General features: G+C 74.2%; 55 protein-coding genes, 1 pseudogene and 1 riboswitch (1 of these 57 running past the window's edge). Of the genes and pseudogenes, 22 read left to right on the top strand and 34 right to left on the bottom strand.

Annotation, left to right across the window (positions count from 1 at the left end; all coding sequences use genetic code 11):
* The 3 genes from ACW69E_RS23825 to ACW69E_RS23815 all read right to left on the bottom strand — a co-directional run.
* Positions 1–504: the 5' portion of an ATP-binding protein gene (locus ACW69E_RS23825; protein ID WP_457500333.1), read on the bottom strand. It extends 861 nt beyond the left edge of the window; only the first 504 of its 1365 coding nucleotides appear in the window; the start codon lies at positions 502–504; its stop codon lies off the left edge, out of view.
* A gap of 424 nt (positions 505–928) precedes the next feature.
* Positions 929–2659, bottom strand: coding sequence for a DUF885 domain-containing protein (locus ACW69E_RS23820; RefSeq protein WP_457500332.1), 1731 nt, complete (start codon positions 2657–2659; stop codon positions 929–931).
* A gap of 64 nt (positions 2660–2723) precedes the next feature.
* Positions 2724–3203, bottom strand: a complete 480-nt coding sequence (locus ACW69E_RS23815) for an Lrp/AsnC family transcriptional regulator (RefSeq protein ID WP_457500331.1) — start codon at positions 3201–3203, stop codon at positions 2724–2726.
* A 59-nt stretch (positions 3204–3262) separates the two neighbouring features.
* On the opposite strand from ACW69E_RS23815, the gene ACW69E_RS23810 reads away from it, so the two are divergent.
* Positions 3263–4534: a trans-sulfuration enzyme family protein gene (locus ACW69E_RS23810; RefSeq protein WP_457500330.1), complete on the top strand. Its 1272-nt coding sequence runs from the start codon at positions 3263–3265 to the stop codon at positions 4532–4534.
* Here ACW69E_RS23810 and ACW69E_RS23805 read toward each other — a convergent pair.
* From ACW69E_RS23805 to ACW69E_RS23795, 3 genes are all read right to left on the bottom strand, one after another.
* Entirely contained in the window at positions 4482–5939 is a 1458-nt protein-coding gene (locus tag ACW69E_RS23805) for a GNAT family N-acetyltransferase (protein ID WP_457500329.1), read from the bottom strand. The two genes, ACW69E_RS23810 and ACW69E_RS23805, sit on opposite strands and share 53 nt — an antisense overlap.
* 114 nt (positions 5940–6053) lie before the next feature.
* On the bottom strand, positions 6054–6620 hold the full coding sequence (locus ACW69E_RS23800) for a DUF1990 family protein (protein ID WP_457500328.1): 567 nt from the start codon (positions 6618–6620) through the stop codon (positions 6054–6056).
* Between the two features lie 56 nt (positions 6621–6676).
* Entirely contained in the window at positions 6677–8266 is a 1590-nt protein-coding gene (locus tag ACW69E_RS23795; RefSeq protein WP_457500327.1) for an alkaline phosphatase D family protein, read from the bottom strand.
* 355 nt (positions 8267–8621) lie between these two features.
* On the opposite strand from ACW69E_RS23795, the gene ACW69E_RS23790 reads away from it, so the two are divergent.
* The 4 genes and pseudogenes from ACW69E_RS23790 to ACW69E_RS23775 all read left to right on the top strand — a co-directional run bounded on the left by ACW69E_RS23790 (position 8622) and on the right by ACW69E_RS23775 (position 10851).
* Positions 8622–9056, top strand: a complete 435-nt coding sequence (locus tag ACW69E_RS23790) for a hypothetical protein (RefSeq protein WP_457500326.1) — start codon at positions 8622–8624, stop codon at positions 9054–9056.
* Positions 9053–9869, top strand: a pseudogene (locus ACW69E_RS23785) (transcriptional regulator). The gene ACW69E_RS23790 and the pseudogene ACW69E_RS23785 overlap by 4 nt, the downstream one beginning before the upstream one ends.
* A 37-nt stretch (positions 9870–9906) precedes the next feature.
* Complete coding sequence (locus ACW69E_RS23780) at positions 9907–10341, top strand: roadblock/LC7 domain-containing protein (protein WP_457500325.1); 435 nt, start codon at positions 9907–9909, stop codon at positions 10339–10341.
* A gap of 135 nt (positions 10342–10476) precedes the next feature.
* On the top strand, positions 10477–10851 hold the full coding sequence (locus tag ACW69E_RS23775; RefSeq protein WP_457500324.1) for a hypothetical protein: 375 nt from the start codon (positions 10477–10479) through the stop codon (positions 10849–10851).
* Between the two features lie 25 nt (positions 10852–10876).
* Here the strand turns inward: ACW69E_RS23775 and pdxR are convergent, their stop codons facing one another.
* Positions 10877–12394: a MocR-like pyridoxine biosynthesis transcription factor PdxR gene (gene pdxR / locus ACW69E_RS23770; RefSeq protein ID WP_457500323.1), complete on the bottom strand. Its 1518-nt coding sequence runs from the start codon at positions 12392–12394 to the stop codon at positions 10877–10879.
* 47 nt (positions 12395–12441) lie between these two features.
* Here pdxR and ACW69E_RS23765 point away from each other — a divergent pair, with 47 nt between their 5' ends.
* Entirely contained in the window at positions 12442–13407 is a 966-nt protein-coding gene (locus ACW69E_RS23765; protein ID WP_457500322.1) for an EamA family transporter, read from the top strand.
* Positions 13408–13497: 90 nt separating this feature from the next.
* Here ACW69E_RS23765 and ACW69E_RS23760 read toward each other — a convergent pair whose 3' ends face one another.
* Entirely contained in the window at positions 13498–14247 is a 750-nt protein-coding gene (locus tag ACW69E_RS23760; RefSeq protein ID WP_457500321.1) for an SDR family oxidoreductase, read from the bottom strand.
* Between the two features lie 223 nt (positions 14248–14470).
* On the opposite strand from ACW69E_RS23760, the gene ACW69E_RS23755 reads away from it, so the two are divergent.
* Positions 14471–15214, top strand: coding sequence for a GntR family transcriptional regulator (locus tag ACW69E_RS23755; RefSeq protein WP_457500320.1), 744 nt, complete (start codon positions 14471–14473; stop codon positions 15212–15214).
* A gap of 33 nt (positions 15215–15247) precedes the next feature.
* Here the strand turns inward: ACW69E_RS23755 and ACW69E_RS23750 are convergent, their stop codons facing one another.
* The 13 genes from ACW69E_RS23750 to bioB all read right to left on the bottom strand — a co-directional run bounded on the left by ACW69E_RS23750 (position 15248) and on the right by bioB (position 28897).
* Positions 15248–16402, bottom strand: coding sequence for an ROK family protein (locus ACW69E_RS23750; protein WP_457500319.1), 1155 nt, complete (start codon positions 16400–16402; stop codon positions 15248–15250).
* A gap of 103 nt (positions 16403–16505) precedes the next feature.
* On the bottom strand, positions 16506–17051 hold the full coding sequence (gene mug, locus ACW69E_RS23745) for a G/U mismatch-specific DNA glycosylase (RefSeq protein ID WP_457500352.1): 546 nt from the start codon (positions 17049–17051) through the stop codon (positions 16506–16508).
* Positions 17052–17189: 138 nt separating this feature from the next.
* On the bottom strand, positions 17190–18620 hold the full coding sequence (gene purB, locus ACW69E_RS23740; RefSeq protein ID WP_457500318.1) for an adenylosuccinate lyase: 1431 nt from the start codon (positions 18618–18620) through the stop codon (positions 17190–17192).
* An 11-nt stretch (positions 18621–18631) separates the two neighbouring features.
* A complete protein-coding gene (locus ACW69E_RS23735) occupies positions 18632–19483 on the bottom strand; it encodes an SGNH/GDSL hydrolase family protein (RefSeq protein ID WP_457500317.1) in 852 nt (283 codons plus the stop codon).
* An 82-nt stretch (positions 19484–19565) separates the two neighbouring features.
* Complete coding sequence (locus ACW69E_RS23730; RefSeq protein ID WP_457500316.1) at positions 19566–20573, bottom strand: hemolysin family protein; 1008 nt, start codon at positions 20571–20573, stop codon at positions 19566–19568.
* Entirely contained in the window at positions 20570–22030 is a 1461-nt protein-coding gene (locus tag ACW69E_RS23725; RefSeq protein ID WP_457500315.1) for a hemolysin family protein, read from the bottom strand. The genes ACW69E_RS23730 and ACW69E_RS23725 overlap by 4 nt, the downstream gene beginning before the upstream one ends.
* Before the next feature lie 274 nt (positions 22031–22304).
* Positions 22305–22787 (bottom strand): GNAT family N-acetyltransferase, encoded by a 483-nt coding sequence (locus tag ACW69E_RS23720; RefSeq protein WP_457500314.1) that lies wholly within the window; start codon positions 22785–22787, stop codon positions 22305–22307.
* A gap of 65 nt (positions 22788–22852) precedes the next feature.
* Positions 22853–23743, bottom strand: coding sequence for an LLM class F420-dependent oxidoreductase (locus ACW69E_RS23715; RefSeq protein ID WP_457500313.1), 891 nt, complete (start codon positions 23741–23743; stop codon positions 22853–22855).
* Between the two features lie 133 nt (positions 23744–23876).
* On the bottom strand, positions 23877–24656 hold the full coding sequence (locus ACW69E_RS23710; protein ID WP_457500312.1) for an ABC transporter ATP-binding protein: 780 nt from the start codon (positions 24654–24656) through the stop codon (positions 23877–23879).
* Positions 24657–24814: 158 nt separating this feature from the next.
* The gene (locus tag ACW69E_RS23705; protein ID WP_457500311.1) at positions 24815–25477 is read right to left on the bottom strand and encodes a class I SAM-dependent methyltransferase; all 663 of its coding nucleotides are present in this window, start codon (positions 25475–25477) and stop codon (positions 24815–24817) included.
* Positions 25478–25499: 22 nt separating this feature from the next.
* A complete protein-coding gene (gene bioD, locus ACW69E_RS23700) occupies positions 25500–26234 on the bottom strand; it encodes a dethiobiotin synthase (RefSeq protein WP_457500310.1) in 735 nt (244 codons plus the stop codon).
* Between the two features lie 91 nt (positions 26235–26325).
* Entirely contained in the window at positions 26326–27669 is a 1344-nt protein-coding gene (locus ACW69E_RS23695; RefSeq protein WP_457500309.1) for an adenosylmethionine--8-amino-7-oxononanoate transaminase, read from the bottom strand.
* Positions 27662–28897 carry a biotin synthase BioB gene (gene bioB / locus ACW69E_RS23690; protein WP_457500308.1) on the bottom strand — a complete coding sequence of 412 codons (1236 nt, stop codon included), beginning with the start codon at positions 28895–28897 and terminating at the stop codon, positions 27662–27664. Before bioB ends, ACW69E_RS23695 begins: the two co-directional genes overlap by 8 nt.
* Before the next feature lie 150 nt (positions 28898–29047).
* On the opposite strand from bioB, the gene ACW69E_RS23685 reads away from it, so the two are divergent.
* Positions 29048–30220 carry an 8-amino-7-oxononanoate synthase gene (locus ACW69E_RS23685; RefSeq protein WP_457500307.1) on the top strand — a complete coding sequence of 391 codons (1173 nt, stop codon included), beginning with the start codon at positions 29048–29050 and terminating at the stop codon, positions 30218–30220.
* 29 nt (positions 30221–30249) lie between these two features.
* Here ACW69E_RS23685 and ACW69E_RS23680 read toward each other — a convergent pair whose 3' ends face one another.
* The 3 genes from ACW69E_RS23680 to ACW69E_RS23670 form a co-directional block, all read right to left on the bottom strand.
* Positions 30250–30765: a DUF6328 family protein gene (locus tag ACW69E_RS23680; protein ID WP_457500306.1), complete on the bottom strand. Its 516-nt coding sequence runs from the start codon at positions 30763–30765 to the stop codon at positions 30250–30252.
* Between the two features lie 95 nt (positions 30766–30860).
* Positions 30861–31166, bottom strand: coding sequence for a hypothetical protein (locus ACW69E_RS23675; RefSeq protein WP_457500305.1), 306 nt, complete (start codon positions 31164–31166; stop codon positions 30861–30863).
* A 17-nt stretch (positions 31167–31183) separates the two neighbouring features.
* Positions 31184–31852: an ATP-dependent Clp protease proteolytic subunit gene (locus ACW69E_RS23670; protein WP_457500304.1), complete on the bottom strand. Its 669-nt coding sequence runs from the start codon at positions 31850–31852 to the stop codon at positions 31184–31186.
* A gap of 92 nt (positions 31853–31944) precedes the next feature.
* Here ACW69E_RS23670 and ACW69E_RS23665 point away from each other — a divergent pair, with 92 nt between their 5' ends.
* The gene (locus tag ACW69E_RS23665; RefSeq protein ID WP_457500303.1) at positions 31945–32250 is read left to right on the top strand and encodes a type II toxin-antitoxin system Phd/YefM family antitoxin; all 306 of its coding nucleotides are present in this window, start codon (positions 31945–31947) and stop codon (positions 32248–32250) included.
* A 146-nt stretch (positions 32251–32396) separates the two neighbouring features.
* On the opposite strand, the gene ACW69E_RS23660 is transcribed toward ACW69E_RS23665, so the two are convergent.
* Both ACW69E_RS23660 and argG read right to left on the bottom strand, forming a co-directional pair.
* Entirely contained in the window at positions 32397–33128 is a 732-nt protein-coding gene (locus ACW69E_RS23660; RefSeq protein ID WP_457500302.1) for a lysophospholipid acyltransferase family protein, read from the bottom strand.
* 251 nt (positions 33129–33379) lie between these two features.
* Positions 33380–34804 carry an argininosuccinate synthase gene (gene argG / locus ACW69E_RS23655; RefSeq protein ID WP_457500301.1) on the bottom strand — a complete coding sequence of 475 codons (1425 nt, stop codon included), beginning with the start codon at positions 34802–34804 and terminating at the stop codon, positions 33380–33382.
* A gap of 206 nt (positions 34805–35010) precedes the next feature.
* Here argG and ACW69E_RS23650 point away from each other — a divergent pair, with 206 nt between their 5' ends.
* A complete protein-coding gene (locus ACW69E_RS23650) occupies positions 35011–35427 on the top strand; it encodes an SSI family serine proteinase inhibitor (RefSeq protein ID WP_457500300.1) in 417 nt (138 codons plus the stop codon).
* A 122-nt stretch (positions 35428–35549) separates the two neighbouring features.
* On the opposite strand, the gene ACW69E_RS23645 is transcribed toward ACW69E_RS23650, so the two are convergent.
* The 4 genes from ACW69E_RS23645 to ACW69E_RS23630 all read right to left on the bottom strand — a co-directional run bounded on the left by ACW69E_RS23645 (position 35550) and on the right by ACW69E_RS23630 (position 38961).
* A complete protein-coding gene (locus tag ACW69E_RS23645) occupies positions 35550–35708 on the bottom strand; it encodes a hypothetical protein (RefSeq protein ID WP_457500299.1) in 159 nt (52 codons plus the stop codon).
* 105 nt (positions 35709–35813) lie between these two features.
* Entirely contained in the window at positions 35814–36764 is a 951-nt protein-coding gene (locus ACW69E_RS23640) for a cytochrome c oxidase assembly protein (protein WP_457500298.1), read from the bottom strand.
* A 126-nt stretch (positions 36765–36890) separates the two neighbouring features.
* Positions 36891–37619: a type 1 glutamine amidotransferase gene (locus ACW69E_RS23635; RefSeq protein ID WP_457500297.1), complete on the bottom strand. Its 729-nt coding sequence runs from the start codon at positions 37617–37619 to the stop codon at positions 36891–36893.
* Between the two features lie 103 nt (positions 37620–37722).
* Positions 37723–38961: a MurT ligase domain-containing protein gene (locus ACW69E_RS23630; RefSeq protein WP_457500296.1), complete on the bottom strand. Its 1239-nt coding sequence runs from the start codon at positions 38959–38961 to the stop codon at positions 37723–37725.
* Between the two features lie 109 nt (positions 38962–39070).
* On the opposite strand from ACW69E_RS23630, the gene def reads away from it, so the two are divergent.
* The gene (gene def / locus ACW69E_RS23625) at positions 39071–39616 is read left to right on the top strand and encodes a peptide deformylase (RefSeq protein WP_457500295.1); all 546 of its coding nucleotides are present in this window, start codon (positions 39071–39073) and stop codon (positions 39614–39616) included.
* Positions 39617–39635: 19 nt separating this feature from the next.
* Here the strand turns inward: def and ACW69E_RS23620 are convergent, their stop codons facing one another.
* On the bottom strand, positions 39636–40277 hold the full coding sequence (locus tag ACW69E_RS23620) for a TetR family transcriptional regulator (protein ID WP_457500294.1): 642 nt from the start codon (positions 40275–40277) through the stop codon (positions 39636–39638).
* A gap of 161 nt (positions 40278–40438) precedes the next feature.
* Between ACW69E_RS23620 and ACW69E_RS23615 the strand changes: the two genes are divergently transcribed.
* From ACW69E_RS23615 to ACW69E_RS23590, 6 genes are all read left to right on the top strand, one after another.
* Entirely contained in the window at positions 40439–41695 is a 1257-nt protein-coding gene (locus tag ACW69E_RS23615; protein ID WP_457500293.1) for an acyl-CoA dehydrogenase family protein, read from the top strand.
* A 645-nt stretch (positions 41696–42340) separates the two neighbouring features.
* A riboswitch (cyclic di-AMP (ydaO/yuaA leader) is annotated at positions 42341–42497 on the top strand.
* 3 nt (positions 42498–42500) lie between these two features.
* A complete protein-coding gene (locus tag ACW69E_RS23610) occupies positions 42501–42974 on the top strand; it encodes a C40 family peptidase (protein ID WP_457500292.1) in 474 nt (157 codons plus the stop codon).
* Between the two features lie 124 nt (positions 42975–43098).
* Positions 43099–44112 (top strand): NAD-dependent epimerase/dehydratase family protein, encoded by a 1014-nt coding sequence (locus tag ACW69E_RS23605; protein WP_457500291.1) that lies wholly within the window; start codon positions 43099–43101, stop codon positions 44110–44112.
* Positions 44113–44146: 34 nt separating this feature from the next.
* Positions 44147–44512, top strand: a complete 366-nt coding sequence (locus ACW69E_RS23600; RefSeq protein ID WP_457500290.1) for a hypothetical protein — start codon at positions 44147–44149, stop codon at positions 44510–44512.
* A 110-nt stretch (positions 44513–44622) separates the two neighbouring features.
* On the top strand, positions 44623–45018 hold the full coding sequence (locus tag ACW69E_RS23595) for a hypothetical protein (protein ID WP_457500289.1): 396 nt from the start codon (positions 44623–44625) through the stop codon (positions 45016–45018).
* Between the two features lie 217 nt (positions 45019–45235).
* Positions 45236–46651, top strand: a complete 1416-nt coding sequence (locus tag ACW69E_RS23590; RefSeq protein ID WP_457500288.1) for an NADP-dependent succinic semialdehyde dehydrogenase — start codon at positions 45236–45238, stop codon at positions 46649–46651.
* A 76-nt stretch (positions 46652–46727) separates the two neighbouring features.
* On the opposite strand, the gene ACW69E_RS23585 is transcribed toward ACW69E_RS23590, so the two are convergent.
* Entirely contained in the window at positions 46728–47162 is a 435-nt protein-coding gene (locus tag ACW69E_RS23585; RefSeq protein ID WP_457500287.1) for an ATP-binding protein, read from the bottom strand.
* 363 nt (positions 47163–47525) lie between these two features.
* Here ACW69E_RS23585 and ACW69E_RS23580 point away from each other — a divergent pair, with 363 nt between their 5' ends.
* Positions 47526–48383: a helix-turn-helix domain-containing protein gene (locus ACW69E_RS23580; RefSeq protein WP_457500286.1), complete on the top strand. Its 858-nt coding sequence runs from the start codon at positions 47526–47528 to the stop codon at positions 48381–48383.
* Positions 48384–48803: 420 nt separating this feature from the next.
* Here ACW69E_RS23580 and ACW69E_RS23575 read toward each other — a convergent pair whose 3' ends face one another.
* The gene (locus tag ACW69E_RS23575) at positions 48804–49835 is read right to left on the bottom strand and encodes a DNA topoisomerase IB (RefSeq protein ID WP_457500285.1); all 1032 of its coding nucleotides are present in this window, start codon (positions 49833–49835) and stop codon (positions 48804–48806) included.
* 234 nt (positions 49836–50069) lie between these two features.
* Between ACW69E_RS23575 and ACW69E_RS23570 the strand changes: the two genes are divergently transcribed.
* Entirely contained in the window at positions 50070–51149 is a 1080-nt protein-coding gene (locus ACW69E_RS23570) for a glutamate--cysteine ligase (RefSeq protein ID WP_457500284.1), read from the top strand.
* A 40-nt stretch (positions 51150–51189) separates the two neighbouring features.
* Here ACW69E_RS23570 and ACW69E_RS23565 read toward each other — a convergent pair whose 3' ends face one another.
* Positions 51190–51669 (bottom strand): hypothetical protein, encoded by a 480-nt coding sequence (locus ACW69E_RS23565; protein WP_457500283.1) that lies wholly within the window; start codon positions 51667–51669, stop codon positions 51190–51192.
* Between the two features lie 225 nt (positions 51670–51894).
* Here ACW69E_RS23565 and ACW69E_RS23560 point away from each other — a divergent pair, with 225 nt between their 5' ends.
* The 3 genes from ACW69E_RS23560 to ACW69E_RS23550 all read left to right on the top strand — a co-directional run bounded on the left by ACW69E_RS23560 (position 51895) and on the right by ACW69E_RS23550 (position 54724).
* Complete coding sequence (locus ACW69E_RS23560) at positions 51895–52533, top strand: hypothetical protein (protein WP_457500282.1); 639 nt, start codon at positions 51895–51897, stop codon at positions 52531–52533.
* A 160-nt stretch (positions 52534–52693) separates the two neighbouring features.
* Positions 52694–54337 carry a catalase gene (locus tag ACW69E_RS23555; protein WP_457500281.1) on the top strand — a complete coding sequence of 548 codons (1644 nt, stop codon included), beginning with the start codon at positions 52694–52696 and terminating at the stop codon, positions 54335–54337.
* A 114-nt stretch (positions 54338–54451) separates the two neighbouring features.
* Positions 54452–54724 (top strand): DUF4235 domain-containing protein, encoded by a 273-nt coding sequence (locus ACW69E_RS23550; protein ID WP_237879409.1) that lies wholly within the window; start codon positions 54452–54454, stop codon positions 54722–54724.
* Positions 54725–54788 lie beyond the last annotated feature (64 nt).

Below are 54788 nucleotides of genomic sequence, written 5' to 3'. Positions count from 1 at the left end.
GATCGCCTGGGCGCGGCGCAGGATCTGGGCGGTGGCGTGGTCGACCACCTGCAGATCGCCCAGCACCTCGGGCGAGTCGTGCTTGCGGAGCATGTCGGTGACGGCCATCTGCTGCTTGTTGGCCAGCGCCTGGAGGGTGCGGGCCACGGACAGCAGTGTCGCCTGGGTCATCTGCGCGGTACGGCCCTCGGCGTCGGTGAGGGCGCGCACGACCTGCTCCTGGAGGTCGTCGAGGTGGCGGGCGAACGGCGTTCCGGCCAGTTCCGCGGAGACCGGCGGGAGGTCCGGCACCGGCTGCCGGTCGCTGACGGCCTGGACGGTCACCGGCAGGCTCACCCCGGCCAGCCGGGCCAGCTCGGCGTCCCGCGCCCGGCTGCCGGAACGGGCTTCGGACAGCTGCGTCCGCAGCCCGCGGATCAGACGAGCCTGGCGTACCGCCACCGGCGTGAGGGCCACGGCCAGGCCCGAGCCGAACAGACTCGCCACGGTCGTTATATCGGTCATCAACTTTCCTCGCGGACGCGTCGTTGCGGGAAGAAACGGTCAAACCGTCGGGTGGTGCCGACCGGGGTAACCGCGGGTCGCGTGCGACGACAGCGTAGGGCCCGAGGGCGGGCGAGGGAGGGGAAATGGCCAGCTTGTGGCTCTGTGGGCGATCATCTGATATGGCGTCGGAACGGAGCGCCGCGGCGGTGTTCGGGAGAGGGCCGCAGTGGTTTCCGCAAATCCGGCATGTACACCAGCAACGTGTCGAAACCGTGATAGTGGGGTGGCCGGAGGGTGACGGCAGGGCGAGGGAGGGGGAAGGAAGGGGCGGCCGGGCAGTGCCGGCGGCCGGCCCCCGTGGGGCGCGCGGTGTGGACCCACGCGCCCCACGGGGCGCCGTACGGCGCCCGGAGCGCGGTTCGGAGCGCGACCCGCGCATGGTTCAAAGCGCGGAGAGCTCCGTCACCAGGTCGTCCAGGCCCAGCGAGCCCAGGGACAGCGCGTCCATGTGCCACTTCCGGGCGTCGAAGGCGTCGCCGTGCGCCGCGCGGGCGGCCGCACGTCCCTTCAGCCAGGCGCGTTCGCCCAGCTTGTAGCCGATCGCCTGGCCCGGCATGCCCAGGTAGCGCACCAGCTCGCTCTCGACGTGGTCGGCGGGCAGGCCGCTGTGCATGCCGAAGAACTCCTGGGCCAGGTGGGGTGTCCAGCGCTCGCCGGGGTGGAAGGGGGAGTGGTCCGGGATCTCCAGCCCCAGGTGCATGCCGATGTCCACGACGACCCGCACGGAGCGCATCATCTGCGCGTCCAGATAGCCCAGCCGCAGCTCGGCGTCGTGCAGGAAGCCGAGCTCGTCCATCAGCCGCTCCGCGTACAGCGCCCAGCCCTCGGCGTTGGCGCTGACCATCCCCACCGACGTCTGGTAGCGCGAGAGCCGGTCGGCGACGTACGTCCACTGGGCGAGCTGGAGGTGGTGGCCGGGAACGCCCTCGTGGTACCAGGTGGTGACCAGCTCGTAGAGGGGGAAGCGGGTCCTGCCCATCGCCGGCAGCCAGGTGCGGCCGGGCCGGGAGAAGTCCAGCGACGGCTCGGTGTAGTACGGCGCGGCGGCGCTGCCCGGCGGAGCGATCATGGACTCCACGCGCCGGACCGGCCCGGCCAGGTCGAAGTGCGTGCCGTCCAGCTTCTCGATCGCCTCGTCCATCAGCTCCTGGAGCCACACCCGGGTCTCCTCCACGCCCTCGATCGCCCGGCCGTGCGTGTCGAGGTGGCGCAGCGCCTCCCACGGGGTCGCGGCGCCCGGCAGGACCCTGGCGGCCTCCGAGCGCATCTCGGCGTGGATGCGGTGGTACTCCTCCCAGCCGTAGGAGTACGCCTCCGCCAGGTCCAGCTCGGTGCCGTTCCAGTAGCGCGCCCACCGCCGGTACCGCTCGCGGCCCACGGTGTCCGGGGCTCCGTGGACGGCCGGGGCGTAGGTGTCGCGCAGCCAGTCGCGCAGACCGGCCACCGCGCCGGCGGCCGCGGCGGCGCCTCCGTCCAGCTCGGCGCGCAGGGAGTCGGGACCGTCGGCGGCGAAGGAGGCGAACCAGTCGGCACCGCCGCCCTCGCCCAGCCACTGGCCGAGCTGTCCGATCACGGTGTCCACCTGGCGCGGACCGGCCGGAAGCCCGCCGGCCAGACCCTTGGCCAGCGAGGCGCGGTAGCCCTCCAGGGCGGCCGGTACGGCCGCCATCCGGCGGGCGACGGCCGCCCAGTCCTCGTCGGTGGCGGTCGGCATGAGCGTGAAGACACTGCGGACCGAGTGCACCGGGGAGTGGAGGTTGCTGACGGCGCGCAGCCCCTCGCCCGCCTCGTGCACGGCGAGCCCCGCGGTCAGCCGCTCGCGCAGCAGGCGCGCGCAGCGCCGCTCGGCGTCGTCGTCCCCGCCGGGCCGCCGCTCGGCCTCGGCGAGCCGTTCCAGGGTGGCGCGGTCCAGGGCGGCCTGGGCCTCCTGGCCGTCGGGGGAGAAGTCGGGCAGCTCCTCCGGCCCGCCGGGGAGACCGAGGTAGGTGCCCAGGACCGGATCGAGTGCGACCAGGTCGTCGACATAGGCGTCGGCGATCCGGCGGGGCAGGGGCGCGGCCCCGTGCGAGGTTTCGGACGCTGTGCCGGACGGGGTGTTCGTGGTATCGGACATGGGCCTCATCCTGGTACGGCGGCACCCGCCGCGTCACGCCGGAAGGCCGCCGGAGCGCCGCGGGTCAGCCCGGCCGGTCGGGCAGCAGCGGGCCGCACGTCCACTGCTGGAAGATCAGCCGCGTCTCGACCCGGGCGACCTCCCGGCGTGAGGTGAACTCGTCCAGCACCAGCCGCTGCAGATCGGCGGTCCCGGCGACCGCGACATGGACGAGGTAGTCGTCGGGACCGGTCAGGTGGAACAGCGCCCGTGACTCCGGCAGCGCTCGCACACGCTCCACGAACGGACCGATCAACTCCCTTCTGTGGGGCCGGACCTGTACCGAGAGAAAGGCCTCCAGGGGCCTTCCGAGTTTGGCCGGATCCAGCCGTAGCGCATGGCCGAGGATCACCCCGCCGCGACGCAGCCGCGCCACCCGGTCCAGACAGGTGGAGGGGGCCACGCCGACGGCGGCGGCGAGATCGCGGTAGGTGGTCCGGGCGTCGTTCTGCAGAAGGCGCAGAATCTCCAGATCGACCGGGTCGAGAACGACTGAATCGGACATTCGCCGAACATAGCACGGCTTGATTCCGCTACACGCCGGTAGTTGTTCAGCATCGCGGCATGACCCACCAGGACAGCATGGACACGACACCGCCGGCCGCCACCCGAACGCTGGCCACCGAGGCCGTGCACGCCGGACGCGAGGACCTCGCCGCCCTCGGCCTGCACGCCGCCCCCCTGGACCTGTCCACCACCTACCCCTCCCACGACAGCCGGGCCGAGGCCGCCCGGCTGGACGAGTTCGCCGCCACCGGCGCCCAGCTGCAGGGCCCGCCGGTCTACGCCCGGCTCGACAACCCCACCGTGGCCCGCTTCGAGACGGCCCTGGCCCGGCTGGAGGGTGCCGAGGCGGGCGTGGCCTTCGCCAGCGGCATGGCGGCTCTGACCGCCGTGCTCCTGGTGCGCGCCGCCCAGGGGCTGCGGCACGTCGTCGCGGTCCGGCCGCTGTACGGCTGCAGCGACCACCTGCTCGGCAGCGGACTGCTGGGCACCGAGGTGACCTGGACCGACCCGGCGGGCATCGCCGACGCCATACGCCCCGACACCGGCCTGGTGATGGTGGAGACACCGGCCAACCCCACGCTGGCCGAAATCGATCTGAAGGCCGTGGCGCACTCCTGCGGGTCCGTGCCGCTGCTGGTCGACAACACCTTCGCCACCCCCGTGCTGCAGCGGCCGGTCGAGCACGGTGCCCGCATCGTGCTGCACAGCGCCACCAAGTACCTGGGCGGCCACGGCGACGTCCTCGGCGGCGTCGTCGCCTGCGACGAGGAGACGGCCCGCGAGCTGCGGAAGGTGCGCTTCGCCACCGGCGGCGTGCTCCACCCGCTCGCCGGCTACCTGCTGCTGCGCGGCCTGTCCACGCTGCCGGTGCGGGTACGTGCGCAGTCGGCCACGGCCGCGGAACTGGCCCGGCGCCTGGCGGACGACCCGCGGATCGCCCGGGTGCACTACCCGAGGCTGGGCGGCGCCATGGTCTCCTTCGAGGTCAGGGGGGAGCCGCACGAGGTGATCGCGGGAGTGCGGCTGATCACCCCGGCGGTCAGCCTCGGCAGCGTGGACACCCTCATCCAGCACCCCGGGTCCATCAGCCACCGCATCGTCGGCGAGGACGACCGCCGCACCGGCGGGATCGGCGAGAAGCTGCTGCGGATGTCGGTCGGCCTGGAGGACGTCGAGGACCTGTGGAAGGACCTCGACGCGGCGCTCGGCTCCGCCCGGGAAGCCGGGGGCGGGGCCGGGCGCCGCGCCGGGAACGACGGGGCGGACGCCGCGGGCGTCAGCGCGGTCCCGTCCGGGCGGCTGCCGGAACCGGGACGAGCCGGGCGGTGATCACCAGGGTGCCCTCCTCGACCTGGTAGTCCAGCGGCAGCCCCAGCCCGCGCATGGCCGCCACCATGCCGGTGTTGTGCGACTGCGTCACGGCGTAGACGCTCTCGCACCGCGCCTCGGCGGCCATCGCCACCAGACGGCGCAGCAGTTCGGCGCCGATGCCGCGGCGCTGCCAGACGTCCTCGACGAGGAGGGCCACCTCCGTCTCGTCGCCGTCCCACATCAGATGGCCGAGCGCCACCAGCTTCCCCGACGCCGTCTCGGCCGCCAGGGTGCGGCCGAAACGCGGGCTGAGCAGGTGGTCCAGATAGCGGTCGGCGTCCCCCACCGGACCGTGGTAGCGCGCGGCCAGGGTGCGCGCCGAGCAGCGCCGGTGCATCGCACGCGCGGCCTCCAGGTCGCAGGTGTCCGCCCGCCGCACGGTGATCTCGTTCCCCTCCGGGAGCGTGAGCGTCTCGCGGCGGCGCGGCATCCGGCCCGCCTGCCCCGCCCCGGGGCCGGACCCGGCGGCCCCGGCCGGACGGGAGTCCGACTGGGCGTCCAGCCGGGCGTCCAGCTCGACCAGGGCGCGGGCCCGGGCGAACTCGGTCGGGGTGAAGGGAAGATGGGGGCGTTCCACGACGATCGTCCCGCCGCGTGGATCACGCATCCGGATCACCGTCTCCTCCAGCACGCCGTCCTCGGGGACGTCGTCGCCGTGCGACTCCCCGCCCGGCTGTCCGCCCGCCGTCCGGCAGGGCACCGAGCGGATCGTGCAGCGGCCGAGCAACTGGCGTAGTGCGAGAGGGAGTTCGGCGCTGTCCAGCGCGGTGCGGGTGGCCAGGCCCAGCACCCGGGTGGGGGCGTCCACCAGATCGTGGGCGTCGGCCCGCTCCAGCCAGGTGTCCCGTCCGCCGGCCGCGGCCACCGCCCGGCCCAGCTCGGCGGCCTCCAGAGCGCGGGGCGCCCGCAGCAGGAACTCGTCCACCGCCACCTCGCCCAGCGGGTGGGTCTGGAGACCGAGGACGTCCACCCGCAACTCCGCCAGGACGGTGCACAGCGCGGCGAGCGACCCGGGCTCCTCCCGCACGGTGGTGCGCAGCCGCCACAGCACCGGCGGCTCCTGCGCGGGGCCCGCGGCGGCCGGGCGGCCGCCGGGATCGGGCGGCGGATGGTGGCGGCGCCGCGCCCACCAGGTGTGGATCCCGGCCGTGGCCAGCAGGGCGGCGGCCGACAGCACCAGCAGCACCGGCCCGTCGGGCCCGTGCGCCACCGTCTTGGCGATGCTGTCGGCCACGGTCACGGCCGTGAACAGCGCCGCCAGCTCGACCAGATCGTGCCGCCAGTGGTGCGGGCCGCGGGCCTTGCGGCGGGCGGCGCGGCGAGCGGTGCGGCGGTCTGCGCGGTGTGCGGAGGATTCGGTCATGCGACCACTCTCACCGACCGGTGTTGCGTGATCACGAACGGTTTGTGACCGATGGGTTAAGGGCCTTCTGGGAACCATGCCCTTTTTGCCGGGCGTCCCTCGCCGGGTGTCGCGTCACGCGCGGCGGCCGCGGGAAGCGCGGGAGAGCCGTCGCAGCACCGCCCCGCACCGCCGGGCGTACAGCCGCTGGAACAGCGGGACGAGCGGCCCGGCGGCCCGCGCCCACCACACCTCGGGGCGGCTGAAGGCCCGCACCTCCAGCCAGACGGCACCGTCCTCGTCCAGTTCCACGACGAACGCCTCCTCGCCGCGCTCCGGATGCCCCGGCAGCGTCCCGTAGCCGAAGCCCGCCCGCCGCTCGCCGTCCGCCGCCCACACCACCCGGCACGGCGCGTGGATCCGAAGCGGTCCGGCGCCCAGGCCCACCACCACGCGTACCCCGGGCTCGGCGCGCGGGGAGGCGGTGGCCATCTCCACGCCCATGGCGCGGTGCATCCGCCAGGTCAGCACGGCCCGTCCGGCGACCCGGAAGACCTCCCGGCCCGCACCGAGGCGGGTGCGCACCCGCAGCAGTCCGAAGCCCGGCGGGTAGCCGGACGGGTCCCCCTCGAGGGTGGCGCCCGCCCCGGTGTACGTCAGGCCGGCCGCGGGATCTTCCGTGCGGTCGTCGTTCGCGTCCATGGGCGCAGCGTATTGCGCGGTGCCGCGCCGCGCCGTGCCCATGGACGCCCGGCCGCCTACTGCCCGACGCGGCCGGGGCGCAGCACCTTGGTGAACAGCACCGCGCCGCCCTCCTCGCGCAGCCGTACCGTCAGCTCGCCGCTGTCGCCGTCGATGTCCACCTGGCCGTAGAACTGGTAACCCTCGCTCGGGGAGACGTTGCCGCGCTCCGGCGCCTTGACGAAGACCCGCTCGGGGCCGAACGTGCCGTCCAGCGCGCTCGCCGGGAAGGCCCCGGCGTTCAGCGGTCCGGTGACGAACTCCCAGAACGGCGCGAAGTCCCTGAACGCGGCCCGCGCCGGGTCGTAGTGCTGGGCCGAGGTGTGGTGCACGTCCGCGGTCAGCCACACCGTGCCGGTGATCCGCCGGTCGCGGACGAACCGCAGCAGCTCGGCGATCTGCAGCTCGCGCCCCCGCGGTGCGCCCGGGTCGCCCTGCGCCACCGCCTCGACGTGTTCGCCGTCGGAGACGACCAGCCCCAGCGGCATGTCCGAGGCGATCACCTTCCACACCGCACGCGAGCGCGCCAGCTCCCGCTTGAGCCAGGCCAGTTGCTCCGCGCCCAGCACGCCCTGCGGGTCGGAGGTCTCGAGGCCGGGGGAGTTGGCGTTCCGGTAGGTGCGCATGTCCAGCACGAAGACGTCCAGCAGCGGGCCGTGGCGCACCACCCGGTAGATCCGCCCGTCGCGGTCGCGCCGCCGGGAGGAGAGGGGGAAGTACTCGCCGAACGCCTGCCGGGCCCGGGCGGCCAGCACGTCCACGCGCCGCTCGGTGTAGCGGGCGTCGGCGAGGATCTCGCCGGGGTACCAGTTGTTGACCACCTCGTGGTCGTCCCACTGCACGATGGAGGGCACCTGCGCGTTGAAGCGCCGCAGCGACTCGGCCAGGAGGTTGTAGCGGAAGTTGCCCCGGTACTCGTCGAGGGTCTCGGCGACCTTCGCCTTCTCCTCGGTGACCACGTTGCGCCAGGTGCCGCCGCCGGGCAGCGCCACGGTCTCGGTCAGCGGGCCGTCGGCGTAGACGGTGTCGCCGCTGAAGAGGAAGAAGTCCGGGTCCAGGCGGGCCATCTCGTCGAAGACCGGATAGCCGCCGCGGTCGGGGTTGATGCCCCAGCCCTGTCCGGCCAGGTCGCCCGACCACACGAAGCGCACCCCGTCCCGGCGCCGTGCCGGGGCGGTGCGGAAGGTGCCGTGGACCGGCTCACCGGTGCGCCGGGGGTCGTCGGGGTCGGCCAGCACCACCCGGTAGTGGATCTGCCGACCGGGCGGCAGTCCGTGCAGCGCTGTCGTCCCGGTGAAGTCCGTGTCCGGTCCGAGGAGGGGGCCGTGCCAGCGGCGCGGGTTGCGGAAGGACTCCGTGGCGGAGGTCTCCACCAGCATCCGGACCGGGCGGTCCGAGCGCACCCACACCAGGCCGGACGTGGCCGTCACGTCCCCGGTCTGCACCCCCCAGCCGGCCCGCGGCCGTCCCGACAGCGCCAGCGCGGGCGCGGCGGCCGGCACCAGCGCGGCGGTGGGCAGGGACAGCGCCGCCGAGGCGGCCAGCGTGCCGCGCAGAACCGAGCGCCGGGCGGGCGCGGCGCGCTCCGGTGAGTCCTGGTGTGCCATGCGCGAACAACCTCCTGAGCATCGGGTGGAGCGGGTCGTACGGCCGGTCATGGTGGTCGCGCGAGGCGAACGGAGGGGAACCGCGCCGCCGCGTGCGGACCTGTTCCGGGTGAACGCGGCGGTACCCGCCGCACCAGGGTCTCCCGTACCGGGACAGAGGCCGGGCAAGGCACCGGGACAGGCGGGCGGAGAGCACGTGAAAATGACAAGTTCACTTGCCGGTCGAACATTACGCCGCTTCCTCGGTCAGAATCGTTCAAATGTGCCCGAAACGAGTGACACGATGCGTAATCTCGTCGTCACTTCCGCACCACTGGTGGTGCGTCCGCGCGTCGAGCAGGAAGGGGGGTCGCACATGCCCGGAATCGACGAATGCCTGCTCGAAGCCATGACGCTGCCCGGTGCCCGCGGCGCCGCCGTGGTCGACTGGACCAGTGGGCTCGCGCTCGGCGCGGTGGGCGAGCCGTCGTGCGGCGACCATGAGACGACCGCCGCCCGGACGGCCGAACTCGCCCGCACGGCCGCCGAGCACATCGCGTTCACCGCGCCCGGTGACTCCGAACGCGGAAGCGGCGGCGGGGAGTCCGGGCAGGAGCCGGGGCACGGCGGGGGAGAGCCGGTCGAGGACCTCATCGTCACCACCCGCGACGGCTACCACCTGCTGCGCTTCGTCGGGCAGGTCTTCGACGGCGGCCTCTTCATCCACCTGTGGCTCGACCGGGACGGCGGCAACCTAGCCCTCGCCCGCATCCGCCTGCGCCACCTGTCCGAACGGCTGGTGCTCGGATGAGGGCCGCCCTCTCCCCGATGCTCGGCCATCTCGCGGCCCGGCGGGCCACCGGGGCGCTGCTGCGGGGCAACGGGACGCTCTATCTGCGCGACGGCGAGGTCGTCCCACGCGGAGAGCCCCGTCTCCCCGGGGCTGGAGGTGCTGCTCACCCTCGGCGGCAGACTCCCCGCCGAGGGCTGGCGGGAGGCCGTGGAGCGGGCCGGAGCCCGCCGGCAGGTGGCGCGCTTCCTGGTCGACAACGGCCGGCTGACCCGGGGCGAACTGGAGGTCTACCACCTGGGCGCGCTGTACGACGCGGCCTTCTTCGCCCTCGCCCCCGGCAGCGGACCGGCCCGGTTCCGCAGCGGCCTGTCCCACTGGCTGGGGCCCGTGCGGCCGGTTCCGGCAGGGGATCTGCAGCGCGAGGTCCTGCGCCGCAGAAGACTGCTGGAGGATCTGTGGCCGCACCCCGAGGTGGACACCGCCCCGGTGGTCCGGAACCGGCGGACCACCCCTCCCGCCCCGACCCGCAGGCAGCGGGCCCTGCTGGAACTGGCGGACGGGACGCGCACTCCCGCCGACATCGCGCGACGGCTCGGCCGCCCGGCCTTCCACGTGCTGATCGACGTACGGCGGCTGGCCGCAGCCGGGCACATCCAGACCCCCGTGCCCGGGCGGGAGTCCTCCTCCGAGGCCCCGGCGTCCCCGGAGCCCGGGGGCGCCCCGCCCCTGCCCCCGTCGCCCGCGTCCGCCGCCCGGTTCCCGGAGGTGTCCGCCGACCCGGACACCGCCCTGCTGCTCCGGATCCGCGATGCCCTGGAGGCACGCCTGTGATGCACCGAACCGTCCCCGCCGGCCGCGGAGCCCTGCCGTGAGGCGCGCGCTGAAGCAGCTCGCCGGAGCGCGGCAGCCCACCGCGGCCGATCCGGAGGTGCTGCGGGAGCTGCGCATGCTGCGGTCCCGCGTCCCCCACCTGACCGGTGCCCTCGCGGTCGGCGCCGGAGGCGCCCTGCTCGCGGAGGACGCCCCCGGTGCGAGGAGCGGCGCCCTGGCGGCGCTCACCGCCACCGTCCTCGCCGACGCGCTGCGGCTGGCGGAGACCGCCGACCGGGGCCGCTTCCGCGAGCTGCTGGTGCGGGGGGAGAGCGGCTACGTCGGGGCCTACGCGGCGGGCCCCGCCACCTTCCTGGCCGTCCTGGCGGAGCCGCGCGCCAACGTGGGCCGCGTCCACCTGGAGGCCCGCCGGACCGGAGCCCGCATCGCCCGCCTGACCGCGGGCGCGGACGAACGACCGCAGGACGGCTGAGCCGGGCCGGGTCCACCGGTACCGCCCGGCCTGCCCGGGCCCACACCGCGGGCGGGCACGCCCTCGGTGAACCGATATGTCAGAAGAAGACCGGAACGTGCACAGCGGTGCACGCCGAAAGGAAGTGCGACAGCCATGGCCAACGTCGAAACCTCCCTCAAGGAAGCGATGACCGCCATCGAGGGCTCCCTCGGGGCAGCCCTCGTCGACTACACCAGCGGCATGGCGCTCGGCACCGTCGGAGGAGGCAAGGACCTCGACCTGAACGTCGCCGCGGCCGGCAACACCGACGTGGTCCGCGCCAAGGTGCGCACCATGGAGATGCTGGGTCTGAAGGACGAGATCGAGGACATCCTGATCACCCTCGGCGGGCAGTACCACCTGATCCGGCTGCTGAGGGGACGCGGCAGCAACGGCCTCTTCCTCTACCTGGCCCTGGACAAGGCGCGGGCGAACCTCGCCATGGCCCGGCACCAGCTGCGCAGGATCGAGGCGGAGCTGGAGATCTGACGCGGCGGCAGGCCCCCGGCCCCTCTCACGGGTGCCGGGCCGCCTCGGCCAGCAGCCGTACGCCGTGCGCGATCCGGTTCGGCGTCAGATGGGCGTAGCCCAGCACCAGCCGTACGCGCCCGCCGTCCTCGCCGTCGCTCCCCGGCGGTGAGGACGGCGGGCGCGGCGGCAGGTAGTCGGACAGCGGCCGCACCGCCACCCCCGCCCGGGCCGCCCGGGCCAGGAGACGCTCCTGCGGGCCGCACCGGGGCGGCAGTGCGGCGATGACGTGGAGCCCCGCGGCGATCCCCGTCACCTCCGTGCCCCCGATGTGCTCCGCCAGCGCCCGCAGCAGCACGTCGCGCCGCTGCCGGTAGGCGCGTCCGCAGCGGCGCAACTGCCGGTCGTACTCGCCGCGGGCGATGAAGTCGGCCAGCAGCGCCTGGTCCAGGACCGGATGGCCCAGGTCCATGGTCCGCTTGCGTTCCACGATCTCCCCGGCCAGATCGTCCGGCGCCACCAGCCAGCCCAGCCGGAGCCCCGGCGCGAGCGACTTGCTGACCGACCCGGTGTAGGCGACCCGCCGGGGGTCGAGCCCCTGGAGCGCGCCGACGGGCGCCCGGTCGTAGCGGAAGTCCCCGTCGTAGTCGTCCTCGACCAGCAGGCCGTCCGCATCGCGGGCCCAGGCCAGCAGCGCCGAGCGGCGCGCCGCGGAGTAGGCGATGCCGGACGGGAACTGGTGGGAAGGAGTGAGCACCGCGGCCCGCGCCCCGGAAGCGGCCAGATCCCCGGGGAGCAGGCCCTCGGCGTCCAGGCCGACCGGCACGGTGCGCAGCCCGGCCGCCGCGAACAGCGCCGCGTGTTCGGAGCTCCCCGGGGTCTCCACCGCCACCGTCCGCCTCCCGCGCCCGTCCAGGGTGAGGGCCAGCAGCGTCATCGCCTGCGCCACACCCGAGCAGATCACCACCCGTCCGGGATCGGCGGCCACCCCGCGCCGCCGCGTCAGCAGGGCGGCCACCGCCGAGCGCAGTCCGGGCAGCCCGCGCGGATCGGGGTAGCCCAGGGAGTGGTGCGGCAGACCGGCCAGCGCCCTGCGGTGGGCGGCCGCCCAGGCGGCACGCGGGAACAGCGCCGGGTCGGGGGAGCCGGGCCGGAAGTCCACGGCCGGCGCGGCCGTACGCTCCCCGGCGGGCGGGGTGCCCGCCGGTGCGTCGCGCGCGGTGTCGCCCACCCAGGTGCCCGAGCCCCGGCTGCTGGTGAGATAGCCCTCGGCGGTCAGCTGCTCGTACGCCTCCGTGACCAGGCCCCGGGAGACCCCCAGATCGGCGGCGAGTTCGCGGCTGGAGGGCAGCCGGGCGCCGGGTGCCAGCCGGCCCGAGCGCACCGCCTCGCGCAGGCCGGTCTGCAGGACGCGGCCGCGCTGCCGGGGCGGGGCCTCGCGGACGGGCAGCAACAGTCCCCACGCCGCGCTCCCGCCGGGCCCGGCACCCGGCTCCGAACCCGGCGCTCCCCCGTCTCCGCCGCCGCCTTCGCCCGCGCCGGAAGTGGTCCCCGTAACCTCCATGGAAGTGGACCTTAAACCGGTCCGCGCTCCTTCCTAGCGTCGGCTCCATGACATCCTCCTTCGGCCCCTCCCGGGCCGGACACCGCCGCGGCGCCCTGCTCGCCGCCGTCGCCTGCTGCCTGGTCGGCGCCTCCTTCACCGCCAACAGCGTGCTCGGCGACTACCCCCACGCCGGCGGCCAGGCCCTGCGCTACGGACTGGCGTGCCTGCTCCTGCTGCCGCTGCTCGGACGCGGGGCGCTCGCGCCCCTGCGGCTGCTGACCGCCCGTCAGTGGGCGCGCCTCGCCCTGCTCGCCGCCGTGGGCATGGTCGGCTTCAACCTCGCCGTACTGGCCGCCGAGCGGACCGCCGAACCGGCGGTGCCCGGCGTACTGGTCGGCTGCGCACCGGTCGTCGTGGCCGTGGTCGTCCCCGCCCTGGAGGGCCGCCGGCCCGCGCGCGCGGTGGTGTACGGGGCGCTGCTGGTGGCGGCCGGGGCCATGGCCGTGCAGGGCTGGGGACGCACCGACGCCGCCGGACTGCTGTGGTCGGCCGCCGCGCTGGCGGGCGAGGTGGGGTTCGCGGTGATCGCCGTCCCCCTGGTGCGCCCGCTGGGCGCCCGCCTGCTGTCCACGGCCGCCTGCGCCCTGGCGGCGGTGGAGGCCGCGCTGCTCGGCGTGGTACTCGACGGCCGGGCCTGGCTGCGGATGCCGGACCCGGCCGAGGCGGCGGCGCTGCTGTGGCAGGCGGTCGTCGTCACGGTGGTCGGTTTCGTCTGCTGGTACGCGGCCGTCGGCCGTATCGGCGCGGAGCGGGCCACGCTCTTCTCCGGGCTCATCCCCGTCTGCGCGGCACTGACGGCCCCACTGGTGGCCACCGGCTCCTACGGCTGGGCGCAGGCGGGCGGCAGCCTGCTGGTCGGGGCGGGCGTGGCGCTGGGCGCGGGCGCCCGGATCCGCCGCCCGGCCGCGTCCGGGGCGCTGGGGCCGCACGAACCCTCCCGGACACCGGAGGGAGGCGTGCCCGTGCCGTAGCGGGCCACCGCCCGGCGGTCCCGGGGGTGATCCCCCGGCACCTGACCGCCCCTCACCGGTGCGGGCTCCGCGGAGCCCGCACCGGCGCGCCTACAGCCCGCCGCTCACCCGCAGCACCGCCCCGGTGGTGTAGGACGCCTCCGGGGACATCAGCCAGGCGACCGCGCCGGCCACCTCCTCCGGCTCCCCGGGGCGCCCCATCGGGATCACCCCGGCCTTGCGCCAGGGCCGCTGCGGATCGCCCATCGTGGCGTGCATGTCGGTGAGGATCGCCCCGGGCTGCACGGAGTTCACCCGCACCCCGTCGGGCCCCAGTTCCTTGGAGAGTCCGACCGTCATGGCGTCCAGCGCCGCCTTGGCCGCGGCGTAGTGGACGTACTCGCCGGGACTGCCGAGCGTGGCCGCGCACGAGGAGACGGTGACGATCGAGCCACCGAAGCCGCCGTGCCGCGTGGACATCGCCAGGGCCGCGCGCCGGGCGCACAGCAGCGTGCCCATGACGTTGACGTCCACCACCCGGCGCATCACCTCGGTGGAGGTCTCGGTGAACCGGCCAAGCGGGCCGGTGATCCCGGCGTTGAGGACCGCGCCCGTGACCGCGCCCAGTTCCCGGGCCGCCTCCTCGAAGAGCGCGTCGACCTCGCTCTCCACGCTGGTGTCCAGCCGCACGGTGACCGCCTCGGCGCCCTCGGCGCGCACCGCCCGCGCCGTCTCCTCGGCCGCCTCGCGGGAGTGCTGGTAGCCGACCGCGACGCGGTGTCCGGCCCGTGCCAGCCGCCGGGCGACCGCCGCCCCGATGCCCCGGCTGCCGCCGGTGACGACCGTTACCCGCTGCTCCATGCCCGCCCTCGCCCTCGTGTCGCCCTCATGACGGTTCCGTCGCCGCCCTCTTGCCGCTCGCACGGCCGCTTCCCGGCGGTCCGCCCTGTCGCTCCGGCACGCTAGCGGGCCGGATTGGTCTTGACCAAGTGGGCCGTCGCTCCCTAAGGTCGGCATACGCAACAACCTTTAAAAAAGAAGCGCGCATAAATCCCGGCGGGACACGGCGACTGCGGAGGCAAGGGTGGGGACCACGCGACTGGAGACGGTGCCGGAACCGAAGTACCGGCACCTCAAGACCGTGCTGTCGGAGGCGCTCGACTCGGAGTTCGCGGTGGGGGAGATCCTGCCGAACGAACGGGAGCTCGCCGCGCGCTTCGGAGTCGCCCGTGCCACGCTCCGTCAGGCCCTGGAGCAGCTGGAGCTGGAAGGGCGCCTCCAGCGCCGCCGCGGAGTGGGAACCACCGTCGCCCCGCCGCGCGTCGGCGTCGACGTGAACCCCGTCCGGCACAGCTGGCCCGGCGCCCCGGGCGATGCCTGGCAGACCGAGGACTGCGAGGAGTCCGCACCGCCCGCCGCGGTGGCCAGGACGCTCGGAGCGGACACCGACGGGCCGGTGTACGCCGTCCACCGCGTCCGCACGGCCCACGGTCAGGCGGTCGCCACCGAGACGCTGTACGTACCGGCCGCATCGGTGCCGGGGATGTCCGGCATCGAGACCGAGGCGGGGGCCGCCCGCGGCCGTGCCGTCCTGCGCGAGCTGAACCGCCTCGAACTGGGCGGCCAGGAGAGGGCCGTGGAGCTCGGCTCCGCCCGGGCCGAGGACGCCAGGCGGCTCGACCGGCTGCCGGGCGCACCCGTCCTCGTCGTCACCACCCGCTACCTCGCCGCGGGCGGCACCGCGGCGGTCGCGCTCTCCACCTACCGGGCCGACACCTGCCGCCTCACCTTCGGCGACTCCGCCGGGGCCTCGCTGCTGGCGAGCTGAACCGCGCGCCGCGCGCCCGCCGGCGACGGGACGTCAGCGGGCGACGGCGCCCTCCACGGCGAACAACTCCTCCTCGACGTGATCGAGTGCCAGCCGCAGCGCGCCGGTCGCGATGGCCTCCCCGCCCAGCAGGGACAGCGCGACCCGCGGCGGCCGCAGGCAGTAGCGCTCCAATTCGCGGCGGAGCGGGTCCAGCACCCCGTCCAGCCCGGTGGCCCAGCCGCCGACGACCACCAGCTCCGGATCCAGGGCCAGCACCAGCGCGGCCACATCGTGCACCAGCCGCCGTATGAACCGCTCGACGGCCTGCCGCGCCCGCTCGTCCCCCTCGCGCGCCAGGGCGAAGACCCGCGCCACCGCCGCCTCGTCCAGCGGGTGCAGGGGCTCGCCGGTGGTGGACAGCAGATGCTCGGGGGTGGCCTCCCGCCCCAGCAGGTGCAGTGCGCCGATCTCCCCGGCCGCGCCGCCGAAGCCGCGGTGCAGCCGCCCGCCGATCAGCGAGCCGGCGCCCGGGCTCAGCCCGGCCAGGACGAACACCGCGTCGTCCACGCCGACGGCCGCGCCCTTCCAGTGCTCGGCCAGCGCGGCGGCGTTGGCGTCGTTCTCCACCAGCACCGGGCAGCGGAACGACCGCCGTAGCCGCTCGCCCAGCGGCAGGCCGGTCCAGCCCGGCAGCGCCGTGCACAGCCGCACCATGCCGTCGGCCTCCACGATCCCCGGGCTCCCCACCCCCACCGCGCGCAGGGTGCTGCGCGGCACCTCGCAGGTGCGCAGCAGCTCGGCGACCACCGCGCGCGCCCGCTCCAGCCGCTCGTCGGCCGTAGCCTGCTCGGAGACCGCGCGCCCGACCGTGCCCAGCCGCCGCCCGCACAGGTCGGAGAGGACGGCGGCCACCCGGTGCGGGCCGATCTCGACACCGAGCAGATGGCCGGCCTCGGCCCGGAAGCGGTAGCGGCGCGCCGGCCGCCCCTGCCGCCGGACGTCACCGGTCCCGACGGCGGCCTCGGCCGCCAGCCCGGCCTCCACCAGTTGCTCCACCACGCCCTCGACCGTCGGCCGGGACAGCTCCGCGGCCTGGGCCAGATCGGACAGCGTCGGTGGGCCGTCGGCGGCGCGCAGCGCGCGCAGGACGACGGCGGAGTTGATCCTGCGCAGCAGGGAGGGGTCCCTGCCGGTGAGCCGTCCCAACGTCCGCCTCCTGGGAAGTGCGCATGTGTGGCCGGATCGTATCCGGTGAGCGCGGGAGGAGCGAGAGCCGGGTGAGACGCCCCCCGGGAGGGCGGGCCGGACGTCAGGGCGGGCCGTCGAACGCGGCGGTCCGCAGCCGGCCGTACTCCTCGGCCATCGTCTCCAGCGTCCAGTGGGCGTTGAGCCCGCTGGGGTTGGGCAGCACCCACACCCGGGCGCCGCCGATCGCCGCCTGCTGAGGGCCTGTCCGGGCCTTCCGGTCCCCGAAGGCGGCCCGGTAGGCGGTCACCCCGACCATCGCGAGCCACTCCGGGCGCAGCCGCGCCACCTTCCCGGCCAGCACCCGCCCGCCCGTGCGGTACTCCTCGGGCGTCAGCTCGTCGGCACGGGCGGTGGGGCGGGGCGAGATGTTGGTGATGCCCAGGCCGTAGGAGAGCAGCTCGTGCTGCTCCGAGGGCTTCAGCCGCCGGGGAGTGAAGCCGGAGGCGTGCAGCACCGGCCAGAAGCGGTTGCCCGGGTGGGCGAAGTGGTGGCCCAGCCGGGCGGTCGTCAGCCCGGGGTTGATCCCGCAGAACAGCACGCGCAGCCCCTCGGCGACGATGTCGGGGACGGTGCGGGCGCGCAACGCCTCCATCTCCTCCCCGGTCATCCCCGTGTCGGCCGCCTCCTCGCCGGAGGCACCCCTGCCGGGGGTCCGGTCGGATGTGGTCCTCCTGGTCATGGCCCTCCCTGGCGGTCCTTCCGGGGCTCTCCTTCCCGGAAGGACCTCAGGCAGTCGGGGGGACGGTCAGAGGATCGCGCCCGGGGTGTAGGAGGCGGCCTCCGGGCGGCGCTTCGCGATCTCCTCGATCCGGGCCACCACCGCGGCGACCTGGTCGCCGGCCGCGCCGGTGAAGGACAGCCGGTCGGCCAGCAGGGCGTCCAGTCCCTCCCTCTCCAGCGGGATGCGCTCGTCCGCGGCCAGCCGGTCCAGCAGCTCGTTGCGCTCGGCCCCCTCGCGCAGCGCCAGCGCCGAGGCCACCGCGTGCTCCTTGATGGCCTCGTGGGCCGTCTCCCGGCCGACCCCGGCCCGCACCGCGCCCATCAGCACCTTGGTGGTGGCCAGGAACGGCAGGTAGCGGTCCAGCTCGCGGGCGACGACCGCGGGGAAGGCGCCGAACTCGTCCAGGACCGTCAGGAAGGTCTCCAGCAGGCCGTCGAGGGCGAAGAAGGCGTCCGGCAGAGCGACACGGCGCACCACCGAGCAGGAGACGTCCCCCTCGTTCCACTGGTCGCCCGCGAGCTCGCCGACCATCGAGGCGTAGCCGCGCAGGATGACGGCGAAGCCGCCCACACGCTCGCAGGAGCGGGTGTTCATCTTGTGCGGCATCGCCGAGGAGCCGACCTGGCCCGGCTTGAAGCCCTCGGTCACCAGCTCGTGCCCGGCCATCAGCCGGATGGTCTTGGCCAGTGAGGAGGGCGCGGCGGCCAGCTGCACCAGCGCGGTCACCACCTCGTAGTCCAGCGAGCGCGGGTAGACCTGGCCGACGGAGGTGAAGGTGTGGCCGAAGCCCAGGTGCGAGGCGATCCGCTCCTCCAGCTCGGCCAGCCTGCCTCCGTCCCCGCCCAGCAGGTCCAGCATGTCCTGGGAGGTGCCCACCGGTCCCTTGACGCCGCGCAGCGGGTAGCGCGCCAGCAGCTCCTCCAGCCGCGCGTGGGCCACCAGCAGTTCGTCGGCGGCGGTCGCGAAGCGCTTGCCCAGGGTCGTGGCCTGTGCGGCGACGTTGTGCGAGCGCCCCGCCATCACCAGTTCGGAGTGCTCGGCCGCCAGCCGGCCCAGCCGCGCCAGCGCGGCCACCGCGCGGTCGCGCACCAGCTCCAGCGACAGCCGGATCTGGAGCTGCTCGACGTTCTCGGTCAGGTCCCGGGAGGTCATGCCCTTGTGCACGTGCTCGTGCCCGGCCAGCGCGTTGAACTCCTCGATCCGCGCCTTCACATCGTGGCGCGTGACCTTCTCCCGCTCGGCGATCGAGGCCAGATCGACCTCCTGGAGCACCCGCTCGTAGTCGGCCAGGGCCTGCTCCGGCACCTCGACGCCCAGGTCCTTCTGGGCACGCAGCACGGCGAGCCACAGCCGCCGCTCCAGTACCACCTTGTGCTCGGGGGACCACAGTCGGGCCAGCTCCGCGGAGGCGTAGCGGCCTGCCAGGACGTTCGGGATGCGCGGCTTGTCAGTCACACCCGGGGATTCTACGGGTTGTCCTCGCAGGCCAGCGGCGCCAGGTCGGGCGCGGGGTACCGGCCCCGGTCCACGGCCGGACCCAGCGGTGCCAGATCGGGCCGCTTGGGCGTCAGCCCGTCGCCCGAGGAGCGCCCGGTAAGCCGCCGGCCGATCCACGGGAGCAGATGGCGGCGGGTGAAGCGCAGGTCGGCGACGCGGCGCGCGTACCAGCCGGGCAGGACGGCGGGCGGCAGGGCCGCGTGCCAGTCGGCCTCGGCCTCGTGGCCCAGCCGCTGCCAGACGGCCTCGGCCACCCGCTCGTGCCCCTCGGCGGTCAGGTGCAGCCGGTCGTCGGCCCACATCCGCGGATCGCCCAGCGCCTCGCAGCCGTACAGGTCCACCACCAGGGCGCCGTGCCGCCCGGCCAGATCGTCGATGAAGCCGAAGAGGTGCTCCATGCGCGCCCGGTAGCGCTCCAGCACCGGTCCGCGCCGCCCGGGGCTGCGCATCAGCACCAGATGGCGGCACGCGGGGGCGAGCCTGGCGACCGACTCCTCCAGCAGGCCGCACACCCGGCCCATGTCGCACTTGGGGCGCAGCACGTCGTTGAGGCCGCCGACCAGCGTCACCAGATCCGCGCCCATGGCGGCGGCCACATCCACCTGCTCCCCGGCGATCTGCTGGATCAGCTTGCCGCGTACCGCCAGGTTGGCGTAGCGGAAGCCGTCGGTGCGCGCGGCGAGACGGGCGGCGAGGAGATCCGCCCAGCCGCGGTAACTGCCGTCCGGCAGCAGGTCCGACATGCCCTCGGTGAAGGAGTCCCCGAGGGCGACGAAGCTGGTGATGGCGGGCGGGGCGGGCGAGTCGGTTGCACTGTCCATGGCGCGGAACATGGTAACCGACCGCTCGGTACGTGCCTTCTTCCGGGCACGTCTCCCGGGGTGCGCCCGCCCCGCCCCGCCGTCAGCGGCCCACCAGCTCGCGCAGCACGTCCTCCATGGTGACCAGCCCGACCGCGCGCCCGTCCGTGCCGATCACCGCCGCCAGGTGGGTGGCGCTGCCGCGCATCGCGCCCAGCACGTCGTCCAGCGGCGTCGTCGCCCGCACCCGGGCGATCGGCCGCAGCGCCGCGACGGGGAACGGAGCGTCGCGGTGCACCGCGTCGAGCGCGTCCTTGACGTGCAGGTAGCCCAGAGCCCTGCCCCGGTCGTCCACCACGGGGAAGCGGGAGAACCCGCTGCGCGCGGAGAGCTGCTCCAGCCCCTCGGGGGTGACGCCGAACGGGGCGAAGACGACGCGGTCGGTGGGCCGCACGACGTCCTCGACCGGGCGGCGGCCCAGCTCCAGCGCGTCGCGCAGCCGCTCCGTGGCGCGCTCGTCCAGCAGCCCGGCCTCGCTGGAGTCGGCCACCAGACGGGCCAGCTCGTCGTCGGAGTAGGTCGCCGAGACCTCGTCCCTGGGTTCCACCCGCAGCAGCTTCAGCAGGCCGTTGGCCAGGGCGTTGACACCGAAGATCACCGGCCGCAGGGCCTTGGTGAGCGCGACCAGCGGCGGCCCCAGCAGAAGCGCCGTGCGCTCGGGCGCCGCCAGCGCGATGTTCTTCGGCACCATCTCGCCGAGCAGCATGTGCAGGTACGTCGCCACCGCCAGCGCGATCACGAAGGCGATCGGATGGACCAGGCCCTCCGGCACGCCGGCGAGCTGGAACACCGGCTCCAGCAGGTGCGCGATCGCGGGCTCGGCGACCACGCCCAGCACCAGGGTGCACAGGGTGATGCCCAGCTGGGCGGTGGCCATCAGGGCCGACACGTGCTCCAGGCCCCACACCACGCCGCGCGCCCGCTTCTCGCCGCGCTCGGCGAGCGGTTCGACCTGGCTGCGGCGCACCGAGATCATCGCGAACTCCGCGCCCACGAAGAAGGCGTTGGCGATCAGGGTCAGCAGGCCGATCAGCAGTTGGACGGCGGTCATCGGTCCGCCTCCCCGCTCCGGGCACCCACCCGGGCCCCGCGGCGCCCGGGGGCGTCCCTGGAGCCGCCGTGGCCGCCGCCGGCCCGGTCGTGGTCGTCCCGGCCGCCGTCGTGGCCGTCCCCGTCCCTGTCCCCGTCACCGGGTTCGGGCGGAGCGGTCAGCCGCACCCCGGCGGCCCGCCGCCCGGTCGCGTCCACGACCTCCAGCCGCCAGCCGGCGACCTCCAGGACATCGCCCACGACCGGGATGCGGCCCAGTTCGGTGGCGATCAGCCCGGCCAGGGTCTCGTACGGGCCGTCCGGGGCGCGCAGGCCGATCTCCTCCAGCCGGTCGGTGCGGGCCGCGCCGTCCGCGTCGTAGACGGTACGGCCCTCCTCGTCCGCGCCCACCGGGACCAGATCGGGGGTCTGGAGCGGGTCGTGCTCGTCACGGACCTCGCCCACGACCTCCTCGATGATGTCCTCCAGGGTGACGACCCCGGCGGTGCCGCCGTACTCGTCGATCACCACCGCCATGCTGTTGCCTCCCTGCTTCCCCGACAGCCGGTCCAGCAGCCGGTCCACGGTCAGCGACTCCGGTACGGGCACCGGCTCGCGCAGCAGCCCGGTGACCGGGTAGCCGGCGCGGCGGCCGGCGGGGACGGCGATCACGTCCTTGACGTGGGCGACGCCGACCACGGTGTCGAGGTTGCCGCGGTAGACCGGGAAGCGGGACAGGCCCGTCGCCCGGGCGGCGTTGACCACGTCCTGCGCGGAGGTGTTCTCCTCCAGCGCGATGACCTGGACGCGCGGCGTCATCACGCTCTGCGCGGTCAGCTCGGAGAGCCGGATGGTGCGGACGAACAGTTCCGCGGTGTCCGCCTCCAGGGCGCCCTCCTTCGCCGAGTGGCGCGCGAGCGCGACCAGCTCCTGCGGGGAGCGGGCCGAGGCCAGTTCCTCGGTGGGCTCCAGGCCGAGCCGGTGGAGGACCCGGTTGGCGGTGTTGTTCAGATGGGTGATCAGCGGCCGGAAGGCGGCGCTGAAACCGCGCTGCAGGCCGCCGACCCGGCGGGCGACCGGCAGCGGCCGGGAGATCGCCCAGTTCTTCGGCACCAGCTCGCCGACGACCATCAGCACCACCGTGGACAGCACCGTGCCCGCCACCAGCGCCACCGAGGACGCCGCCGAGGCGGGCAGTCCGGCCGCCCGCAGCGGGCCGGACAGCAGCCGCGCGGTCGAGGACTCGGAGAGCATGCCGATGATCAGGCCGGTCACGGTGATGCCGAGCTGCGCGCCGGAGAGCTGGAAGGTGAGGGACCGCACAGCCTTCAGAGCGCTGTCGGCGCCGGCCTCGCCGCGCTCGGCGGACCGCTCCAGATCGCCGCGTTCGACGGTGGTGAGCGAGAACTCCGCCGCGACGAACACGGCACAGGCCAGGGTCAGCAGCAGCGCCAGGAGCAGGAGGAGTACTTCGGTCACCGGGTCACCTCCGTCCCCTGGTCCGCAGGGACGGGGAGAGGCGCTCGGCGGCCGCGTCCGCGGCCGGTTCCACTGCCGGCTCTGCTGCCGGTACTACTGGGAGGCTCGCCCATGGGCGGACGCTCACACACCTTTCTCTGGGATGTTTCCTTCGGAGCGCGCGCCGTGGACACGGCGGCCGCGGCACACGGCTCGGACGCGCGATGGGCAGTCCATCGTATGCGAGCCGCCGCGCGTTCCCCGGGGCCGCCGGTCCGCCGCCGGGCCGGGCCCGTCAGCCCAGCGGCTTCACCCATCGGCTCCACTGCGGCTGCGGCGCGTACCCCGCCGCGCGCCAGGCGTGGTGGGCGGAGGTGTTGTGGTCGAGCACCATGGCGTCGCCCCGGCGCCCGCCCAGTGTGGTGAACCGCGCCTCGGCCGCCGCCAGCAGGGCCGAGGCCACACCGCGGCGGCGGTGCGCCGGATGGACCGCGAGCCGGTACAGATGGCAGCGCCAGCCGTCGAAGCCCGCTATCACCGAGCCGATCACCGGCCCGGCCGCCGGCGCTCCGGCGGCCGGGGGCTCCCCGTGGTCCCCGCCGGGCACGGCCAGCAGCAGGGCCCCCGGGTCCCGGTCGATCAGCCGGGCCACTCCCGCACGGTCGTCGCTGATGCTCGTCCCCTCCGCGGCCCGGGCCCAGAAGGCCAGGACGGCGTCGACGTCCGAGGCCAGGGCGGTCCGGATCCGGAGGCCGGAGCCGTTCACAAGATCGTCCATGGCCGTATCCCAGCACCGGCAGGGCGGCGCACGCGCGGTGTTTCGGCATGTGGTCACCAGGGGCGTCAAACGCCCCGCAACTCCTCGATCACCTCTGCGAAGACCTCCATGTACGGTTCGAGCACGCAGATGTAGCTGAAGCCGTACCGCTCGCGGTGGGCGCGCACCTGGTCGGCGATCTGCCCGACGCTGCCGGTGAGCAGGGCCGGATGCTCCAGGAGTTCGTCCTCCGTCGCGCCCAGGGCGTACGGGACCAGCTCGCGGGCCACCGCGCGCCGGTCGTCGGTGACGACCACCCGCTGGACGAGGTAGTTCAGCTCGGCGGGTTCCTCCCGGCCGGCGGCGAAGCGGTGGTAGGCGGCCGTCCGCTCCTCCAGGTCGCCGGGGCTGATCAGGTGGATGACGCCCTCGGGCGCGCCGGGGGCCTGCCGGGCGCCGGTGAAGGCGGCGATGTCGGCGTGACGGGCGGCCAGCCGCAGCACCCGGTCGCCGTTGCCGCCGACCAGCAGCGGCGGGCGGGGCCGCTGCCGGGGCGCGGGGACGTGCTCGGGGTCGGACAGCAGCCGGTCCAGTTCGGCGACGGTGTGCTCCAGGTGGTCCACCCGCTCGCCCGGCGATCCCCACGGCAGCCCGGCCCGTTCGTGCTCGGAGCGCACGTATCCGGTGCCCAGCCCCAGTTCCAGCCGCCCGCCCGTCAGCCGGTCGCAGGTGGCGACCTCACGGGCCAGCAGTGCGGGGTTCCAGAATCCGGCGTTGAGCACGAAGGTGCCCACGCGGGGCCGCCGGGTCGCCTCGGCCGCGGCTACCAGCGCCGGGAACGGCGCGGGCGCGCCGAGGTGGTCGGGTACGAGCAGCACGTCGTACCCCAGCTCCTCGGCGCGGCGGCACTTGGCGCGCCAGGCGTCGCGGGAGTCGAGGGCGACCAGGTTGACGCCGAAGCGGAACGGTCGTGTCACACGGCTCTCCTCACGGTCCGGGGCGGGGGAGGGGGTCGGGTCCCGGGCGGGGCCGGGGACGCGCGATCAGGGTGCCCGGCCGTGTCCTGGAGGAGTCGCGGGGCCTTCCGGAGACGGCGGGGCGGGCCGGGGGTCAGTACTGCCGCACGGGGTCGAACCGCTTCATCCGCTCCAGGACGGCCCCTGCGGTGGGGCGCGGCATCTCGTCGACGATCCGCCCGTCGGCCAGGAAGAGCACATGGTCGGCGTGGGCCGCGGCGCCCGGGTCGTGGGTCACCATCACCACCGTCTGCCCCAGGTCGTCGACCGCCCGGCGCAGGAAGTCCAGCAGTTCCAGCCCGGAGCGGGAGTCGAGGTTCCCGGTCGGTTCGTCGGCGAAGACCAGCCTCGGGCGGGAGGCCAGCGCGCGGGCGCACGCCACCCGCTGCTGCTGGCCGCCGGAGAGCTGGGCGGGCCGGTGCCCGAGGCGGTCCCGCAGCCGGAGCGTGTCGACCACCGTGTCCAGCCACCGTGGATCCGGCCTGCGGCCCCCGATGTCCATGGGCAGCGTGATGTTCTCCAGGGCCGTCAGAGTGGGCAGCAGATTGAAGGACTGGAACACGAAGCCGATCTCGTCCCGCCGCAGCCGCGTCAGTTCCGCGTCCCCCAGCCCGGTGATCTCGGCGTCGCCGACCCACACCCTCCCCGCGGTGACGGTGTCCAGCCCGGCCAGGCAGTACATCAGCGTCGACTTGCCCGAACCGGACGGGCCCATCACCGCGGTGAACCGGCCCTCGACGATGTCGGCGTCCACCGAGTCCAGTGCCACCACGGCCGTCTCGCCGCTGCCGTAGGTCTTGGTCAGCCCGCGGGCCCGGGCGGCGGACCGCCCCGCCTTCGGAGCCTCGCTCGCCTTCCGCGCGTCAGTGGACACCGCACCTCCCGGCTCGGACGGACGGCTCCCTCGCGGGAGCCGGGACGACTGACAGGTCCGTACCCGGTGCGGGGCCATCCATCCACGAGGCGGCGCGGGGAGCCGTCCGTCCGAGCCGGGAGATCACGGCTGTGAGGCAACCGGCCGCCCCGGCGGTGTCACGGCCGCCGCGCGCTGCCCAGGACATGCGCCGACACCGGTGTCGGCGCGCCCTTCTCCGGGACCCGCAGGCGCCGCAGGGACAGCTCGGTGAAGCCCGCCGCCCCGATCGCCGCCACGGTGTCGCGTGCGGTGTGGCAGCCGCCGAACAGGCGCGGCCACACGGTGCGGTCCAGCGACCGCTGGAGGAGGGCCGTCGCGGTGCCGTCGGCCCGGACGTGCTCGTAGAAGCACAGCCGGCCGCCCGGCCGCAGCACCCGGCGGATCTCGGCCAGGGCGCGGTCGGGATCCCGTACCGAGCACAGCACCAGCGACACCACGGCCGCGTCGAACGCCCCGCTGTCCAGCGGCAGCTCCTCCGCGACGCCGGGGACCACGCGGACGGGGACGGCGGCGCGCACCGCGGCGTCCCGCGCCGCCCGCCGCAGCAGCGGCTCCGGTTCCACCGCCACGACCTCGCGCACGGCGGCCGGGTAGCGGCCGAAGTTCAGGCCGCTGCCCGCCCCGACCTCGACCACCCGGCCGGACAGCCCGGTCAGCAGCTCGGCGCGGTGGGCGCCGATCCCGGCCCGCTCGTCCACCGCCGGGGCGAAGCGGGCGTAGCAGCGCGCGAAGACGGGGTGGTGCACGGCGTCGGTCGCGGACCTGGGGCGGGGGGCCATGGGCGTCCTCCGGGAGGGGCTCTCACCTCGGTGCGGTCTCCCATTCTCCCTCCGCGAGCCGGGTACCACCCTCCCAGGAGCCGCCCAGCCGGGGGGAGATCCAGCCCGCCGCCCGCCTGCGGAACACCGGGGGCTCCAGCGAGCCCGCCCCCTGCGGCAGCAACCCCGCCAGCGGGGCGCCCGCCGCCACCGGGAGGTCCGCCAGATTGCAGCGGGCCGCCAGATCCGGCTCGCGCGGCCAGCTGCCGACCACCACCCCGGCGCACTCCAGGCCCCTGGAGCGCAGCGCCTCGGCCGTCAGCGCCGTCGCGTTCAGGGTGCCCAGCCCGGCGGCGGCGACCACCAGCACCGGGGCGCCCAGCAGCCGGGCTGCGTCGGCGAGGGTCGATCCCCGTTCGTCGAAGCGGACCAGCAGCCCGCCCGCGCCCTCGACCAGCACCAGATCGTGCTCCTCCTCCAGAGCACGCGCCGTCTCCGCCACCGCCTCGGGACGCACCCGGGGCAGACCGGACCGGCGCGCCGCCGTCTCGGGGGCCAGCGGCTCGGGGTAGCGGGCCAGCTCCACGGCGGTCACGTCCGCCCCCGCCAGACGCCGCACCTCGGCCACGTCCCCCGGCTCGCCCTCGGCCACCCCGGTCTGCGCGGGTTTGAGCACGGCCACCGAGCGGCCCGCCGCCACCGCCGCGGCGGCCAGCACCGCCGTGGCCACGGTCTTGCCGACCTCCGTGCCCGTCCCGGTGACGACCAGCACCGACATCTTCGCGCCTCTCCTCGCTCCTTCGGGCACCGGGACATCCCCCGGCCCGCTTCCGCACCGCCTGTCCGTCCCGCCTGCCCGGCCCGTCCGCTCAGCCCGCGCGCGCCGCCGCGCACACCGCGGCCGCGATCCGCGCCACGTCCTCGTCGCCGGTGACGTAGGGAGGCATCGTGTACACCAGATCGCGGAACGGGCGCAGCCACACGCCGGCGCGCACCGCCGCCTCGGTGGCCGCCGCCATGTCCACCTCGTGATCGAGCTGGACAACCCCGATCGCCCCCAGCACACGCACGTCCCGCACCCCCGGCAGCGCGGCGGCCCCGGCGAGCCCGGCGCGCAGCCCGGTCTCGATCCGCTTCACCTCGCCCGCCCAGTCCTGGGCGAGCAGCAGGTCCAGGGAGGCCACCGCGATCGCCGCCGCCAGCGGGTTGCCCATGAACGTGGGTCCGTGGGCCAGCACCGGCACCTCGCCGCGCGAGATGCCCTCCGCCACCCGCGTGGTGCACAAGGTCGCGGCCATCGTCAGATAACCGCCGGTCAGCGCCTTGCCGACGCACATCACATCGGGGGCCACCCCCGCGTGGCCGGCCGCGAACAGGGAGCCGGTACGGCCGAAGCCGGTGGCGATCTCGTCGAACACCAGCAGCACGCCGTGCTCGTCGCACGCCTCGCGCAGCACCCGCAGATAGGCGGGGGAGTGGAAGCGCATCCCGCCCGCGCCCTGGACCACGGGCTCCACGATCACCGCGGCCAGCTCGTCGGCGTGGGAGGCGACCAGCTCCCGCAGGTGCGCCTCGTAGGCCGGGTCGGGGCCGTCGTCGAAGCCGCCCGGCGGAGCGTCCGCGAAGACCTGCTCGGGCAGCGTCCCGGACCACAGGTGGTGCATGCCGCCCTCGGGGTCGCACACCGACATCGGCTGCCAGGTGTCCCCGTGGTAGCCGCCACGCCAGGTCAGCAGCCGCCGCTTGCCCGGCCGCCCCAGCGAACGCCAGTACTGCAGGCACATCTTGGCGGCGACCTCGACCGACACCGAGCCGGAGTCGGCGAGGAAGACGTGCTCCAGCCCCTCCGGGGTGACGTCCACCAGCCGCCTGGCCAGCCGTACGGCGGGCTCGTGGGTGAGCCCGCCGAACATCACATGGCTCATCCGCTCCAGCTGGGCGCGCGCCGCGTCGTTGAGCACCGGGTGGTTGTAGCCGTGGATCGCCGACCACCACGACGACATCCCGTCGACCAGCTCCACACTGCCCCGGGCCGGCCGCGCCAGCCGCAGCCGGACCCCGGAGGCGGAGGAGACGATCAGCGGTTCGGAGCGGCCGGGCATCGGGCCGTAGGGGTGCCAGACGTGGCGGCGGTCGAGCTCGGCCAGCTCCTCGGGCGGGAGGCCGGGGGCGGGTGCGGGGGAGAGGGGGAGCGGGGCGTCGGCGTCAGGCATTGGGCGGCAGCTCCGTGCCCGCGCCCCGCCGCCGTACCGCCACCAGATCGGTGCGGGCCCGGCCGGAGGCCGCCGCGGCGTCCGCCTCCGGGGCCGGCTCGCCCGCGGTGCCTGCGGCGACGGTGGTGCCCACGCCGTCCGCGCCGCCACAGGGTCCGCAGCCCCCGCCGGCCTCCGCGCCGCCGTGTCCGCCGCAGCCTCCGCCCGGCGCGGCGAGCGCCTCCGCCCGGTGCTCGGGCAGCGTCCGCTCCCCGGCTCCCTCCACCTCGAAACCGGCGTCGGCGATCATCTCCAGGTCGGCCCTGCCCGCCTGGCCCTCGCTGGTGAGGTAGTCGCCCAGGAAGATGGAGTTGGCCAGATGCAGGGCCAGCGGCTGCATCGACCGCAGGTGCACCTCGCGCCCGCCCGCCAGGCGGACCTCCACATCGGGGCAGACGAAGCGGACCATCGCCAGGATGCGCAGGCAGCGCTGCGGCGTGAGGTTCCACTCCTTGGCCAGCGGAGTCCCCTCGAAGGGGATGAGGAAGTTCACCGGCACCGAGTCCGGGTCCAGTTCACGCAGCGAGAAGACCACGTCCACCAGGTCCTCGTCCGACTCGCCCATGCCCGCGATCAGCCCCGAGCAGGCCGACAGCCCGGCCGCCTGCGCCTGATGGACCGTCTCCACGCGGTCGGCGTAGGTGTGGGTGGTGGTGATCTCCCCGTAGGTGGCCTCGGAGGTGTTGAGGTTGTGGTTGTAGGCGTCCGCGCCCGCCTCGCGCAGCCGCTCGGCCTGGCCGCCGGAGAGCAGGCCCAGGCAGGCGCACACCTCCACGCCCTCGTTCTGCTCCTTGATGGCGGCGATGGTCTGCGAGACCCGGTCCACGTCCCGGTCGGTGGGGCCGCGCCCGCTGGCCACCAGGCACACCCGCTTGGCGCCCCCGGCCACGCCCGCGCCGGCCGCCGCCGCGGCCTCCTGAGGCTTCAGCCAGGTGTACTTGAGGATCTCGGCCTTCGAGCCCAGCCGCTGAGAGCAGTACGAGCAGTCCTCCGGGCACAGCCCGGACTTCAGGTTGACCAGGTAGTTGAGCTTCACCCGCCGGCCGAACCACTGGCGCCGCACCTTCCCGGCCGCGGCCACCACATCGAGGAGTTCGTCGTCGGAGGTGGCCAGTACGGCCAGCGCCTCGTCGCGCGTGGGCAGCTCGCGCCGCAGCCCCTTGTCCACCAGCGTCTTCAGCAGGTCCATGGCGTTGATCCTCGCCTACGGGCCCGCCCGCGGCCAAGGACGAACCCCCACAACCGGGCGGGCGGAAGGTGTGTGTATCGCCACACCCTGTGCGGGTCCGTCCACCACTACCTTTGGGCGGAACCGACAGAAGGCGAGGGACGGCCCGCCATGCCGCAGGAGCACCGCAGCACCCCGGACCCGTTCGACTGGATCGACGAGCACGCCGAACTGCGCCGCCGCGCGGGCCTGGTGCGCTCCCTGCGTCCCCGGCCCGCCGACTCGGACCTGCTCGACCTCGCGGGCAACGACTACCTGGGCCTGGCACGGCATCCGGAGGTCGTCGCGGCCGCCTCTGCCGCCGCCCGCCGCTGGGGCGCGGGCGCCACCGGCTCCCGCCTGGTCACCGGCACCACCGGGCTGCACGCCGAACTGGAGGCGGAACTCGCCGACTTCTGCGGCTTCGAGGCCGCCCTGGTGTTCTCCTCCGGCTACGCCGCCAACCTCGCCGCGGTCACCTCCCTGACCGGCCGCGGCACGCTGGTGGTCTCCGACGCCGCCAACCACGCCTCCCTGATCGACGGCTGCAGGCTGTCCCGGGCGGAGACCGCCGTCGTCCCGCACGCCGACCCCGGCGCCGTGGACAAGGCGCTCGACGGCTTCGCAGGCCGCGCCGTGGCCGTGACCGACACCGTCTTCTCCGTGGACGGCGACGCCGCGCCGCTGGCCTTTCTGGCCGCCGTCTGCCGCGGCCACGGCGCCGCGCTGCTGGCGGACGACGCGCACGGTCTGGGTGTCCTCGGCGACGGCGGCCGGGGCGCCCTGCACGCGGCGGGCCTGGCGGGGGACCCGGACGTGGTGGCCACCGTGACGTTGTCGAAGTCGCTCGGCAGCCAGGGTGGCGCCGTCCTCGGCCCGGCCCGGGTGATCGACCATCTGGTCAACACCGCCCGCACCTTCGTCTTCGACACCGGCCTGGCCCCGGCGGCCGCCGGGGCCGCGCTCGCCGCGCTGCGGCTGCTGCGGGCCGAGCCCGGCCGCGCCGCCCGCGTCCGCGAGGTCGCCACCGGGCTGTACGAGCGGCTGGCGGGCGCCGGTCTGGACGCCACCCGCCCGGACGCCGCCGTGGTGTCGGTGCGCGCCCCCTCCCCGGAGGCGGCCCTGCGCTGGGCCGCCGACTGCCGCGGTGCCTCCCTGGCCGCCGGCTGCTTCCGGCCCCCGTCGGTGCCCGACGGGATCTCCCGGCTGCGGCTGACCGCCCGCGCCGATCTGACGGAGGCCGAGCTGGACACGGCCGCGGCCACCATCGCGCGCACCGCGCCGCCCGCGGGGACGGGCGCCTGACCACCGGGCGCCCGCGCCCGCCCGGCCGCTCATCCGGGGTCCGGCGGCCGTTCCCTCGGCGGGCCCGCCGCACGGTCCCGCTTCCCGGCGACCCTGCGGCGCAGCCCGAAGGGCAGCAGCGCCCACACCGCCGCGCAGAACGCCAGCACGCACGCCGCCACCGCGATCCCCGCGGCCCTTCCCAGCACCACGTCCACCACGAGCAGCACGGACCCGGTCAGTGCCAGGGCGAGGACGACCAGCCCGGCTCCGGCCAGCCGTGAGGACACGTCGACGATCAGCCGCTTGGCCCCGCGCCGGAACAGCGCCCGGTGCAGTGCCGCGGGCGCGGTGAAGAGGATGGAGGCGGTCACCGCCAGCAGCAGCGTGGTGACGTAGGTGCCGCGCTGCACCGTGTCCAGGCCGGTGAAGCGCTGGGTGAAGGCGAGGGTGAGGAGGAAGGCGAAGAGGATCTGGACGCCCGTCTGGATGACCCTCAGCTCCTGCAGCAGCTCGACGAAGTTGCGGTCGGCGCGTTCCAGGGGTGTCTCGTGGCGGTCGGTCATGTGCTCCGGTGTTGCCGCCCGGGGGCGCGGCACTCGCCGCCGACCCGGTGGGGTTCCGGCCGGTGCGGACCCCGGGGCCCGCACCGGCCGGAACCTCAGTTCCCGGGCTCCGGCGGGAGCCCCACCAGGCCCGCGCGCCGCCGTCCGTCCAGTACGCGCAGCGCCCGCGCCAGGGTGTGCGCGTGGAGTTCGGTCTCACCGCGCTCGTACATCACCGTCAGCGCGTCCCGCAGTGCCGCCGCCCGGCCGGCCAGCGCCTGGGCGGCGCGCAGGGCCCCGTAGGTGTCGCGCCCGCGCGCGGGGTTGATCCTGCCCAGCAGGTCGACCACCTCCAGATAGCGGTCCACCAGCTCGCACTCGGCCCGGGTCAGGGCGGGCAGGGGCGGAGGCTCCGGGGGCATCCGGCCCGTCTGCCCGCTCACCTCGGCGCGCGCACGGCACGGGGCCGCTTGCGGCCGGCCGTCAGCCGGTCCACGAGCCCGTAGGCCACCGCGCCCCCGGCGTCGAGGAAGGTGTCCCGCTCGATGTCCCGCCGGACGCGCTCCAGCGGCTGCCCGGTGTGCTCGGCCAGCATCTCCTCCAGCCGCTTTCGGGTGCGCAGCAGCTCGGCGGCCTGGATCTCCAGATCCCGGGCCTGTCCCCGGACGGGTTCGGCCAGGGAGGGCTGATGGATCATGACGCGCGCCCCGGGCAGGGCCAGGCGCTTGCCGGGGGTGCCGGCCGCGAGCAGCACGGCCGCCGCGGAGGCGGCCTGTCCCAGGCAGACGGTCTCGATGTCGCAGGAGACGAACCGCATCGTGTCGTAGATCGCGGTCATCGCGGTGAAGGAGCCGCCGGGGGAGTTGATGTAGAGCGAGATGTCCCGCTCGGGCGCGGCGTGCTCGAGGTGGACGAGCTGTGCCATGACGTCGTTGGCGGATGTGTCGTCGATCGGGGTGCCGAGGAAGACGATGCGCTCGTGGAGCAGCTTGGAGTACGGGTCCAGCGTCCGTACGCCGCCGCTGGTGCGCTCGGTGAACTCGGGCAGCACATGGCGGGCGGCCGGCCGGCCGGAGCGGGCGGATGACGGGGCGGCGGATCGGTGCATGGCGGTGGGATCCCTCCGTGGGCTCGGTGAGACGCCCTGCGCATGGACAACGCACAAAATGTACAGGACGTACATCCGGTTATGCTGGGAGCATGGCCTACGAAATTCCGGTGACGCAAGCCCGTGCCGAACTCGCCGACCTGATCAACCGCGTGGTGTACGGCGGCGAACGGGTGGTGGTGACACGCCACGGGAAGCCGCTGGTGGCCCTGGTGACCGCCGCTGACCTGGAACGACTGGAAGGGCAGGATGCCTCTGAGCGGGACGCGGTGATCAGCACGGTCTCGGCTGTCGGCGAGGTGCCGTCCGCTCCGGGCGAACGGGGCCGCTTCGGTATCGCGGCGCACCATTCCGCCCCGCCCGCCGGTGACCGGGGCCCGGGCCGCCGGGGCGTGTGAGCGGGCGCGGCGCACGAGGACGAGAGAGGCGTGAGGGGGAAGGGAAGAGCACGGGGAGGGGCGCGCGACGAGCGGGACGCCGGCCGCCTGCAGGTCCACCGCGCCGTGCGGCCGCTCCCGGTGGCGCGGGTCCTACGGTGCGGGACTTACGGCGCGGCGTTCCCCGGAGCCGGGTCCGTGTCGTCGCCGCTCCTGCGGGCCTTCGCCTGCGCGGCCTTGGCGTCGGGCGCGTACAGGTCCACGTACTCCTGGCCGGACAGATTCATGATCGTGTACATGATCTCGTCGGTGACCGCACGCAGCACCGTCCGCTCGCCGTGCTGGTCGGCGAAGCGCGAGAAGTCCAGCGGCTCACCGAACCGGATGGTCACCCGCCCGATCTTCGGCAGCCGTCGGCCCGGCGGCTGGAGCTCGAAGGTGCCCACCATGGCGCACGGGACCACCGGCACACCGGCCCTGAGCGCCATGGACGCGACACCGACCCGCCCCCGGTACAGCCGCCCGTCGTGCGACCGGGTGCCCTCGGGGTAGATGCCGAGCAGTTCCCCCCGGCGCAGCACCCGCAGCCCCTCCTCGACCGCCGCCTGCCCGGCGCCGCGGCCCGAGCGGTCGACCGGGATCTGGCCGATGCTGCGGAAGAACGCGGCCGTCAGCCTGCCCTTCAGCCCCGGCCCCGTGAAGTACTCGGCCTTGGCGAGGAAGGTGATGCGCCGGTGCAGGATCGCGGGCATCAGGAAGTGGTCGGAGAAGGACAGGTGGTTTCCGGCGACGATCGCCGCGCCTTCGCCGGGGACGTTCTCCAGGCCCTCGATCCGGGGCCTGAACAGCAGCCGCAGCAGCGGGCCCAGCAGGACGTACTTGAGCACGTAGTAGAACACGGGGTGGCTCCCTACCGCACTGGACGAACCCGCGAGCTGCTTCCCCCGGCCGGGGAGCGGCCGGGGGGCCGCCGGAGAGCCGACCGGGGAGGATTCAGTGTATGTGCGGGCACCGCGGTGTGCGACCACCTCCGGCGCCCGTGCCCGTCGGCTTCCGCGGCGGCCGGATCCCGCCAACCCGCTCCCGGGGCCGCCCGGTTACGGCCCCGGGAGCGGGCGGGACGTCCTGCCCGGACGCCTCCGCCCGGACCTCAGTCCGTGCCCGACTCGATCGCCGCGTGGTCGAGCGCGTCGGAGTCCACCGGACTCTCCCCGCCCTCGTGGCTGCCCGCCGAGATGGCCTCGGCGCCGCCCGGGGGCAGCTCGCCGATGAGCCCGCCCCACGCCGCGAGCTGGCCGTGGGCTGCGTACTGCTCGAGCTTGCTCCGCGAGTCGGCGATGTCGAGGTTGCGCATGGTCAGCTGACCGATGCGGTCGTCCGGGACGAACGCCGGGTCGTGGCTGCGCTCCATGGACAGCTTCTCGGGGTGGTAGCTCAGGTGCGGACCCTGGGTGTCGAGGACGGAGTAGTCCTGGCCGCGGCGCAGCCGCACCGTGACGCTGCCGGTGACCGGGCGGCCGACCCAGCGCTGGAGGCTCTCGCGGAGCATGAGCGCCTGCGGGTCGAACCAGCGGCCCTCGTAGAGCAGCCGCCCGAGCCGGCGCCCCTCCACGTGGTACATGGCCACGGTGTCCTCGTTGTGGATGGCGTTCAGCAGCCGCTCGTAGGCCACGTGCAGCAGCGCCATGCCGGGCGCCTCGTAGACGCCGCGGCTCTTGGCCTCGATGATGCGGTTCTCGATCTGGTCGGACATCCCCAGGCCGTGCCGGCCGCCGATGAGGTTGGCCTCCCGCACCAGCTCGACCGCGCTCGCGAACGCGCGCCCGTTGACCCGCACGGGGCGCCCGTGCTCGAACTCCACGGTGACGTCCTCGGCCGGGATGTCGACCTCAAGGTCCCAGAAGGGGACTCCCATGATCGGGGTCACGATCTCCATCGAGGTGTCGAGGTACTCCAGGCGCTTGGCCTCGTGCGTGGCGCCCCAGATGTTCGCGTCGGTGGAGTACGCCTTCTCGGCGGAGTCGCGGTAGGGCAGGTCGCGCTGCGACAGCCAGGCGGACATCTCGTGCCGCCCGCCGAGCTCGGCCACGAACGCCCGGTCCAGCCAGGGCTTGTAGATCCGCAGACCGGGGTTGGCCAGCAGACCGTAGCGGTAGAACCGCTCGATGTCGTTGCCCTTGTAGGTGGACCCGTCCCCCCAGATGAAGACGTCGTCCTCGCGCATCGCCCGCACCAGCAGGGTGCCCACCACCGCACGGCCGAGCGGGGTGGTGTTGAAGTAGGTCTGCGCGCCCGAGCGGATGTGGAAGGCGCCGCACGCCAGGGCGGCCAGCCCCTCCTCGACCAGGGCGTCACGGCAGTCGACCAGCCGCGCCCGTTCGGCGCCGTACGCCAGGCCCCGCTCCGGCACGTCGGCCAGATCGGGCTCGTCGTACTGGCCGACGTCGGCCGTATAGGCATAGGGGACGGCGCCGCGCTCGCGCATCCACGCCACCGCGACAGAGGTGTCCAAACCGCCCGAGAACGCGATGCCGATGCGCTCACCGACTGGAAGTTTATTCAGTACCTTCGACATGTATGCATCCTAGACCCGTGTGCTCCGGAGCCCTCCCCCGCGCCCGGGGAGCGGTCCGGGCCCCGGGGCCGCGGGACGGCCCCGGGCCCCGACCGGGGGAGCGGTGTGCGCCGGCCGGGTGAAGGGCCGGGCGAGGGTCCTTGCCCGGCCTGTTCCGCCACGGTGGTCTTGGGCGCGCAATCGCGCCCAGCTCCCTGGAGGCCAGCATGTTCCCGCGCCCCCGCACCACCGCCGCCGCGGCCCTCGCCGCGGCGGCCGTCGCCGCGCTCCTCACCCCGGCGTCCGCCGCCCGCGCCGAGGCACCCGGGGCCGATCCGGCCCGAGGTGAGGTCTTCCTGACCGTCGCCGACGCCGAGGACACCTGGACGCGGGGCGTGATGCTGATCTGCCCGGACGACGGCGGCGGCCCCCACCCCCGCGCGGCCGAGGCGTGCGAGGCCATCGACCGGTCCGGGGGCGAACTGCGACAGCTCTCCGGCAGGCAGGGCGACTGCACCAACGAGCACCGGCCCGTGGTGGCCGAGGCCACGGGCATCTGGCGGGGGAGCCGGATCCACTGGCGGTCGGAGTTCCCCAACGCCTGCGCCATGCTCAGGCAGACCGGAGCGGTGTTCGACTTCTGATCCCGGCTCCGGATCCGCTTCCGAGTCCCCCGCATGCGTGTGAGTCCCGGCCCGGGCAGTCGTCCGGGCCGGGACTCACACGCATGCGGGGCGGGGGCGGGGTGCTTGCCCGGCGCGGCGGCTCACCGCTCCCGCGACGTCACCATGCCCAGGGTCACCAGCCCCAGGACCACCCACGCGAACCACAGCCAGCCGCTGCCGCCCAGCGCCACCGAGTAGGCGGTCACCAGTATCAGGGCGGCCACCGTGGTGACGGTCATGGCCTTCGCCGTCTCCGGCATCGCTCACACCTTCCTCCCGAGTCGGTCGGAGCGGGACCGCCGGTCGCCGTGGCCGTCGTACCGCCGCGGCGACCGGCCCCGCCCTGTCCGGCCCGGCCCGGTGCGCTACTGGCCGCGGGCCTGCAGCGACGCCAGGTAGGCGTTGTAGGCGGTCAGGTCCTGGTCGCCGTTGCGGTCAGCGGCCCGGTCGTCGCGCCGAGCCTGCCGTTGTTCGGAGAAGTACCACTGGAAGACGAGTGCAATCAGCACGATGACCGTGGGAATCTCGCTGAACGCCCAGGCGATGCCGCCCGCGGCGTTCTGGTCGGACAGCGCGGTGACCCCGAGCGAGGCGGGCGGGTTCGCGTACGTCTCGACCATCGGCTCGCCGGCCATCATCAGTGCGATGCCGAAGAAGGCGTGGAAGGGCATGCCCGCGAACAGCTCCAGCATCCGCATCACGTAGCCGGGGCGGTGGGGTCCCGGGTCCACGCCCATGATCGGCCAGAAGAAGACCAGCCCGACCGCCAGGAAGTGCACCATCATCCCGAGGTGCCCGGCCTTCGACTCCATCAGGAAGTCGAACAGCGGCGTGAAGTACAGCGCGTACAGGCTCGCGATGAACATCGGGATGGTGAACCCCGGGTGCGTGACCACCCGCATGTAGCGGCTGTGCAGCACCGCCACCAGGACCTCGCGCGGCCCCCTGCGGCCGCGCCCGGCGGCCGGGAGCGCGCGCAGCGCCAGTGTCACGGGGGCGCCCAGCAGCACCAGGATCGGGGAGAGCATGCTGATCACCATGTGCTGCACCATGTGCACGCTGAACAGCACCATGCCGTAGTCGTTGAGCTTGGTGCACATCACCAGCGCGACCGTCAGCACGCCCAGGGCGAAGGAGACCGTGCGGCCGGTCTGCCAGGTGTCACCGCGCTGCCGCAGCCGCGCGACGCCCCAGCCGTAGAGCGCCAGCGCCAGCAGGCAGCTCACCAGGAAGAACGGCTCGGGGGAGAGCTCCAGGCCGCGTCCGAGGGTGAACGGCGGCAGATCCGCCATCGTGCCGTGTCCGTCGTGGTCCATCCGCAGCTCTCCCGATTCGTGCCGATCCGCTCGGAACAGATTAGGACCGCCCCCGGCCGGAGCTCCGGCCGGGGGCGGTCTCGGGCGGATCCGGTACGCGGCTCGGCGGACGCCCGGACGGGGGCGTCAGGCGGGCTGGGTGGCCGCCGCGATCCGCTCGGCGCGCAGCGCCTCGTACCACCGGTCGTCCACCGGCGGCAGCGCGTTCACGTCCAGGGCCAGCTTGAGCAGCAGATCCGCGATCTGAGGGTTCCTGGCCAGCACCGGACCGTGCATGTAGGTGCCGAAGACGGTGTCGTTCCAGGCGCCCTCGGTGCCGTCCCCGGTCCCGTTGCCCCTGCCCAGCCGCACCCGGGCCAGCGGCCGCGCGGTCGGGCCCAGGTGGGTGATGCCCTGGTGGTTCTCGAACCCGGTCAGCTGCGGCAGGCCCAGCCGCTCGTCCATGTCGGCCAGCACGTCCCCGACGCACCGCTCGCCCTCGCCGCGGGTGCTGGTGACGTCCAGCAGCCCCAGGCCCGGCTCGCGCTGCCCGAGATCGTTGATGAACTCGTGCCCCAGGATCTGGTAGCCGGCGCACACCGAGAAGACGATGGCGCCGTTGTCCACGGCCCGGTTCAGCCCGCCGTCGCGGCGCAGCCGCTCGGCCGCCAGCCGCTGGGGCCGGTCCTCGCCGCCGCCGACCAGGTAGATGTCCCCGGAGGTGGGGATCGGCTGGTCGGAGCGGACGTCGATCCGCTGCACGCCCAGCCTGCGCTGCCGGGCCCGCCGCTCCACCACCAGTACGTTGCCCTGGTCGCCGTAGGTGCTCAGCAGGTCCGGGTAGACCCACACCACGCGCAGGCCGCTGTCACTCATGCTCGCTCGCATCCTCGCCGTGTTTCCGGCGTCTTCGACGTCTTTGCGTCTTCGGAAGCCCTCCGGGCTCCCGGCTCCGGCCGGGAGCCCGGAAGGCCCGGGATCAGTTGCCGACGATGCGGCGCAGATCCTGGAAGGCGGTGTAGTTGGCGATCGCCTCGATCCGGCCGGGCGGGCACTGCCGCACCGCCTCGGCGGCGTTCTCGCAGACCTGGAAGTCGATCCCCGCGACCTCCAGCCGGACCGCCAGGTCCAGCTTGCGGTCGCCGATCACGCAGATGGGGTGGCCGGCCAGCCGGGAGTAGTCCACGTCCCACAGCCAGGAGGTGTCGGTGCCGTCCGCGCCGCGCGCGTTGACCGACAGGATCACGGGCGCCGGGGGACCGTCGATCAGGGAGAAGGTCTCCAGCCAGCCGGCCGGGTTCTTCGCCAGCAGCAGCCGGATCTCGCGTCCCTGGAAGGACACCACGTCGTAGCGGCCGGCCACCGCGGTCACCGAGTACATCCGCTCCAGCGCCGTCTGGGGCGGCACCCCGAAGGCGGCGGCGACGGCCGCGGAGGTGGTGGCGTTGGCCTTGTTGGCACGGCCGGGGAGCTGGAGGCGGATCGGCCAGGCCGACCCGTGCGGGTCCAGCACGTGGTCGCCCGACAGGGCCCAGCTCGGGGTGGGGCGGCGGAAGCCGCACTCGCCGCAGAACCAGTCGTCCCCGGGGCGCTGCATCACGCCGCCGCAGGCCGGGCAGGACCAGGCGTCGTCCTTCCACTCCTGGCCCGCGGCCACCCACACCACGTTGGGGGAGGAGGAGGCGGCCCACACCACCAGCGGATCGTCGGCGTTCGCCACGATCACGGCCTTGGAGCCGGACAGCCCCTCGCGCCAGTGCTCGGCGAGCATCCGGGTCTCGGCGGCGCGGTCGAGCTGGTCGCGGGAGAGGTTCAGCAGGGCGATCGCCTTGGGCGTCACGTCGCGGGCGACCGCGGCGAGGTACTTCTCGTCCACCTCGATGACGCCGTAGCGCGCGTCGCCGCTCCCGGCGAGCGCCGCGGTGATGCCCGCGGGCATGTTGGCGCCCAGCGCGTTGGAGACGACCGGGCCGGCGGCCCGCAGCGCCTCGGCGATCAGCCGGGTCGTCGTGGTCTTGCCGTTGGTCGCCGACACCAGGACGACGTCCAGGTTCTGGGCGAGCTTGGCCAGCAGGTCGGGGTCGAGCCTGAGGGCCACCTTTCCGCCGATCACCGACCCGCTGCCACGGCCCGCGGCCCGTGACACCGCCGCGGCCGCCTTGCCCGCCGTCACGGCCAGTTTGGCCCGCGGCGGCAGCGGCTCCGTGTTGCCTGACATCGTCCTTGTCCCTCCTTGCCCCTGGGTCGGGGATCAGCCTACCGAGGTCCGCTCCCGGCCCCGAACCGCGCCACCCCACAGATGATCAACACGGCGTAGGGTGACACACATGCACCGCGGCACCATTCCCGGAAGTTCCGGCTCTGTCCATCCCCTGCGACCGCCGGCCGATCCGGCCCTGCGCGTGCGGTGCGCCGAGGTGGTCTCCTTCGACGCGGAGCTGTCCCGCCTGGTGGAGGACCTGTTCGCGTCGATGTACGCCGCGCACGGTGTGGGGCTGGCGGCCAACCAGATCGGTGCCCCCGTGCGGGCGTTCGTCTACGACTGCCCCGACGACGAGGACCGCCGCCACCTGGGTCACGTGATCAACCCGCGTCTGGTGGAGACCGGCGGCGTCATCGTACGCGGTCCGGAGAGCTGTCTGTCCCTGCCCGGCGCGGAGGCCGCCGTGGAGCGCCACGACCGGGCCGTGGTGGAGGGGCGGGACAGGACGGGGGCGCCGGTGCGGATCGAGGGCACCGGCTTCTTCGCCCGGTGCCTGCAGCACGAGTGCGACCACCTCGACGGCGGCGTCTACACCGACCGCCTCACGGGGCTGCGCCGCCGCCGGGCACTGCGCGCGGTACGCCGGGCCTCAAGGGCCTGGAACCCTTGACGGAAGCGCCCGGCGGCGTTCACAGACCCGGGCCGCCGGCCAGGTCCTGTGCCGTGGCCAGGCCTCCCCACAGCAGATCGGCCAGGTGCCGGACCAGCCGCTCCCGGGGACAGGGCCGCTCGCCCAGCCACCAGTCGCCCGCCGCGTGCATCATGCCGACGATCCCGTGCCCCCACACCCGGGCCCGCTCCTCGCGGTCGGCGCCGAGGTCGACGCGTTCGGCGATCACCGTGGCCAGCTCCTCGCCGAGCCTGCGCAGCAGCGGGGCCGAGTGCTGGCCGACGTCGAAGCCGCGCTCGCCCCCGGACTCCTCGGCCGGGTGCATCAGGAAGCGGTAGACCTGGGGCCTGGCCTCGATGGCGGCCAGGTAGGTGTCGAGCGCGGCCTCCACGCGCTCGCGCCGGTCGGTGGGCGCGTCCAGGGCGGCCCGCAGCGCGTCCACCAGGGCGTCGGTATGCCGCACCGCCAGAGCGCGGTAGAGCCCGCCCTTGTCGCCGAAGTGCCGGTAGAGGATGGGTTTGGTGATGCCGGCCTCGGCGGCGATGGCGTTCATCGAGGCGCCCGGGCCGTCGCGCAGCACCACGCGCTCGGCGGCCTCCAGGAGCTCCCGGCGGCGGCGCTCGGTGGCGCTGCGCTGGTCCTCCCGCTGTGTGGTCTCCATGTTCCTCGGCCTCCCCGACCCTGCTGTGACACCTCGGTGCCGCCTGAGCGCAACGTAACACCCGCGGGGCGCACGAGAGGGCGCCGACCGTGGAGGTTGACATCGCACTGGCCGGTAACATATTCACGTTACCGCTAGTAACAACCGATGGAGGGGCTTCCATGGCGGAGTTCGCACTCGACCTCAACGACGACCAGAAGGCCGTACGGGAATGGATCCACGGCTTCGCGGCCGATGTCATGCGCCCCGCCGCCGCGGAGTGGGACGAGCGTGAGGAGACGCCCTGGCCCGTCATCCAGGAGGCGGCCAAGATCGGCCTGTACTCGCTCGACTTCTACGCCCAGCAGTACTTCGACCCCACCGGCCTGAGCATCCCGATGGTCATGGAGGAGCTGTTCTGGGGCGACGCGGGCATCGGCCTGTCGATCGTCGGCACCGCGCTGGCGGCCGTCGGCGTACTCGCCAACGGGACCGAGGAGCAGATCGGCACCTGGATTCCCCAGATGTACGGTGACGCCGACGACGTGAAGGTCGCCGCCTTCTGCTCCTCCGAGCCGGACGCCGGATCGGACGTCTCGGCCATGCGCACCCGCGCGGTCTACGACGAGGCCAAGGACGAGTGGGTGCTCAACGGCACCAAGACCTGGGCCACCAACGGCGGCATCGCCAACGTCCACGTCGTCGTCGCCGTCGTCGACCCCGAGCTCGGCTCCAAGGGGCACGCCTCCTTCGTGATCCCGCCGAACACCCCCGGCCTGTCCCAGGGGCAGAAGTTCAAGAAGCACGGCATCCGCGCCTCCCACACCGCCGAGGTCGTCCTCGAGGACGTCCGCGTGCCCGGCCACTGCCTGCTGGGCGGCAAGGACAAGCTCGACGAGCGCCTCGCCCGCGCCCGCGAGCGGGCGAAGAAGGGCGGCGAGCGAAGCGAGACGGGGGGCGGAGGCCGGGGGAGCGTGAAGAACGCCGCGATGGCCACCTTCGAGGCGTCCCGTCCCGCCGTGGGCGCCCAGGCGGTCGGCATCGCCCGCGCCGCCTACGAGGTCGCCCTGGACTACGCCAGGACCCGTGTGCAGTTCGGCCGCCCGATCATCGACAACCAGGGCATCGCCTTCCAGCTCGCCGACATGCGCACCCGCATCGACGCCGCCCGGCTGCTGGTGTGGCGGGCCTCGTGGATGGCGGCGGCGGGCAAGCCCTTCGAGGGCGCCGAGGGCTCGATGTCCAAGCTGTTCGCCGGGGAGACCGCCAAGAGCGTCACGGCCCAGGCGATGCAGATCCTCGGCGGCAACGGCTTCACCCGGGAGTACCCGGTGGAGCGCATGCACCGGGACGCGGCGATCTACACGATCTTCGAGGGCACCAGCGAGATCCAGCGCCTGGTCATCGCCCGCACCGTCTCGGGCGTGCACGTCCGCTGACCCCCGCCCCGCCGGGTGGCCGCCGCACGGTCGGCGGCCGCCCGGCGGGACACGCCCTGCCCGCCGGAAACGTGCGGTCGCCCTCCCCCGCACCCGAGCGACGGCGGAAGAGAACCGGACAGAGGCCGTCCACCCGCCCCGGGGCACGTGCCCCTGCCCACTCGCACCCCGGACAACGGACCGGCCCCGCCCCCACCACCCCGGAGCCGCAGCCGGAACGCGCGGTCGGTCCCCGCCTCGCACCCGGGCGACGGACCGGCCCCGCCCCCCACCACCCCGCACGGCGCCCGCACCCGTACCCCCGCCCGGGCCCGCACACCGCGACCCGCCGCATTCACCCGACACGACCGCACCCATTCGGGCTGATCCCGGCGGCACGCCGAACCGGTGCGCAGGCCGGCCACCGAGCCGCCGCGCCCTCTCCGAAGAGAACAACCAGCCCCTCACGCAAGCCTTTTGACACCCCGAACGGCCCACCCGGGCAAGACAGCGGACGTGGCGAGCCGACAGTGAGCATGTTCACAAAACATCTCCGATCGACCGATCGGGAGCTTTTCTGACGCACTATCCGTAGAAGACCGCAAGTCCCCGCCGCAGGGCGGGGCCGCCCGGACGGACGCCCAATCCTGCCGCCGCCCGGGTGATGTACGGACCATGACGAGACGGCAGGAGCGGGAGACCCGAGCAAGGCGGGCCGCGCACGACGCGGCCCTTGGGGTGAAGCCACGCGGCGCGTGGCCGGGCAACTTCGCCAGCCCGAACCCGACAGGTCATCTTTCGCAGGCGTATGACGAAGGGTTCATTCATGTCTGCGCACGCACGCATAGCGACTTCGGTGTCCCGGGCGGGCATCACCGCCGCCGTCACCGCCGCCACCCTGGCGGGGACGATGCTCATCCCGTCCGCCGCACCCGAGGCCGAGGCGGCCACGCCCGCCGGCAAGGCACTCAAGGTCGCGGCCTCCAAGAAGGGCGCCCCCTACAGCTACGGCGCCGCCGGCCCCAGCCGGTTCGACTGCTCGGGACTCACCCAGTACTCGTACAAGAAGGCGGGCAAGAAGCTGCCGCGCACCGCGGCAGCCCAGTACAACCGCTCGAAGAAGGTCTCCGCCAAGTCGCGCAAGAAGGGGGACCTGGTCTTCTTCCACTCGGGCGGCAGCGTCTACCACGTCGGCATCTACGCCGGCGAGGGACGGATCTGGCACTCTCCCAAGCCGGGCAAGACCGTCCGCAAGGAGAGGATCTGGACCAAGAGCGTGCGCTACGGCCGCGTGAGGTGACACGGCGTCACCCGGACCGAACCGGGCCGGGCCCCACAAGGGACCGGCCCGGTTCGGCTCGTGGCGATTACGCCACGGGCGTGGAGCCGTTCCGCCCGGCCGCGCCGGCGGGCACGCTCGGCCCATGAGACTTCTGGTGCTGGGTGGAACGGAGTTCGTCGGCCGCGCGGTCGTCGAGGAGGCGCTGGCGCGCGGCTGGGAGGTGACCGTCCTCAACCGCGGACGCCACGCCCCGCCGCCCGGCGCCACCGCGCTGCGGGGCGACCGCACGGCCGACGGCGGCCTCGCCGCCCTGGAGGAGCCGGCCGGCGGCTGGGACGTCGTGGTCGACACCTGGTCGGGGGCGCCCGCCGCGGTACGCGACGCCGCGGCCCTGCTGGCGCGGCGTGCGGGGTGCTACGCGTACGTCTCCAGCCGCTCGGTGTACGCCTACCCGTCCCCGGCCGGCCTGGACGAGACCGGCCCGCTCGTCGACGCCTCGCCCGACGACGACGGCGCCGCCGACTACGCCAGGGCCAAGCGGGGAGGGGAGATGGCCGTCGAGGCGGCCTTCGGCGACCGGGGCCTGCTGGTACGGGCGGGGCTGATCCTGGGCCCGTACGAGAACATCGGGCGGCTGCCGTGGTGGCTGCTGCGCGTCGCCCGGGGCGGTGAGGTGCTGGCGCCCGGCCCCCGGGACCTCCCCCTGCAGTACGTGGACGCGCGCGACCTCGCCGTCTGGACGCTGGACGCCGCCGGGCGCGGACTGGGCGGCCCGTACAACCTGGTGAGCCCGCCCGGTCACGTGACCATGGGGGAGTTGCTGGACAGCTGCGTGCGCGCCACCGGTTCCGGCGCCGGGCTGCGGTGGACCGACCCGGAGCCGATCCTGGCGGCGGGGGCGCGGCCGTGGACGGACCTGCCGGTGTGGATCCCTCCGGGCGAGCTCCACGACGCCATGCACGCCGGGGACGTCTCCCGGGCCGTCGCGGCGGGGCTGCGCTGCCGCCCCGTGGAGCGGACCGTGGCCGACACCTGGGCCTGGCTGTGCGGCCTGGACGGCGAGCCGCCCCTCCGCCCCGACCGCCCCCGGGTCGGGCTGGCGCCCGCGAAGGAGGCCGAGATCCTCCGCACGGTGGTGGGCCGGCCACTAGGGTGATGATCGCCGTCGTTTCCGTGAGGGGGAGTCCGTCATGGCGTCGCGCCGGGCGAAGCGGGTGCTGGTCTGCGGATGGGCGGTGCTCGCGGCGGCGGGCGCCGGGGCCACGCTGGTGCTGAACGACAGCACCGACGACGCTCCCGGGCGGTACGGCTGGTACGAGTCCACCCCGCGGGGGGAGCCCCCGGCTCCGGCGGGGGACGACCGTTGCGCGACGCCCGGACCGGACCAGTGGTGGGATCCCAGCCCTCCGGAGGCTCTCCGGATGTGCTCCCAGGCCGTCCCCCGCTCCGCCGAGCCCGGTCCGGGGCCTCTCCGGGAACCGCTCGAGGGGCCCGTGCCGCAGCCCTACGGCGATTACCTCCGCGACACCGGGGCCACCCCGGACCCCGCCGGGTAGCGGCGCGTTCCGGCACACGGCCGGCCCCCGCGCCCGGCTCCGCGGCGGCGGACCGGCCGTGTGCCGGAACGACCTGTGACCATCGCCCGCACCGGGGTACAGGTGGGGCTATGAGCACTGAACAGACCGGAAAGACCAAGGAAGGGGCCTGCCTCGTCGAGATCGAGCTGCCCCACTGCACCGCTTCGGACGCGGCGGCCGTCTTCGCCGTCCTGAGGTCGGCGTTCCCCGAATCGCCCGAGCTGGGCGGCGGCAACGGTGGGGGCGGGCCGGGGTCGGACGGAGAGCAGCGGAAGTTCTGGGTGGGCACGGTCGACGTCCGCGCCCACGGTGAGGTGAAGTGCACCCTGGAACTCGGGGAGCCGGTCGAGGCGGACCTCAGCGGCGGCCCCGACGCGGTACGGCAGGTCCAGGACGCTCTGGCGGGCTTCTACGAGGTGACGGCCGAGCCCCGGATCTCGGGCGACCAGGAGGTGGAGGTGCGGCTGAGGCTCGCCCAGCGCTGACCCGCCCCGGCGCTGACCTGCTCTGGTGCCCACCGGCCCGGGGCCGCTCCCACCGGCCCCGGGCCGCCGTTCGCGGACTGAGACCGCCGCGGGCGGGTACGCGCCCCCGCGAACGGAAGCGAGCGAGGACGAGCGGGAGCGGGAAGCGCGTGCCCGACCGCGGCCGGCTGTCCCGGCCGGCGGGCCGCACCGTCTCAGACCACCCCGGGAGGGAACCATGCCCATCTCGACCACCAACCCGGCCACCGGTGAGACCCTGCAGACCTTCGAGGCCCTGGACGACCGGGAGATCGAGGAGCGGCTGGAGCGCGCCCGCGCCGCCTTCGAGGAGTACCGCACCACCGGCTTCGCCGAGCGTGCCGAACTGCTGCGCCGGGCGGCCGATCTGCTGGAGAAGGAGCGGGACGAGGTCGCCCGCACCCTGACCACCGAGATGGGCAAGCCCGTCGCCGCGGCCCGCGCCGAGGCCGCCAAGTGCGTGAAGGCGATGCGCTGGTACGCCGACCACGCCGGGGAGCTGCTGGCCGACGAGCACCCCTCACCGGCGGACGTGGAGGACAGCGGCGGCAGCACCGCGTACGTGCGCTACCGCCCGCTGGGCCCGGTCCTGGCGGTGATGCCGTGGAACTTCCCGCTGTGGCAGGTGATCCGCTTCGCGGCCCCGGCGCTGATGGCGGGCAACACCGGTCTGCTCAAGCACGCCTCGAACGTGCCGCGGACCGCTCTGTACCTGGAGGACCTCTTCCGGCGGGCGGGCTATCCGCGAGGCTGCTTCCAGACCCTGCTGATCGGATCCGGCGCGGTGGAGGGCGTCCTGCGCGACGACCGTGTGGCCGCCGCGACGCTCACCGGCAGCGAACCCGCCGGGCGTTCGGTGGCCTCGGTCGCCGGCGACGAGATCAAGAAGACCGTTCTGGAGCTGGGCGGCAGCGACCCGTACCTCGTCCTGCCCTCGGCGGACGTGGTGAAGGCGGCCGAGGTCGCGGTGACCGCGCGGACCCAGAACAACGGCCAGTCCTGCATCGCGGCCAAGCGCTTCATCGTGCACCGGGACGTGTACGAGGAGTTCGCCCGGCTGTTCGTGGACGGGATGAAGGCGCTGAAGGTGGGCGACCCGATGGAGGAGTCCACCCAGGTCGGGCCGCTGGCCAGCGAGAGGGGCCGGGCCGACCTGGAGGAGCTGGTCACCGACGCCCGCGAACGCGGCGCCACCGTGCTGTGCGGCGGACGGCGGCCCGCGGCCCACCCGGCCGGCTGGTTCTACGAGCCCACCGTCGTCGCGGACGTCACGCCCGGGATGCGGATCCACCGCGAGGAGACCTTCGGTCCGGTGGCGACGCTCTACCGGGCGGCCGACTTGGACGAGGCGATCGCGGTGGCCAACGACACCCCCTTCGGCCTGAGCTCCAACGTCTGGACCCGCGACCGGGAGGAACAGGAACGCTGTGTGCGCGACCTGCGGGCGGGCGGTGTCTACTTCAACGGCATGACCGCCTCGCACCCGGCGATGCCCTTCGGCGGGATCAAGCGCTCCGGCTACGGCCGGGAGCTGTCGGGGCACGGCATCCGTGAGTTCTGCAACGTCACCACGGTCTGGCACGGCACGCCCCCGGACGTGCCCACCGCCGAGTGACGCGCGGGACGCCATGTGACGCGCGGGAAGCCATGTGACGCGCGGGACGGCGTGCGACGGCCGGGGCCCGGGCCCGTCAGACGTCGTCGAGCCTGAGTTCCGCCCATACGACGCGTCCCCGCGTCCGGGCGGCGGGTATGTCCCCCCAGGAATCGGCGAGGGCGTCGACGAGCTGGAGGCCGCGCCCGCTGGTCGCCTCCACGTCCGCCGAGCGGGCCGCGAGTCCGGGCGCGCCGGTGCCCTGGTCGCGCACCTCTATGCGCAGCCGCCGGTCGCCGTGCTGGAGAAGGCAGGCGATTCTGTCGCTGACGGTGTGGACCACGGCGTTGGTGACGAACTCGGAGACGACCAGCTGTGCCGTGTCGACCACGCTCTGCGGACAGTGCCAGCGGTGCAGCCACTCCGCGAGCAGATGCCGGGCCACACACACCGAGGAGCGCTGGGCGGGCACCTCGAATTCCGCCCGTTGCCGCGATCGCTGGGGGTGGACGGCCGGCAGCATGGGGGTCATGTGCGCTGAGCGGGGGAGAAGAGCCATCAGTGGCTCGCCTTTCGTACGCCGGTGGGCGTCGGGTCCGGTGCACCGTGTGCGGGGCGCGGCCCGTGCCGGGGGCCGGTGCCCGGTGCGCCACGGTGGGGAGGAACGGCGAGGGCACGGGGTCCTCGAAGGGAGTGGGAGAGCCCGTGTACCGGTACGGTTCGACGCCGGTGTGACCGCGCCGTGAACTGGATCACCCGGCTACTATGCTCATTGGTGTCCGCAAAAGGCAAGAAGAGTTCTGCAAATTGCAAGATTTAAACGACAGCCTGGCTGCGTCGCCGGGTCCGTGGCACACTGCTCTGCCGGTGGGACGCGAGCGGAGAGGGAGAGACCATGGGCGAGTCCCGGTCGGCACCGACCGTGGGGCAGATCGTCCTGGGCCTACGCCTGCGTGACCTGCGGGAACGTGCGGGGAAATCCTTCGAGGAAGCCGCCCGGGTCCTGAGCGTCACCACATCCACGGTCCGCCGCATGGAGAAGGCCGAGGTGGGTCTGCGCCCGCTGTACGTCAAGGCGCTGCTGGAGAGCTACGGCGTCGGGGCGGAAGAGGCCGACGCCTTCCTCGCGCTGGTGGAGAAGGCCAACAAGCCGGGCTGGTGGCACCGCTTCCGCAGCGTCCTGCCGGACTGGTTCAGCCTCTACGTCAGCCTCGAGAGCGAGGCCGACCTCATCCGCTCCTACGAGCCCCACTGCGTTCCGGGCCTGCTCCAGACCGAGGAGTACGCCCGCGCCCTGCTGCGGACCGGCTTCCCCCGGGCGGACGAGGAGGAGCTCGACCGGCGGGTCGCGCTGCGCATGGGCAGGCAGCAGCTCCTGGCCAAGCCCGACGCGCCGCGACTGTGGGCGGTGCTGGACGAACAGGTGCTGCGCAGACCGGTCGGCGGAGCCGGTGTCATGAGGGCGCAGATCGACCGGCTGGTCGAAGTCTGCGCCGCTCCCGGGATCAGCCTGCAGATCATGCCCTTCAGCGCGGGGCCCCACCCGGGGATGTTCGGCCCCTTCCAGCTCTTCCGGTTCAGCTACCCGGAGCTGCCGGACATCATCTACACCGAGAGCCTGACCGGCGCCGTCTACATCGACGAGCGCCCCGAGGTCACCACCTATCTGGAAGCCCTGGACCGCATGGTCACCCAGGCCCTGCCGGTCCAGGACACCGAGCGGACGCTGCTCGAACTGCGCGACGCCTTCTGAGGCGGCCCGCACACCCTCCCGCCCGGTGTGGCCGATGTCACAGGGCGGCCGCCCTCTTCCGTACAACCGTTGTGCGGTCGGTGTACGGGCATGTAGGAATGGCCCTTCCCGATGATCGATTCACGTCGGCACGTGATCGGAAGAGACGAGGAAGAGCACGTCATGTCTGTCCAGCCGCCCACTCCGGGGAACGACGCCGGCGAACCGGAGGGCGGGCGGCCGGACATACCCGACGAGACGTGGGAGCGCTTCGCCGTCGAGTGCGAGACCTCCCCGGACGCCGCCCCCAAGGAGCCGTCCGCCCGGGCGCGGATGGTGACCGAGCGCCTGCGGAAGGCCGACGAGGAAGCCGCCGCGCGGCAGCGGAGCCGGCGCTGGGGCAGGAAGCGGCACCGGCCGCTCCCGCACCGGCCGTCCGGCTCAGCCCCGTGGAGGGCGGCCGGTGCGCAGCATCCGCAGCACCGCCTCCTCGATCGCCCCCTGTGTCGCGGGGACCCCGAATGCGGCCCGGTCCCCGAGCCGGTGCAGGGCCGGGGCGACGGTGACGCCCTCCTCGTACAGTTCGATCACCCGCGGGTTGACGTACGAGGCGCGGCACACCGCCGGGGTGTTGCCCAGGTACTCGGAGACCTCCTTGACGGCACGGGCGACCGCACGGCGGCGGGAGGCGTCGCTCCGGTCGGCGAACCGTGACACGGCCAGGGCGACGGAGGCCAGCACGGTGGCGTGCCAGGTGCGGAAGTCCTTGGCGGTGACGTCCACCCCGCCCAGATCCCTCAGATAGGCGTTGAGGTCCTCACCCGTCACCTCGTGCCACGCCGGCCGCTCCCAGTAGGCCAGCAGCCTCTCGCCGCCCCCGCGGCGCCGTTTGAGGGCGCGCACCGCCCGGAACGTCGCGGGGTCCGCCACGGCGCGCACCACCTCCCGGCCGTGCTTGCCGGTGTAGGCGAAGGTCACCTCGCCGCCCGCGCAGTCGGCGTGCTCGCGCAGCAGGGTGGTCAGGCCGTAGGAGTTGTTCAGTTCCGCGTAGCGCTCGCCCCCGACGCGGAAGAATCCCAGGTCCAGCAGGCGGACCGCGGTGCCCAGCACCCGCTTTCGGGTCAGCCCGCGCTCGCCCAGGTGCATCCCGGCCGTCTCGCGGATGCGGGGCAGCGCCTCGGCCACCTCCAGCACGTGCTCGTGCTTGGCCCTCTCCTGCTCCGCCCGGAAGCGCGGGTGGTACAGGTACTGGCGGCGCCCGGCGGCGTCGGTGCCCACGGCCTGGAGGTGGCCGTTGGGCCGGGGGCAGATCCACACCTCCGTCCAGGCCGGCGGGATCACCAGGGATCTGATCCGCTCCAGTTCCGCCGGATCGCGCAGCGGACGGCCCTCGGCGTCGAGGTAGCGGAAGCCGCGGCCGTGGCGCCTGCGGGTGTAGCCGGGATCGCCGGGCCGGGTGTGGCGCAGACGCAAGCGGTCCTCCCTGGCCTGTCTCCTGTGGTCCCCGCGAAGCTCCCGGGGCTCCCCGGGACACCCGGGGCCGGCGCGCCGCCGCGGGCGGTGCGCCGGTGGGATGGTGCTCATTCCCCCTTTCGGCTTTTCCATGACCCGTTCGCCTGGGCCGGCCGTGTGACCGAACCGTGGCGCGTACTCGCGCCCGGTCGGGGAAGTCGCTGGACCGGACGAGCGCCTGAGGAGGCTGTGGCGATGAGAAGCGTCGGTGTCGAGGAAGAACTGCTCCTGGTGAGCGCGGACAGTGGTGAGCCGCAGGCCGTCTCGGGAGCGGTGCTGGCCTCCGTGGGCGAGGGCGAGGAACTGGAGAAGGAACTCCAGGAGGAACAGCTGGAGACCGGTACACGTCCGCGTACGCAGATGGTGGACCTGGCCGTCGAGGTCCGCCGGTGGCGCGGCGCGGCGTCGCAGCGGGCGCGCGCGGTCGGGGCGGAGGTCGCGGCGCTGGCCACCTCGCCGCGGGCGGTCGACCCCTCGCTCAGCCCCGGCGAGCGCTACCGGCGGATGGCCGGCGAGTACGGGCTGACCGCCCAGGAGCAGCTCACCTGCGGACTCCACGTCCATGTGAGCGTGGAGTCCGACGAGGAGGGGGTCGCCGTCCTGGACCGGATCCGGCCGTGGCTGGCCCCGCTGCTGGCGATGAGCGCCAACTCCCCCTTCTGGCAGGGGGAGGACAGCGGATACGCCAGTTACCGCAACCGGGTGTGGGGCCGGTGGCCCTCGGCGGGGCCGGTGGAGGTCTTCGGCTCGGCCGGGAACTACCGCGAGCGGGTGCGCTCGATGATCCGGACGGGAGCGCTGCTGGACGAGGGGATGATCTACTTCGACGCCCGGCTGGCGCGGAACTACCCCACGGTCGAGGTGCGGGTCGCCGACGTGTGCCTCGACGCCCGCGACACGGTGCTGCTCGCGGCGCTGGTCCGCGCGCTGGTGGAGACGGCGGCCCGGCAGTGGCGCGCCGGCGAACCGCCCGCGCCGGTGGACGTCGGCCTGCTGCGCCTGGCGGCATGGCGGGCGGGCCGCTCCGGCCTCTCCGGGGAACTGGTGCACCCGGTGACCTTCGAGCCCGCCCCCGCGGAGAGCGTCGTGGGCGCCCTGCTCGACCACGCCGCCCCGGCCCTGTCGGACGCCGGCGACCTGTCCCTGGCCAAGGAGGGGGCCGAGGACCTCTTCCGGCGCGGCAACGGCGCCGCCGTCCAGCGCGCGGTCCTCGAGGAGACGGGGGGCGACCTGAGCGCCGTCGTGGCCGAAGCGGTGCGCAGGACCGTGGCCTGAACGTGGCCTGAACCGAGCCCCCGCCCACCGGGGCGGGGGCTCAGCGACCGGCCGTGTCCTTGACCATCGCCGCGGCCAGCACCCTCTGCTTGAGCCGGGCGACGCACTCCTCGCAGGCGGAGAACACGGTCGTCCTCCCGCGGTACCCGACCTCCGCGAGAGGGCTCAGCGGCACGTCGCCCCGCCCGCACCACAGCCAGCACACGGGGCCCCGTCCGGCGGGGGAGGGGCTCTCCACCTGCTCCTCCAGCAGGCTGATGCAGTCCTCGCAGGCGTACAGCGGGGCGTGGGTGCCCCAGGAGACCACCGGCCCGAGCCAGGTCACCGCCGTGCCGCTGCGCAGACACCACAGCCAGCAGTCGCCGACGACCCACGCGCACCGGCCGTCCTCCGCCCGCTGCTCCCGCTGTTGCGGCCGCCCCTGCCGCGGCGGCTTCGCGGGCGGCCCGGGGCGCGTGGGGCCGGGCGGGGCGGCGGGTGGGGCGCCGCACTCCCGGCCGGTGTCCGTCTCGGTGGACACGGGGCGCCTCCTCTCCACACGGGGGAGCGGCCGTCCGCTCTGCGGTCCCCCCGTCATGCGTACCCCGGATCGCCCGGCGGGGACAGCGGGACTTCGGGCCAGCCTCACGGGCGCGCCGCCTCTCCCTCCGGCGGAGGCCCGGGCGCGGGAACCGGGCCCGCCCACCTGCGCGTCCACTGGTCGCGGCCGTCGGACGGACGGCCCTGGACAGGGGGGTACACCACTGTGTTTCGGACATCACGGGGAGCGCTGCGCCGGACAGCGGTCATCGCGGCGGCGGCCGTCGCGGCGCTGACCGCCTGCCAGCCGGAGGACCTGCCGGCGGACGACGTCCCGGCGTCCGCCGTTCCGGGCGCTTCGGCGACCGCCTCCCCGAGCGCGTCGCAGCCGGCCGCGACGGACGGTCAGCGGTCCCTGGTGGACACGGCGGAGGCGGGGGGCCTGCGCAAGCAGACCGGGGACGGGGCCGCCGGGGACGTACCGGTCGACCCGGGGGAGATGCGGGACGGCATGCGACTGGTCGTCAGCCGCTTCGCCGCCCCGGACGGCGGCGACCCGGTTCTCTTCGAGGGCGTCGACAACGTCCCCGAGGACACGAACAAACGCCGCGAACACCTCTTCCGCGGCATGCTGGAGTACATCGAGTGGGATCCGGAACTGGGGCAGCCCCAGGCGCGGCCGGTGGCCGATCCGGGGCCGCTGGGCGGCTCGGTCGAGTGCCTGATGGCCTCCCTCGCCGAGAACGGCCAGGTGATCTGCGGCTGGGCGGACGAGAGCACCGCCGCGGTGGCGCTGTTCCCCGACAGCACCCTCGGCGAGGCCGGGAAGCTGTTCGTCGCCATGCGCGGTGATCTGGAGCGCTGACCCCGGACGGGGAGCCGGCCGGCGTGTCCGTCCGCGCTCCGCGCGGCGCACCGATGGCCGACGCGAAGGTACGAAAGGGGCGGATCGGGGTACAGGCACACGCGCGCGGCGGTTCCGGACGCCTCCGCCGCGCGAACCCTCGTTCGAAGGAGACCTGTACGTGACCGAGACAGCCAGGCAGCGCGACGACCGGCCGGTGCTCACGAACCGGCAGGGCCACCCGATCCACGACAACCAGAACCAGCGCACGGTCGGCGCCCGGGGTCCCGCCACGCTGGAGAACTACCACTTCCTCGAGAAGATCAGCCACTTCGACCGCGAGCGCATCCCCGAGCGGGTGGTGCACGCGCGCGGCGTGACGGCCTTCGGCTACTTCGAGGCGTACGGCTCCTGGGGTGACGAGCCCATCGCGCAGTACACCCGCGCCAAGCTGTTCCAGGAGCGGGGCAAGCGCACCGACGTGGCCGTCCGCTTCTCCACGGTCATCGGCGGACGCGACTCCGCCGAGACCGCCCGGGACCCCCGCGGCTTCGCGGTGAAGTTCTACACCGAGGAGGGCAACTGGGACCTCGTCGGCAACAACCTGGGTGTCTTCTTCATCCGGGACGCCATCAAGTTCCCCGACGTCATCCACGCCCTCAAGCCCGACCCGGTGACCTTCGAGCAGCGGCCGGAGCGGATCTTCGACTTCATGTCGCAGACCCCCGAGTCCATGCACATGCTGGTCAACCTCTTCAGCCCGCGCGGCATCCCCGCCGACTACCGGCACATGCAGGGCTTCGGGGTCAACACCTACAAGTGGGAGAACTCCGACGGCCGCACCATGCTGGTCAAGTACCACTGGATGCCCAAGCAGGGCGTGCGCTCCATGACCGAGGAGGACGCCGCGAACGTCCAGGCCGACAGCCTCGGCCACGCCACCAAGGACCTGTACGAGGCGGTCGAGCGGGGCGACTACCCCGAGTGGGAACTCCTGGTGCAGATGATGGAGGACCACGAGCACCCGGAGCTGGACTTCGACCCGCTGGACGACACCAAGACCTGGCCCGAGCAGGAGTTCCCGCCCAAGCCGGTCGGCCGCATGGTCCTGAACCGGATGCCGGACGACTTCTTCACCCAGAACGAGCAGATCGCCTTCGGCACCGGCGTGCTGGTCGACGGCCTGGACTTCTCCGACGACAAGATGCTGGTCGGCCGCACCTTCTCCTACAGCGACACCCAGCGCTACCGGGTGGGCCCCAACTACCTCCAGCTGCCGGTGAACCGGGCCAAGGCCCCGGTCCACACCAACCAGAACGGCGGCCCCATGGCCTATGAGGTCGACCCCCGGGGCGAGAACCGGCACGTCAACTACGAGCCGTCCACCCTCGGGGGGCTCCAGGAGGCGGAGGGGCCGGGCTACGGCGAGCAGGGTCCGGAGCTCCGCGGCAGGCTGACCCGCAGCCGCATCCCGCGGACCAACGACTACATGCAGGCCGGGCAGCGCTACCTGCTGATGGAGGACTGGGAGCGAGACGACCTGGTCGCCAACTTCACAGGCCAGTTCAAGCAGTGCCCCCGGCACATCCAGGAGCGGATGGTGTGGCACCTGCTGCTCGCGGAGAACGACCTCGGACTGCGGGTGGGCGAAGGGCTCGGCATCTCCCCGCAGGACGTGGCGGACCTGGAGCCGCTGCCGAACCAGCGGCTCACCGACGAGGACCGCGAGCGCCTGGCGAACCTCGGAAAGAACCCGCCGCGGGACGTCGAGGGACTGACGATGACCCACTGCGTCCCCGACGAGCGGCATGTGGTGACCCGCTGACCGGCGTGTACGCGGTATGGCGCGGCGCGTACGGGGAAGCCGTGGGAAGAGCCGGGCGGCCCGTGGCAGTGGCGCCCGGAACAGTCCCGCGGACCCGGTAGGAGAGAACCGGCCATGAAGAAGAGGAAGCAGAAGCTGGTGTACAGGCCCGTGGGGTTCGCGCTCGGCACCCTGGGCGGCCTGATCGCGAGCACCGCCTTCAAGAAGGCGTGGAAGGCGATCAGCGACGAGGACGACGCGCCCGACCCCGGGGACGAGGACCGCAAGCTGGGCGAGATCCTGCTGGCGGCCGCGATCCAGGGCGTGATCTTCTCGGTGGTCAGGGCGGCGGTGGACCGCTCGGGCGCCGTCGCCGTCCGCAGGCTGACGGGCACCTGGCCGGGCTGAGCCCGCACGGCCGCCCCGGCGGGCGGCACACCACGGCGGCGGGGCCGTACGGACGACCGTACGG

This window comes from Streptomyces sp. SS8, from assembly GCF_054072955.1.
Note: the sequence above shows the minus strand (reverse complement) of the source record. Positions and strands in the feature narration are given on the sequence as shown.

Coding starts and splice junctions, on each gene's coding strand:
- ACW69E_RS23635 (WP_457500297.1), bottom strand. CDS start 37,619: ATGAGTGACAGCGGCCTGCGCGTGGTGTGGGTCTACCCGGACCTGCTG.
- ACW69E_RS23815 (WP_457500331.1), bottom strand. CDS start 3,203: ATGTCCGATTCAGTCGTTCTCGACCCGGTCGATCTGGAGATTCTGCGC.
- ACW69E_RS23600 (WP_457500290.1), top strand. CDS start 44,147: ATGGCGTCGCGCCGGGCGAAGCGGGTGCTGGTCTGCGGATGGGCGGTG.
- ACW69E_RS23620 (WP_457500294.1), bottom strand. CDS start 40,277: ATGGAGACCACACAGCGGGAGGACCAGCGCAGCGCCACCGAGCGCCGC.
- ACW69E_RS23810 (WP_457500330.1), top strand. CDS start 3,263: ATGACCCACCAGGACAGCATGGACACGACACCGCCGGCCGCCACCCGA.
- ACW69E_RS23590 (WP_457500288.1), top strand. CDS start 45,236: ATGCCCATCTCGACCACCAACCCGGCCACCGGTGAGACCCTGCAGACC.
- ACW69E_RS23580 (WP_457500286.1), top strand. CDS start 47,526: ATGGGCGAGTCCCGGTCGGCACCGACCGTGGGGCAGATCGTCCTGGGC.
- ACW69E_RS23605 (WP_457500291.1), top strand. CDS start 43,099: ATGAGACTTCTGGTGCTGGGTGGAACGGAGTTCGTCGGCCGCGCGGTC.
- ACW69E_RS23820 (WP_457500332.1), bottom strand. CDS start 2,659: ATGTCCGATACCACGAACACCCCGTCCGGCACAGCGTCCGAAACCTCG.
- ACW69E_RS23595 (WP_457500289.1), top strand. CDS start 44,623: ATGAGCACTGAACAGACCGGAAAGACCAAGGAAGGGGCCTGCCTCGTC.
- ACW69E_RS23630 (WP_457500296.1), bottom strand. CDS start 38,961: ATGTCAGGCAACACGGAGCCGCTGCCGCCGCGGGCCAAACTGGCCGTG.
- ACW69E_RS23645 (WP_457500299.1), bottom strand. CDS start 35,708: ATGCCGGAGACGGCGAAGGCCATGACCGTCACCACGGTGGCCGCCCTG.
- ACW69E_RS23760 (WP_457500321.1), bottom strand. CDS start 14,247: ATGGAGCAGCGGGTAACGGTCGTCACCGGCGGCAGCCGGGGCATCGGG.
- ACW69E_RS23720 (WP_457500314.1), bottom strand. CDS start 22,787: ATGGACGATCTTGTGAACGGCTCCGGCCTCCGGATCCGGACCGCCCTG.
- ACW69E_RS23735 (WP_457500317.1), bottom strand. CDS start 19,483: ATGGACAGTGCAACCGACTCGCCCGCCCCGCCCGCCATCACCAGCTTC.
- ACW69E_RS23650 (WP_457500300.1), top strand. CDS start 35,011: ATGTTCCCGCGCCCCCGCACCACCGCCGCCGCGGCCCTCGCCGCGGCG.
- ACW69E_RS23550 (WP_237879409.1), top strand. CDS start 54,452: ATGAAGAAGAGGAAGCAGAAGCTGGTGTACAGGCCCGTGGGGTTCGCG.
- ACW69E_RS23790 (WP_457500326.1), top strand. CDS start 8,622: ATGCCCGGAATCGACGAATGCCTGCTCGAAGCCATGACGCTGCCCGGT.
- ACW69E_RS23670 (WP_457500304.1), bottom strand. CDS start 31,852: ATGCACCGATCCGCCGCCCCGTCATCCGCCCGCTCCGGCCGGCCGGCC.
- ACW69E_RS23730 (WP_457500316.1), bottom strand. CDS start 20,573: ATGACCGCCGTCCAACTGCTGATCGGCCTGCTGACCCTGATCGCCAAC.
- pdxR (WP_457500323.1), bottom strand. CDS start 12,394: ATGGAGGTTACGGGGACCACTTCCGGCGCGGGCGAAGGCGGCGGCGGA.
- mug (WP_457500352.1), bottom strand. CDS start 17,051: ATGACCGGGGAGGAGATGGAGGCGTTGCGCGCCCGCACCGTCCCCGAC.
- ACW69E_RS23795 (WP_457500327.1), bottom strand. CDS start 8,266: ATGGCACACCAGGACTCACCGGAGCGCGCCGCGCCCGCCCGGCGCTCG.
- bioD (WP_457500310.1), bottom strand. CDS start 26,234: ATGTCGGTGCTGGTCGTCACCGGGACGGGCACGGAGGTCGGCAAGACC.
- argG (WP_457500301.1), bottom strand. CDS start 34,804: ATGTCGAAGGTACTGAATAAACTTCCAGTCGGTGAGCGCATCGGCATC.
- ACW69E_RS23705 (WP_457500311.1), bottom strand. CDS start 25,477: ATGGCCCCCCGCCCCAGGTCCGCGACCGACGCCGTGCACCACCCCGTC.
- ACW69E_RS23695 (WP_457500309.1), bottom strand. CDS start 27,669: ATGCCTGACGCCGACGCCCCGCTCCCCCTCTCCCCCGCACCCGCCCCC.
- ACW69E_RS23805 (WP_457500329.1), bottom strand. CDS start 5,939: ATGACCGAATCCTCCGCACACCGCGCAGACCGCCGCACCGCTCGCCGC.
- bioB (WP_457500308.1), bottom strand. CDS start 28,897: ATGGACCTGCTGAAGACGCTGGTGGACAAGGGGCTGCGGCGCGAGCTG.
- ACW69E_RS23765 (WP_457500322.1), top strand. CDS start 12,442: ATGACATCCTCCTTCGGCCCCTCCCGGGCCGGACACCGCCGCGGCGCC.
- ACW69E_RS23675 (WP_457500305.1), bottom strand. CDS start 31,166: ATGCCCCCGGAGCCTCCGCCCCTGCCCGCCCTGACCCGGGCCGAGTGC.
- ACW69E_RS23570 (WP_457500284.1), top strand. CDS start 50,070: ATGAGAAGCGTCGGTGTCGAGGAAGAACTGCTCCTGGTGAGCGCGGAC.
- ACW69E_RS23640 (WP_457500298.1), bottom strand. CDS start 36,764: ATGGACCACGACGGACACGGCACGATGGCGGATCTGCCGCCGTTCACC.
- ACW69E_RS23665 (WP_457500303.1), top strand. CDS start 31,945: ATGGCCTACGAAATTCCGGTGACGCAAGCCCGTGCCGAACTCGCCGAC.
- ACW69E_RS23800 (WP_457500328.1), bottom strand. CDS start 6,620: ATGGACGCGAACGACGACCGCACGGAAGATCCCGCGGCCGGCCTGACG.
- ACW69E_RS23585 (WP_457500287.1), bottom strand. CDS start 47,162: ATGACCCCCATGCTGCCGGCCGTCCACCCCCAGCGATCGCGGCAACGG.
- ACW69E_RS23685 (WP_457500307.1), top strand. CDS start 29,048: ATGCCGCAGGAGCACCGCAGCACCCCGGACCCGTTCGACTGGATCGAC.
- def (WP_457500295.1), top strand. CDS start 39,071: ATGCACCGCGGCACCATTCCCGGAAGTTCCGGCTCTGTCCATCCCCTG.
- ACW69E_RS23610 (WP_457500292.1), top strand. CDS start 42,501: ATGTCTGCGCACGCACGCATAGCGACTTCGGTGTCCCGGGCGGGCATC.
- ACW69E_RS23680 (WP_457500306.1), bottom strand. CDS start 30,765: ATGACCGACCGCCACGAGACACCCCTGGAACGCGCCGACCGCAACTTC.
- ACW69E_RS23615 (WP_457500293.1), top strand. CDS start 40,439: ATGGCGGAGTTCGCACTCGACCTCAACGACGACCAGAAGGCCGTACGG.
- ACW69E_RS23775 (WP_457500324.1), top strand. CDS start 10,477: ATGGCCAACGTCGAAACCTCCCTCAAGGAAGCGATGACCGCCATCGAG.